The organism is Rhizobium anhuiense (genome assembly GCF_003985145.1).
Lineage (GTDB): Bacteria > Pseudomonadota > Alphaproteobacteria > Rhizobiales > Rhizobiaceae > Rhizobium > Rhizobium anhuiense.
In genome coordinates, this window is the sequence record NZ_ML133521.1 from 622,349 (window position 1) to 679,152 (window position 56,804).

General features: G+C 59.5%; 53 protein-coding genes and 2 pseudogenes (2 of these 55 running past the window's edge). 25 read left to right on the forward strand and 30 right to left on the reverse strand.

Going from position 1 to position 56,804, the window contains the following annotated elements:
• Positions 1-1,297: the 3' portion of a Y-family DNA polymerase gene (locus tag EEQ99_RS03090; protein ID WP_097596364.1), read on the forward strand. Its footprint begins 215 nt before the window's first position; the window shows 1,297 of its 1,512 coding nt (coding positions 216-1,512); its start codon lies off the left edge, out of view; the stop codon is at positions 1,295-1,297.
• Positions 1,297-4,560: an error-prone DNA polymerase gene (locus tag EEQ99_RS03095; RefSeq protein ID WP_097596363.1), complete on the forward strand. Its 3,264-nt coding sequence runs from the start codon at positions 1,297-1,299 to the stop codon at positions 4,558-4,560. Before EEQ99_RS03090 ends, EEQ99_RS03095 begins: the two co-directional genes overlap by 1 nt.
• 10 nt (positions 4,561-4,570) lie before the next feature.
• Here the strand turns inward: EEQ99_RS03095 and EEQ99_RS03100 are convergent, their stop codons facing one another.
• Positions 4,571-5,209, reverse strand: coding sequence for a hypothetical protein (locus EEQ99_RS03100; RefSeq protein ID WP_097596374.1), 639 nt, complete (start codon positions 5,207-5,209; stop codon positions 4,571-4,573).
• 291 nt (positions 5,210-5,500) lie between these two features.
• Between EEQ99_RS03100 and EEQ99_RS03110 the strand changes: the two genes are divergently transcribed.
• On the forward strand, positions 5,501-5,701 hold the full coding sequence (locus EEQ99_RS03110; protein WP_097623389.1) for a hypothetical protein: 201 nt from the start codon (positions 5,501-5,503) through the stop codon (positions 5,699-5,701).
• A gap of 276 nt (positions 5,702-5,977) precedes the next feature.
• On the opposite strand, the gene EEQ99_RS03115 is transcribed toward EEQ99_RS03110, so the two are convergent.
• Genes EEQ99_RS03115 through ku (EEQ99_RS03125) form a run of 3 tightly spaced genes read right to left on the reverse strand, consistent with a single transcriptional unit; the run spans position 5,978 to position 7,979 of the window.
• Positions 5,978-6,241 (reverse strand): hypothetical protein, encoded by a 264-nt coding sequence (locus EEQ99_RS03115; RefSeq protein WP_097596361.1) that lies wholly within the window; start codon positions 6,239-6,241, stop codon positions 5,978-5,980.
• Between the two features lie 4 nt (positions 6,242-6,245).
• Positions 6,246-7,058 carry a non-homologous end joining protein Ku gene (gene ku, locus EEQ99_RS03120; RefSeq protein ID WP_097623390.1) on the reverse strand — a complete coding sequence of 271 codons (813 nt, stop codon included), beginning with the start codon at positions 7,056-7,058 and terminating at the stop codon, positions 6,246-6,248.
• 12 nt (positions 7,059-7,070) lie between these two features.
• Positions 7,071-7,979: a non-homologous end joining protein Ku gene (ku, locus tag EEQ99_RS03125; protein WP_097544231.1), complete on the reverse strand. Its 909-nt coding sequence runs from the start codon at positions 7,977-7,979 to the stop codon at positions 7,071-7,073.
• A 335-nt stretch (positions 7,980-8,314) separates the two neighbouring features.
• Between ku (EEQ99_RS03125) and EEQ99_RS03130 the strand changes: the two genes are divergently transcribed.
• The gene (locus EEQ99_RS03130) at positions 8,315-8,497 is read left to right on the forward strand and encodes a DUF3606 domain-containing protein (protein ID WP_097596433.1); all 183 of its coding nucleotides are present in this window, start codon (positions 8,315-8,317) and stop codon (positions 8,495-8,497) included.
• Positions 8,498-8,645: 148 nt separating this feature from the next.
• Positions 8,646-8,882 carry a hypothetical protein gene (locus EEQ99_RS03135; RefSeq protein WP_097544233.1) on the forward strand — a complete coding sequence of 79 codons (237 nt, stop codon included), beginning with the start codon at positions 8,646-8,648 and terminating at the stop codon, positions 8,880-8,882.
• Between the two features lie 258 nt (positions 8,883-9,140).
• Here the strand turns inward: EEQ99_RS03135 and EEQ99_RS03140 are convergent, their stop codons facing one another.
• The 3 genes from EEQ99_RS03140 to EEQ99_RS03150 form a co-directional block, all read right to left on the reverse strand.
• Positions 9,141-9,413, reverse strand: coding sequence for a BON domain-containing protein (locus tag EEQ99_RS03140; RefSeq protein ID WP_097544234.1), 273 nt, complete (start codon positions 9,411-9,413; stop codon positions 9,141-9,143).
• Positions 9,414-9,729: 316 nt separating this feature from the next.
• Positions 9,730-9,882, reverse strand: a complete 153-nt coding sequence (locus EEQ99_RS35455) for a diguanylate cyclase domain-containing protein (protein ID WP_312862844.1) — start codon at positions 9,880-9,882, stop codon at positions 9,730-9,732.
• A gap of 122 nt (positions 9,883-10,004) precedes the next feature.
• Positions 10,005-10,271 (reverse strand): DUF982 domain-containing protein, encoded by a 267-nt coding sequence (locus EEQ99_RS03150; RefSeq protein ID WP_097596434.1) that lies wholly within the window; start codon positions 10,269-10,271, stop codon positions 10,005-10,007.
• Positions 10,272-11,568: 1,297 nt separating this feature from the next.
• Here EEQ99_RS03150 and EEQ99_RS03160 point away from each other — a divergent pair.
• On the forward strand, positions 11,569-11,763 hold the full coding sequence (locus tag EEQ99_RS03160) for a hypothetical protein (protein ID WP_003577126.1): 195 nt from the start codon (positions 11,569-11,571) through the stop codon (positions 11,761-11,763).
• Positions 11,764-12,484: 721 nt separating this feature from the next.
• A complete protein-coding gene (locus EEQ99_RS03165) occupies positions 12,485-14,320 on the forward strand; it encodes a methyl-accepting chemotaxis protein (protein WP_097596435.1) in 1,836 nt (611 codons plus the stop codon).
• Positions 14,321-14,814: 494 nt separating this feature from the next.
• On the opposite strand, the gene EEQ99_RS03175 is transcribed toward EEQ99_RS03165, so the two are convergent.
• The gene (locus EEQ99_RS03175; protein WP_028756365.1) at positions 14,815-15,324 is read right to left on the reverse strand and encodes an Hsp20/alpha crystallin family protein; all 510 of its coding nucleotides are present in this window, start codon (positions 15,322-15,324) and stop codon (positions 14,815-14,817) included.
• 93 nt (positions 15,325-15,417) lie between these two features.
• Complete coding sequence (locus EEQ99_RS03180; protein WP_028756366.1) at positions 15,418-15,891, reverse strand: Hsp20 family protein; 474 nt, start codon at positions 15,889-15,891, stop codon at positions 15,418-15,420.
• Between the two features lie 217 nt (positions 15,892-16,108).
• Between EEQ99_RS03180 and EEQ99_RS03185 the strand changes: the two genes are divergently transcribed.
• Positions 16,109-16,333: a hypothetical protein gene (locus tag EEQ99_RS03185; RefSeq protein WP_028756281.1), complete on the forward strand. Its 225-nt coding sequence runs from the start codon at positions 16,109-16,111 to the stop codon at positions 16,331-16,333.
• A 40-nt stretch (positions 16,334-16,373) separates the two neighbouring features.
• Here EEQ99_RS03185 and EEQ99_RS03190 read toward each other — a convergent pair whose 3' ends face one another.
• From EEQ99_RS03190 to EEQ99_RS03225, 8 genes are all read right to left on the reverse strand, one after another.
• Positions 16,374-18,578 carry an amylo-alpha-1,6-glucosidase gene (locus tag EEQ99_RS03190; RefSeq protein WP_028757339.1) on the reverse strand — a complete coding sequence of 735 codons (2,205 nt, stop codon included), beginning with the start codon at positions 18,576-18,578 and terminating at the stop codon, positions 16,374-16,376.
• A gap of 16 nt (positions 18,579-18,594) precedes the next feature.
• Entirely contained in the window at positions 18,595-19,689 is a 1,095-nt protein-coding gene (locus tag EEQ99_RS03195; protein WP_028756279.1) for a glycosyltransferase family 4 protein, read from the reverse strand.
• An 87-nt stretch (positions 19,690-19,776) separates the two neighbouring features.
• Positions 19,777-20,196: a hypothetical protein gene (locus EEQ99_RS03200; RefSeq protein WP_028756278.1), complete on the reverse strand. Its 420-nt coding sequence runs from the start codon at positions 20,194-20,196 to the stop codon at positions 19,777-19,779.
• Between the two features lie 50 nt (positions 20,197-20,246).
• The gene (locus tag EEQ99_RS03205; RefSeq protein ID WP_028756277.1) at positions 20,247-20,492 is read right to left on the reverse strand and encodes a hypothetical protein; all 246 of its coding nucleotides are present in this window, start codon (positions 20,490-20,492) and stop codon (positions 20,247-20,249) included.
• A 54-nt stretch (positions 20,493-20,546) separates the two neighbouring features.
• A complete protein-coding gene (gene groL, locus EEQ99_RS03210; RefSeq protein WP_028756276.1) occupies positions 20,547-22,175 on the reverse strand; it encodes a chaperonin GroEL in 1,629 nt (542 codons plus the stop codon).
• 57 nt (positions 22,176-22,232) lie between these two features.
• The gene (groES, locus tag EEQ99_RS03215; protein WP_028757336.1) at positions 22,233-22,547 is read right to left on the reverse strand and encodes a co-chaperone GroES; all 315 of its coding nucleotides are present in this window, start codon (positions 22,545-22,547) and stop codon (positions 22,233-22,235) included.
• An 831-nt stretch (positions 22,548-23,378) separates the two neighbouring features.
• Positions 23,379-24,590, reverse strand: a complete 1,212-nt coding sequence (locus EEQ99_RS03220) for an MFS transporter (RefSeq protein ID WP_127430013.1) — start codon at positions 24,588-24,590, stop codon at positions 23,379-23,381.
• A gap of 66 nt (positions 24,591-24,656) precedes the next feature.
• Positions 24,657-25,682, reverse strand: a complete 1,026-nt coding sequence (locus EEQ99_RS03225; RefSeq protein ID WP_028755970.1) for a sensor histidine kinase — start codon at positions 25,680-25,682, stop codon at positions 24,657-24,659.
• Positions 25,683-25,873: 191 nt separating this feature from the next.
• Between EEQ99_RS03225 and EEQ99_RS03230 the strand changes: the two genes are divergently transcribed.
• On the forward strand, positions 25,874-26,185 hold the full coding sequence (locus EEQ99_RS03230) for a DUF982 domain-containing protein (RefSeq protein WP_028757698.1): 312 nt from the start codon (positions 25,874-25,876) through the stop codon (positions 26,183-26,185).
• A 153-nt stretch (positions 26,186-26,338) separates the two neighbouring features.
• Here EEQ99_RS03230 and EEQ99_RS03235 read toward each other — a convergent pair.
• Positions 26,339-26,537, reverse strand: a pseudogene (locus EEQ99_RS03235) (cold-shock protein).
• Positions 26,538-26,704: 167 nt separating this feature from the next.
• Complete coding sequence (locus EEQ99_RS03240) at positions 26,705-27,643, reverse strand: DMT family transporter (protein WP_028755981.1); 939 nt, start codon at positions 27,641-27,643, stop codon at positions 26,705-26,707.
• Between the two features lie 90 nt (positions 27,644-27,733).
• Here EEQ99_RS03240 and EEQ99_RS03245 point away from each other — a divergent pair, with 90 nt between their 5' ends.
• Positions 27,734-28,351, forward strand: coding sequence for a CGNR zinc finger domain-containing protein (locus EEQ99_RS03245; RefSeq protein ID WP_028755980.1), 618 nt, complete (start codon positions 27,734-27,736; stop codon positions 28,349-28,351).
• A 176-nt stretch (positions 28,352-28,527) separates the two neighbouring features.
• Here EEQ99_RS03245 and EEQ99_RS03250 read toward each other — a convergent pair whose 3' ends face one another.
• The 3 genes from EEQ99_RS03250 to EEQ99_RS03260 form a co-directional block, all read right to left on the reverse strand.
• Positions 28,528-28,788 (reverse strand): hypothetical protein, encoded by a 261-nt coding sequence (locus tag EEQ99_RS03250; protein ID WP_244604757.1) that lies wholly within the window; start codon positions 28,786-28,788, stop codon positions 28,528-28,530.
• Positions 28,789-29,209: 421 nt separating this feature from the next.
• Positions 29,210-29,809, reverse strand: coding sequence for a general stress protein (locus EEQ99_RS03255; protein ID WP_028755979.1), 600 nt, complete (start codon positions 29,807-29,809; stop codon positions 29,210-29,212).
• Positions 29,810-29,825: 16 nt separating this feature from the next.
• On the reverse strand, positions 29,826-30,143 hold the full coding sequence (locus tag EEQ99_RS03260) for a PepSY domain-containing protein (protein ID WP_028755978.1): 318 nt from the start codon (positions 30,141-30,143) through the stop codon (positions 29,826-29,828).
• Between the two features lie 742 nt (positions 30,144-30,885).
• Here EEQ99_RS03260 and EEQ99_RS03265 point away from each other — a divergent pair.
• Positions 30,886-31,290, forward strand: coding sequence for a response regulator (locus EEQ99_RS03265; RefSeq protein ID WP_049810872.1), 405 nt, complete (start codon positions 30,886-30,888; stop codon positions 31,288-31,290).
• A gap of 89 nt (positions 31,291-31,379) precedes the next feature.
• Here EEQ99_RS03265 and EEQ99_RS03270 read toward each other — a convergent pair whose 3' ends face one another.
• A complete protein-coding gene (locus EEQ99_RS03270; RefSeq protein WP_028755977.1) occupies positions 31,380-31,607 on the reverse strand; it encodes a hypothetical protein in 228 nt (75 codons plus the stop codon).
• 250 nt (positions 31,608-31,857) lie between these two features.
• Between EEQ99_RS03270 and ligD (EEQ99_RS03275) the strand changes: the two genes are divergently transcribed.
• On the forward strand, positions 31,858-34,503 hold the full coding sequence (ligD, locus tag EEQ99_RS03275; protein WP_127430015.1) for a DNA ligase D: 2,646 nt from the start codon (positions 31,858-31,860) through the stop codon (positions 34,501-34,503).
• 109 nt (positions 34,504-34,612) lie between these two features.
• On the opposite strand, the gene ligD (EEQ99_RS03280) is transcribed toward ligD (EEQ99_RS03275), so the two are convergent.
• The 4 genes and pseudogenes from ligD (EEQ99_RS03280) to EEQ99_RS03295 all read right to left on the reverse strand — a co-directional run bounded on the left by ligD (EEQ99_RS03280) (position 34,613) and on the right by EEQ99_RS03295 (position 38,812).
• On the reverse strand, positions 34,613-35,659 hold the full coding sequence (gene ligD, locus EEQ99_RS03280) for a non-homologous end-joining DNA ligase (protein WP_127430016.1): 1,047 nt from the start codon (positions 35,657-35,659) through the stop codon (positions 34,613-34,615).
• A 2-nt stretch (positions 35,660-35,661) separates the two neighbouring features.
• Positions 35,662-35,766 (reverse strand): annotated as a pseudogene (locus tag EEQ99_RS35045) (non-homologous end joining protein Ku); the annotation flags it as partial.
• 215 nt (positions 35,767-35,981) lie between these two features.
• A complete protein-coding gene (locus EEQ99_RS03290; RefSeq protein ID WP_028755974.1) occupies positions 35,982-38,075 on the reverse strand; it encodes an ATP-binding protein in 2,094 nt (697 codons plus the stop codon).
• Complete coding sequence (locus EEQ99_RS03295) at positions 38,072-38,812, reverse strand: response regulator (protein ID WP_028755973.1); 741 nt, start codon at positions 38,810-38,812, stop codon at positions 38,072-38,074. Before EEQ99_RS03295 ends, EEQ99_RS03290 begins: the two co-directional genes overlap by 4 nt.
• Positions 38,813-39,028: 216 nt before the next feature.
• Between EEQ99_RS03295 and EEQ99_RS03300 the strand changes: the two genes are divergently transcribed.
• The 7 genes from EEQ99_RS03300 to EEQ99_RS03335 all read left to right on the forward strand — a co-directional run bounded on the left by EEQ99_RS03300 (position 39,029) and on the right by EEQ99_RS03335 (position 47,727).
• Positions 39,029-40,051, forward strand: coding sequence for an ABC transporter substrate-binding protein (locus EEQ99_RS03300; RefSeq protein ID WP_028755972.1), 1,023 nt, complete (start codon positions 39,029-39,031; stop codon positions 40,049-40,051).
• Between the two features lie 119 nt (positions 40,052-40,170).
• Positions 40,171-41,199, forward strand: coding sequence for an ABC transporter substrate-binding protein (locus EEQ99_RS03305; protein ID WP_028755971.1), 1,029 nt, complete (start codon positions 40,171-40,173; stop codon positions 41,197-41,199).
• A gap of 67 nt (positions 41,200-41,266) precedes the next feature.
• Entirely contained in the window at positions 41,267-43,489 is a 2,223-nt protein-coding gene (locus EEQ99_RS03310; protein WP_097545233.1) for an ABC transporter permease, read from the forward strand.
• Positions 43,486-44,547 carry an ABC transporter ATP-binding protein gene (locus EEQ99_RS03315; RefSeq protein ID WP_028756654.1) on the forward strand — a complete coding sequence of 354 codons (1,062 nt, stop codon included), beginning with the start codon at positions 43,486-43,488 and terminating at the stop codon, positions 44,545-44,547. The genes EEQ99_RS03310 and EEQ99_RS03315 overlap by 4 nt, the downstream gene beginning before the upstream one ends.
• Before the next feature lie 112 nt (positions 44,548-44,659).
• On the forward strand, positions 44,660-45,301 hold the full coding sequence (locus tag EEQ99_RS03320) for an HAD family hydrolase (RefSeq protein ID WP_097545232.1): 642 nt from the start codon (positions 44,660-44,662) through the stop codon (positions 45,299-45,301).
• A gap of 163 nt (positions 45,302-45,464) precedes the next feature.
• On the forward strand, positions 45,465-46,259 hold the full coding sequence (locus EEQ99_RS03325; protein ID WP_028756652.1) for an inositol monophosphatase family protein: 795 nt from the start codon (positions 45,465-45,467) through the stop codon (positions 46,257-46,259).
• 547 nt (positions 46,260-46,806) lie between these two features.
• On the forward strand, positions 46,807-47,727 hold the full coding sequence (locus tag EEQ99_RS03335; RefSeq protein ID WP_028756651.1) for an ArdC family protein: 921 nt from the start codon (positions 46,807-46,809) through the stop codon (positions 47,725-47,727).
• Positions 47,728-48,196: 469 nt separating this feature from the next.
• Here EEQ99_RS03335 and EEQ99_RS03340 read toward each other — a convergent pair whose 3' ends face one another.
• Positions 48,197-48,748: a DUF2087 domain-containing protein gene (locus EEQ99_RS03340; RefSeq protein WP_097545231.1), complete on the reverse strand. Its 552-nt coding sequence runs from the start codon at positions 48,746-48,748 to the stop codon at positions 48,197-48,199.
• Positions 48,749-49,386: 638 nt separating this feature from the next.
• On the opposite strand from EEQ99_RS03340, the gene EEQ99_RS03345 reads away from it, so the two are divergent.
• Together EEQ99_RS03345 and EEQ99_RS03350 are read left to right on the forward strand one after the other, a co-directional pair.
• Positions 49,387-50,052 carry a transcriptional regulator gene (locus tag EEQ99_RS03345; protein WP_028756649.1) on the forward strand — a complete coding sequence of 222 codons (666 nt, stop codon included), beginning with the start codon at positions 49,387-49,389 and terminating at the stop codon, positions 50,050-50,052.
• Positions 50,053-50,167: 115 nt separating this feature from the next.
• On the forward strand, positions 50,168-50,701 hold the full coding sequence (locus EEQ99_RS03350) for a hypothetical protein (protein ID WP_028756359.1): 534 nt from the start codon (positions 50,168-50,170) through the stop codon (positions 50,699-50,701).
• Between the two features lie 258 nt (positions 50,702-50,959).
• Here EEQ99_RS03350 and EEQ99_RS03355 read toward each other — a convergent pair whose 3' ends face one another.
• Positions 50,960-51,847, reverse strand: coding sequence for a GntR family transcriptional regulator (locus EEQ99_RS03355; protein WP_028756358.1), 888 nt, complete (start codon positions 51,845-51,847; stop codon positions 50,960-50,962).
• Positions 51,848-51,946: 99 nt separating this feature from the next.
• On the opposite strand from EEQ99_RS03355, the gene EEQ99_RS03360 reads away from it, so the two are divergent.
• The 3 genes from EEQ99_RS03360 to EEQ99_RS03370 all read left to right on the forward strand — a co-directional run bounded on the left by EEQ99_RS03360 (position 51,947) and on the right by EEQ99_RS03370 (position 54,760).
• Positions 51,947-53,002, forward strand: a complete 1,056-nt coding sequence (locus EEQ99_RS03360) for an ABC transporter permease (protein ID WP_174824425.1) — start codon at positions 51,947-51,949, stop codon at positions 53,000-53,002.
• Positions 52,999-53,763, forward strand: a complete 765-nt coding sequence (locus EEQ99_RS03365; protein ID WP_127430017.1) for an ATP-binding cassette domain-containing protein — start codon at positions 52,999-53,001, stop codon at positions 53,761-53,763. Before EEQ99_RS03360 ends, EEQ99_RS03365 begins: the two co-directional genes overlap by 4 nt.
• Positions 53,764-53,842: 79 nt before the next feature.
• A complete protein-coding gene (locus tag EEQ99_RS03370) occupies positions 53,843-54,760 on the forward strand; it encodes a sugar ABC transporter substrate-binding protein (protein WP_028758526.1) in 918 nt (305 codons plus the stop codon).
• A gap of 316 nt (positions 54,761-55,076) precedes the next feature.
• Here the strand turns inward: EEQ99_RS03370 and EEQ99_RS03375 are convergent, their stop codons facing one another.
• The gene (locus tag EEQ99_RS03375; protein WP_028756395.1) at positions 55,077-56,186 is read right to left on the reverse strand and encodes a LacI family DNA-binding transcriptional regulator; all 1,110 of its coding nucleotides are present in this window, start codon (positions 56,184-56,186) and stop codon (positions 55,077-55,079) included.
• Positions 56,187-56,519: 333 nt separating this feature from the next.
• Here EEQ99_RS03375 and EEQ99_RS03380 point away from each other — a divergent pair, with 333 nt between their 5' ends.
• Positions 56,520-56,804: the start of a sugar-binding protein gene (locus EEQ99_RS03380; RefSeq protein ID WP_028756645.1), read on the forward strand. 678 nt of this gene lie beyond the right edge of the window; only the first 285 of its 963 coding nucleotides appear in the window; its start codon is at positions 56,520-56,522; the stop codon falls past the right edge of the window.

Genomic DNA, 56,804 nt, shown 5'->3' on the forward strand with positions numbered 1-56,804 from the left:
GATCGACGCCGATGCCGCCGCCGATGCAGCGGCGCTCGATCGCATCACCATGTGGGCGCTCAGCCAGTATTCGCCGATCGTCGCCGTCGACGCGCCGGACGGCATCGTCATGGACACGGAGGGCGCGGACCATCTACAGGGCGGCGAGGAGCGAATGTTGACGAGCATCGCCAACCGCTTCCGCGCCAAGGGCCTGACGACACGGGTCGCCATCGCCGACACGTGGGGTGCCGCCCACGCATGCGCCAGAGCGACCAGCCGCGAGACCGTCATGGTTCCGAGGGGCGAGACCCTCCGGGCAGTGGAAAAGCTGCCGATCTCTCTTCTACGGCTTCCTGAGAAGATCGTCGGCGACCTGCGGACGCTCGGCTTCAAGACAATCGGCGAGCTTGCCAATACTGCTCGCCCACCGCTTACGCTCCGCTTCGGGCCGGAGGTCGGCCGCCGCTTCGACCAGATGTTCGGCCGCACGCCTGAGCCGATCGATCCCATTCGAACAGCCGAACTTGTCGAAGTCAGCAGGGCGTTCGCCGAACCTATCGGCGCCGCCGAGACCATCAACAAGTATGTCGCCCGACTGGTCGTCCAGCTTGTCGATGCGCTGCAGAGAAGGGGGCTCGGCGTCCGTCGCGCAGACCTCATTGTCGAGAAGGTCGACGGCACCCGGCAAGCCATCCGCGCCGGGACCGCCAAACCCGTGCGCGATGTCGCCTGGCTGACGAAACTGTTCAAAGACAGAACCGAGAAGATCGAACCCGGCTTCGGTATCGAGAAGATGACGCTAGTGGCGGTCATGGCGGAGCCGCTAGAGGAAGCCCAGAAGACGTCGTCGCTGGTCGAAGACGAGGGTGTGGACCTCACGCCGCTCATCGACATCTACGGCAACCGTGGCCAGCGGGTCTATCGCGTCGCCCCCTTTGCTTCCGACGTTCCCGAGCGCTCGGTCCGGAGGATCAGTGCCGCATCCGATCCGATAGAGGCTGCCTGGGTCAATCACTGGCGCCGGCCCGTCCGCCTGCTTGCGCGACCAGAGCAGGTCGACGTGATGGCGCTGCTGCCAGACCATCCGCCCGTCTGGATCATGTGGCGGGGCAAGCGCCGGAAGGTGAAGAACGCCGATGGTCCAGAGCGGATCTTCGGCGAATGGTGGGAACGCAACTCCGAGATGGCCGCGGTCCGCGACTACTTCGTCATCGAAGATGATGCGGGCGAGCGTCTGTGGATTTTCCGTTCCGGCGACGGCGTGGATCCTGAAACCGGGAACCATCGGTGGTTCATGCACGGGATCTTTGGCTGATGAGATATGCCGAACTCCAGGTCACGACGCATTTCAGCTTTCTCCGGGGAGCGAGTTCTGCGCAGGAGCTATTCGAGACTGCGAAGATACTGGGAATTGGTGCCGTTGGTGTCGTTGACCGGAATTCGCTTGCCGGGATAGTCCGCGCACTGGAGGCGTCGCGGTCGACCGGGATCCGGCTCGTCGTCGGCTGTCGGCTCGATCTGCAGGACGGGATGTCGATACTGGTCTATCCCACCGACCGCGTCGCGTACTCCCGGCTCACGCGCCTGATCACGCTTGGGAAGTCCCGTGGAGGCAAGAACAACTGCATTCTGCATTGGAACGACGTGGTCGCATATGCCGATGGCATGATTGGAATCCTCGTGCCGGATCTTGCCGACGAGACCTGTGCCGTCCAGCTTCGGAAGTTGGCCGAGATATTCGGCGATCGCGCCTACCTGTCGCTCTGCCTTCGACGACGTCCGAACGATCAGCTCCGGCTCCATGAGCTGTCGAACCTCGCAATCCGCTTCAAGGTGAAGACCGTCGTGACCAATGACGTGCTTTTCCATGAGGCCGGGAGGCGGCAGCTTCAGGATATTGTCACGTGCATCCGGCACAATACGACCATCGATGCCGTTGGTTTCGAGCGCGAGCGCCATGCGGATCGGTATCTCAAGCCTCCCGACGAGATGGAGCGCCTGTTCCCGCGCTATCCGGAAGCGCTCAGGCGCACGATCGAGATCGCCGATCGATGCAAGTTCAGCCTCGAAGAGCTTACCTACCAGTATCCGGAAGAAGCCATCGTCCCCGGCAAGACCGCGCAGGAATCCCTTGAGCACTATCTCTGGGAATGCGTGCCGAACCGCTATCCGGAAGGCCTGCCGCCGGAGGTGCTGAAGACTGTCCGGCACGAGCTCGCCCTCATCCAGATAATGAAGTATGCCCCGTATTTTTTGACGGTCTTCAGCATCGTCAAATATGCGCGCAGCCAAGGTATTCTGTGTCAGGGACGCGGATCGGCGGCGAACTCGGCCGTCTGCTACATCCTCGGTATCACGAGCATTGATCCCTCGACCAACGATCTTCTGTTCGAGCGCTTCGTTTCGCAGGAACGGGACGAGCCGCCGGATATCGACGTCGACTTCGAGCATGAACGTCGCGAGGAGGTGATCCAATGGATCTACAAAACCTATACGCGCGAGAAGGCCGCTCTGTGTGCGACGGTCACCCGCTACCGGGCCAAGGGCGCCATCCGCGATGTCGGCAGGGCTCTGGGGCTGCCAGAGGACGTGATCAAGGCGCTGTCATCTGGCATGTGGTCATGGTCGGAGGAGGTTCCTGATCAAAACATCCGCGACCTTGGCCTGAACCCCGATGATCGCCGTCTTGCACTCACCTTGAGGTTAGCGCAGCAGCTTATGGGCGCGCCTCGACATCTGGGCCAGCATCCAGGCGGCTTTGTGTTGACGCATGACAGACTGGACGACCTTGTGCCGATAGAACCCGCCTCGATGAAGGATCGCCAGATCATCGAGTGGGATAAGGATGACGTGGAGGCGTTGAAATTCATGAAGGTCGATGTGCTGGCGCTCGGCATGCTCACCTGCATGTCGAAGGCTTTCGACCTGATCCGGGAACACAAGGAGGTCGACCTCGATCTCGCGAAGATCGAGCAGGAAGACTCGAAGACCTACGCGATGATCAGGCGCGCGGACACGCTCGGAACTTTCCAAATCGAATCCCGCGCGCAGATGTCGATGCTCCCAAGGCTCCGGCCGCAGACGTTCTACGATCTCGTGGTTCAGGTTGCTATCGTTAGGCCGGGGCCAATCCAAGGCGACATGGTGCACCCCTATCTCCGCCGCCGTGAAGGCAAGGAAAAGATCGAATACCCGACACCGGAACTGGAGGCCGTTCTCGGGAAGACCCTCGGAGTGCCACTCTTCCAAGAGAGCGCGATGCGCGTGGCTATGGTCTGCGCCGGGTTCACGGGCGGGGAAGCCGACCAGCTCCGGAAGAGCATGGCAACCTTCAAGTTCACGGGCGGCGTATCGAGGTTCAAGGACAAGCTGGTATCCGGGATGGTCAAGAATGGCTACACCGCAGAATTCGCAGAGAAGACCTTCTCACAGCTCGAGGGATTCGGATCCTATGGTTTCCCCGAAAGCCATGCGGCCTCGTTCGCTCTCATCGCCTACGCCTCCAGCTTCGTGAAGTGCCATTTTCCGGATGCCTTCTGCGCGGCGCTCCTGAATTCCCAGCCCATGGGCTTCTATGCTCCCGCGCAGATCGTCGGATGTGCCAAGAACCACGGTGTGCAAATTCTACCGGTCTGTGTGAACCGATCTCGCTGGGATTGCACGCTTGAACGCGTCGGCAACGGCGACCGCCATGCCGTTCGTCTCGGGATGCGGATGGTCAAGGGACTGGCGGCCGCCGATGCCGCTCGGATTGTCGCCGCCCGGATGGATACGGTATTCGAGAGCATCGACGACATGTGGCGGCGTTCGGCCGTTCCGTCCGAGGCTCTGAAGCAACTCGCCGATGCCGATGCATATCTGCCGTCTCTGGGGCTTGAGAGACGTGATGCGATTTGGGCGATCAAGGCCCTCCGTGACGAGCCGCTACCTCTGTTCGCGGCCGCTGCCGAGCGCGAGATGAAAGCGATCGCGGAGCAGCAGGAACCGGAGGTCGCACTCCGGCAGATGACCGACGGGCACAATGTCATCGCCGACTACAGCCACGTCGGGCTGACGCTACGCGAGCATCCGCTCGCCTTCCTGCGGAAGGATCTGCAGAAGAAGAACATCGTCACGTGCGCGGCAGCGATGAACGCTCGCGACGGCCGCTGGCTGATGACCGCGGGCCTTGTCCTCGTCAGGCAGAAGCCAGGATCGGCGAAGGGCGTGATGTTCATCACCATCGAGGATGAGACGGGTGCTGCCAACCTGGTCGTCTGGCCATCCTTGTTCGAAAAGCGCCGTCGCGTGGTGCTCGGATCATCAATGATGGCGATCAATGGGAAGATCCAGAGGGAGGGTGACGTCGTCCATCTTGTTGCACAGCAGCTCTTCGACCTGTCCGGCGATCTATCCGGTCTGGCGGATCGCGACACAGGTTTCAGGCTACCGACAGGCAGGGGCGACGAGTTTGCGCATGGCTCTCCCGGAAGTTCGGATTCGCGGGATCGACCGAAGCCTCTGCCCGAGCCGAGGGATATCTTCGTCAGAGATCTGCACATCGATACGCTGAAAGTGAAGGCGCGAAACTTCAACTGAAACGGCAATCCTACCGAAGGAGACCGTCGCTCCCGAATTCGTCCCATCCGCTCAAGCCGATCGCGGCTTCATCGGCTCGTTCGTTCTGTTTGGCTTTTTCCTTTTTCTTCAGCGAACGCGTCAGCTTCGCCTGATACGCGGCCCGCCTGCGATTTTCCGCTTTCGCCGCTGCGTCGTCCTCTCGCCATTCATCCACTGCGCCACGGTCGAGCAGATCTTCGACGACTCGGGGGTCGAATACGTGAAAGGTGATCTTCCTTGCGCGCCCTTGCAGCCTCACCGTTCGCGTTCCGGCGCTGGGCAGGCGACCGTCTTCGAGCCAGCGCTTCCGCTCTGATGCCGTGATCGTCAGGATATCCTCGATCTCACGAGGGATGATCGGAAGGTCTGCGATGCCGTCCAGTGCGCAGGAAACGGCCGATGCCGTCGCCCTGAATGCTGTCTTCGCAGTCTCTGGCATGACGAGGATGAGCGTGCCTGCCTGCATATCGAGCGACTTCCGCACCGGGGATGGTAGTCGCGAGCGGATTTCCTGCAGAATTCCCTTCACCCTGACACCAGATCCGAGGGTCGCCACCACGGGAAGTAGCCACTCCCTGATCAGCTCGGGATCGTCGGTTTCCTTGCTTTTCGTCTTCGTCTTGGGCATGTCGAAGCAAATGGTGTCCAAGGGGTCAAGCGTCAACGGAACTCGGGAGGATTTCCCACGTTCTCGCAGCGAGGAGGACCCCATGTCTGTGCCAAACGAACCCATCGTGCCGCCGCCATCGCCACCGCCCGTCGACACGCCACCGCGCGATCCTGACCGGATACCCGGCGAGGAACCGCTTCCCGATCCCGAGCCCGACGAGGGCGCTTCTCCAAGAACACGCGCTTCCGTACATCGCCCGACGTGGGACCTTCTTTGCAGAGGCATTCGTCTTCAGCCGGAGAACGGGCAATGACCAAGGACTGGCGCGACGACCTGAGCCTGAAGCTCGAAGATTTCGTCGACACGTTCGTGGTTAAAGGCGCAAAGGCAACGGAGGTCTACGATGCCATACAGAACGAACTTGACCGCCTGAGGGTCGCGTACGACCGGGACCCGGATCCCGCAGACGACCAATCGGACGACGTTGTCGAGGAACCGTCAAACGACTAGCCGGCTTCCCAGGCCTGACCCACGCGCGGGAAGACGGCCGGCAATCCTTCGGGAAATTTTCTAGTTGAGACTTGTTGCGGACACACTTCAGGTAGAACTCTCCCACAGGCCTTGCTGATGCGCGCTGAATTCGCTGCTCGCAACGCCGCATCGCTGAAATGCTTTTGATCGCGGATGTACTGGCACTGGTCAGAAGGCGATGATGGGTCGGTGCGGTTTCTACCCGGCCTTTTTTGTTGCCTGAGAGGCCGGGGGGGGGGGGGTCCTCAGGGCGGATCAGTGCCACGTATCCAACGACGGCTCGTCGTCCTCGAAGTTTCCATTGCTGGCAGCATCGTACGAGTTGATGCTGCGGCCGCCGCCACGCGTGCCATATGCCGTCAACTGAACCATGACCTCTTTCGCACGCTCAATGGCCTCGTCTTCGCTTGCAGCGTGACCGTCTGCGACCTTGATCGACACCACTTCACCGTCGTCGCCGACGAAATCTATCCGCCAGCCCGTCCTCTCGTGTGCAACCTTGGTTTCCAGCAAGTGCATGTGACTACCCGGCCTTCCTGCCTTTGAGATCGGCCTCGACGCTCTTCCGGAGCGCATCCATGATACTGACCACATTCGACTTCGGTGCGGATTCGGCCGCTTTCCCCGTCGCCGTTTTTTTCGGTTTCAACGCCTTTTTCTTCTCGTCGATGAGCTTCAGCAGGCTGGTCTGGATGGGATCGCTGACCATGTCCGGCGACCAGCGCGCGGTCTTCTGCTTGATGAGCTTCTGGACGAGCGGAATGAGATCCGGATCTGCGTGCTCGTCGATTTGCTCGAAGTAATTCTCCTCCGGTCGAACCTCGTCGCCGAAACGCAGCGTCCAGAGCACGATTCCTTCGCCGCGCGGTTCCAGGACGACCGCCCGCTCTCGGCGGCCTATCACGAGCTTCGACACACCGAAAACCTTGTCGGCCTTCATGGCATCCCTGATCACCGCAAATGCCTCGTTGCCGACGGCGTCGCCCGGCATCAGGTAATGCGGCTTCTCAAGGTAGATCCACTCGATGCTGTCGGCCGGGACGAACTTGTCGATGTCGATCGTCTTCACCGTGTCGAGCGCAACGGCATCCAGATCGTCCTCGGTGAGGATAACGTAGTCGTTCTCTCCGCGAGCGTAGCCCTTGGCTTCGTTCTCGTCCTTGACGGGCTTGCCCGTGACGGAATCGATGTATCGGGAGACGATGCGGTTGCCCGTCTCCTTGTTAAGTGTATGGAAGCGAACCTTCTCGCTTTCGCTCGTGGCCGGGGTCATGGCCACGGGGCAGGTGACCAGGGAGAGTTTGAGATAGCCTTTCCAGTAATATTTCGGAGCCATCGTCTAATCTCCCTAGCTGGCTTTGCGCTGCGGGGCAGCCTTTGAAGCGGCGGACTTCGCTGCCGCCCCGCGCGCGGCGCGCTGCCTCCCAGTGCCGGTGTTGGCGTTGGCGGCAGTGCGTTTCGGTTTGTCCGCAGCGGCCTTCATGATGCCTGCGCTCTCGCGCAGCGCGGCCAGCAGATCGTTGGGCTTCGAGACCTGCACCTTCTTCGGCTTTGGAAGCGACTTGCCTTCCAGCTTCGCCTTCACCAGATCGGCGAGGGCGGCTTCGTAGCGGTCGTCGAAGGTCGCCGGATCGAACTCGCCCTTCTTGGTGCTGATGATGTGCTTGGCGAGCTCGAGCATCTCGCCCTGTATCTTGAGCTTGGGCATCTCCTCGAAAGCCTTCTCGGAGGAACGAACCTCGTAGTCGTAGTTGAGCGTGCTGGCGATTAGGCCCTTGCCGTGCGGCCGTATCAGCACCGTGCGCATTCGACGGAATAGGACGGTGCGGGCGATGGCTGCGACCATCGACTTCTTCATCGCATCGCGGAGAGCCGCGAACGCGTCTCCGCCCATCTTGTCGGGCGTGAGGTAGTACGGTTTGTCGAAATAGACGTCGTCGACGTCGGAGCAGGGGATGAACGCCTCGATCTCGAGCGTCTTGTTGCTCTCAGGAATCGCGGCGGAAACTTCCTCAGGATCGATGATGATGTACTGGCCGTTCTCGATCTCGAAGCCCTTGGTCTGGGCTTCCTTCGGCACCGGATCCTCGGTCTGGCTGTCTATGAAGATGCGGTTGACGCGGTTGCCCGTGGCCTTGTTGATGGTGTTGAAGGTGATGCGCTCGCTAGTCGAGGCTGCCGTGTAGAGAGCGACGCCGCAGCTTACCTCGCCGAACTTCAGAAAGCCTTTCCACTGCGCACGCTGTCCTGACGGCATGACAAATACTCCGAATCATTAATACGCGACTCAAAGACGTGTTAGGGTGATTCGTTCCGACTCAAAACGAATCATTTTTCAATACTTTACGGAAATTCTCTCTCAAATTGATTCCGCCGTCACCGCTGGCCGAATTGCGCCCGACAGTAGTGGAAAGGTGGAGATTTGTTCAGTTCGAGCGCCACGGTAACCACCTTCCTCCCAGCACAATGGCGGGCACCGCTTAGGGAATTCCGCAGCCGCTTCAAGCGCAGCATCGCCATCCACTGTCTCCCGGGAACCACCGGAATCCTTGTGAGTTTGTACTGCGAACGTTCATTCGAAGGAGAAGCCCGATGGCACAGACACCGACATCCCGCGGCCGCGCACAGGATCGAGCTCGCGTGGCCGGCGGTCAGGATCACGAGGTCAAGTACGAAGCAACGAAGGAAGGCGTCTCGAAAGATGCTGTCAAGAAGGCCGTGAAGAGCGCTGGAAACGCACGGAAGAAGGTCGAGGCCGAGATTGGTCGCCGTTAGACGGCCAAGCGGTGTTGCCCTATCCATGGACGAGGCAGGTTCCCGTGAAGTCCTGTCTTTGTTAGTCTGAATGATGGCGACCCCGCTGTGGTCGGAACGAAGCAGTCATAGCCGCGCACGCCTGCCGCCGCCATGTCTGGGGTAACGCATGTCCAAGTGCTTACAGGAAGACCACCTGCTGATGTCGAAGGCCGTCCGTGAATGGTATCGGTACTACGAGGTGGAGTGGGACGATCAAGCGTCCTCCTTTTTGTGTGATGCCGCCATCGAACTCTACAACGAGGGCTGTCGCTCTTTAGAGGAGATGGCGACCGTTCTGATCGGCACTTACGTCGGGCTGGCCGCCACGCGCGTAAACGCGCCATCTTCGAGCTCAGTGCATTGACAGGCCAAATCAGATCGGGCTGCACTCGGCGAATTCGCACTGCATGTGATCCGAGCGCGTCTTCTTCCAGCCGTAGACATATTCTCCTGGTCGATTGCGGTCGCGCGCATGTTTCGTCGCACCGCTTAAACGAAGCGCTGGCGGCAAAAATCGCCGCGCTGCTCACGCGTCTTCCTGTTGAGTATTGCCAACGTCCGGGCTATCACCTGCCTGCTGACCGGGCCTCACCCGACCTTTGTCCTGATCCGATTGATGCCATTACTGGGCGGGAAACCGGCTCAGCATCCGGTCCTGGACGTTCTCCTCGCCGACGATCATCGCCGCAAGCGAGATGGCTTTATCACGGTCCGCAACGTTTGTTATGTAGCCTTCGAGCAGGACCACAGGGCCGAGCATCCTGATCTCGATCGCACTGCTGTCGATATCCTGAGCGGCGGAAAGGGTCGCTTTGATCGTCGCCATGGTCGAGGCCGAACTATGGCCCTGGGAGCAGCACTCTTGGTGGCTGGCATTGTCGGAACCGAACTTCATATCGTCCTCCTGGTCGTTGCCCTCCACGAACCGTCATATTACCTCAGAACCTAATATGAGAAGCGGGCTATGGAGTCGCCAGTCCGACTTAGGTCCGTCTTCCCCTCGGCGCGATCCAGCTTAGATTTTCCTCATCCTTGTTAAAAGGACACCAGGGAGGTTTTAGCAATGTTGCCGTTCCCAGTCAGAACCTCCCTGGTGAAGCTTTGTCGATCCATGTCGGGCGTCGCATAAAAAGCGAAGATTCGCCCTGTGAAAACCTGCCTGGATGCCATTCAGGACAATATTCCCCCGAAGACCGTCTGCATGATCTCATTCATGCGCTGGGCCACGAGCGAGATGAGCTTGTCCCCGTCGGGTGCCCGAAAGTATCGTTGACCGCTTTGACTCGATCGAGGTCTATGAACAGTACGCAGTGGCTCTGGCCTTGGGAGCCGCCGCAAGCCGGACGGCGAGTTCGGTGCTGAATGAGCTCGGTTTGAAAGACCGGTCAGAGGATCGCGCGAGGCGAGATGCTGGAGCTCCTCACGAGTTGAGGCAAGCCGTGCTGAACGTCTCACCCTCACCAACCACCGCTTCTTTTACTCGTTGTCATCGCTGAACGACGGTCAGCGCAGCGATACCTGCCTCATCGGCCGCACGCAAGAACGCGTCCCAAAATTGCTCCGGAGCGATCTCACCGCTGATCGCATCGACGCAAGCCTTCACCGCAGTGACATATTCTTCGCCGTCATCGGAAGGCCAGTCCCTGAGCAGCATATATGCCGCGTCGCCGAGGGTGCGAACGATCCTGTGAGCTGGCTGACCGCGCAGAGCCAGCCCGACGGGTGTGAATGCAGACGTTGCGTCCCAGTTCATTGTCGTCGACCTCAGGTCAGACATCGCTATTCGCGGGATAATATACGCGTGTATTCCAAAATCGTAATTGACGATTGGTTACCCGGAGTGACCGGGTGTGAAGGTATGCCGCTGGAAAGGATTGGGCGCTCTACGATTTCGTATCGGAGCGCGCTGAGCAGCATCGGCTATTGTTGCGATAGATGACGACAGCGGCAGGGCATCGAGGTCACTCGCCCAAGGTTTTGAAACTCTGTGAGCAAGGGATGTCGAGGGTAAAGATGAGGCCGATCGATATCATTTCGACGGCCTCCAAAATTCGGATTAGTTTAACGCATCGGCGATTGCCAGAATAAGAAGAGCCGGTTCAAGTTGAACGTGGCCGACCGAGGAGTGCCCAAGCTCGACGTAACTTCTGAAGGCGGGAGGAAATCCGCTGTGGAGGAGGGGCCGATATTCCATTGCGAAAATCAGCTAAGGCTTGAGCCTCCAGCCTCGTTCTCTCGCTTGACCATTGCTGGTCAACTATTGGCTTGCCGGTCTGGTGGTCTATGACCGACCACCTTCCGTTCTCGAGTGCTTGTATCTGGTAGCGCTGCATTCTCAAGCCATAGATTTAGATGTGCCTACATCAGCCTGAAATCTCATTGAAATCAACTGGAACGGAACGCTGCTTCACACATACTTCGGTTAGATGGTGAACCCCCGGTTACCCGAGGGCAAGCGGCAACTTCCATATGGCGTCGAACTATCGACCTTACTACATTGTAGCGGCAATGTTCCCATCGGATATATCGCTTGTTATACGGTGATCAGGTACTTCTGAAGCCCTCAGGGATATCGCGTCTGTCCGGAAGCTACCTGGGAGCGAAATCGGACTCTTTGATCCCGCCAACCTAGCACCTGCGCTCAGGGGCGATCCGCAATATCGCCAGTAAAGCCGTCGGCGGGCCGCCCTCGACTATGGGTATCGGACGAACGTACATCATTTGTTACTTCGCACATGCGGTAATTGTCATACGATTCAAAACGCAAAAAAATAACAAAAATCAGTTGCTTACTCGAAGTTTCTCGACTACGTTTTTTACAGAAAAATTCCGAAATAACCGGCCTCGCCGGCGATACTCAGCGGTCGTTTGATCTCGCTTGAGAAGGATCATGACGTTGTTTGTCCGACTTCGTTTCTTCGCAATGATGCAGCGAGCGCGTGATCTCGTCTCGATCCGATACGGACCTACGACGGCAATCTGACGCGTCGGAAACCCTTTGTCCCACTTTTGTAAGATGGTGCTCCGGTGTGGTGCGCCCGAGGTTTGTTATGCAAAAGCAAGCTGTCGTATTCAACGGTCAGGAAGTCGGGATCGCGGTCCCAGTCGAAAACCGCCTCAAATTCATCGCTGTCCGCTTCAATGTCATTGACCTGGACAACAGGCTCTTCGACACGGTTACCGAAATCCGGCGCGCCATTACAGAGCATCTCGCGTCCAGCGGTCGTGCGATAACCTCGCACTGAATGGCAGAAGATATTCTTCTACGTCATGCGGCGTCCGTCATGGGAGGCCGACATGAACGCAATCCCATCTGCTTCACAACGCTACCCACCCAGGGCTGCAGGGCAATCGGACGCCGGCCAGCTGCGTCTGCCGCCATGCGATAGGCACTTTCGACGTCACGGCACTGTAGCGATTTCGCGTGTCGTTGATCCCACGTTCAATTCGATTGGCGACATTGAAATTTCGCCCGATCGCCCCGCCTCGTATGACGCTCCCGTGGGGATGTAAAATGATGCCATGAAGCCGGCACCGAGATCGAATGTTGGCCCGCAAAAGAGGACCGCGAAGAAACGTTCGTGCCTAAGCTTGAGCCTCGGCCGGCCGACCTGTCTTCGATTTGTCGAACGTGATGCGCTGCCACTCGCATCCTTGGAATTCTAGCCGGTCCATACCGAGCCGACTGCCTCCTGCGCCTGCCGCCGGTCAGACGAAGCGGAACCAGCACAGCGACGCGAATGCTCCCGTCGGCGCCAGGTTGGCATTGTCACGATTCGCAATTGGCGCTGGATGCAACCCCCTGATGGTACGCGCGGACGGCTTTGCTATGTGTCGTTTGTAAGCAACGAGAATAATCAGGCCCACGGCGACCGAAGTAAATAAAGTTAATTCTAAATTAGCCAATCGGGCGAATTCTCGCAGCTACGTGACCCGCGCGGTCGTCCTCAGGAGCTGGAGATCCGAATGAAGCGCCCGAATGTCAAGCAGGCCCTTGTTGCGGTTTTATCCGTCATTTGTGCCTTCCTCGTTGTCCTGTCCTACAGTTCCCTCAGCACGATCTCGACCTTGAACGACAACACCCAGCAAATTGGTGGCTTCTGGATGAAACGCCTGGTTACCGCGAGGGATATCAAGGGGAATTTCTCCGATTTGAAGCTTGCTTACGCGCGCTATCTGTTGGAGTCTTCACCAGAAAATCAAGCCGTTGAAGCTAAACTGGTCGACGACGCCAAGTCCGCTGTCCAGACCGCGATCGATGAATATGTGAAAGGCGTGCGTACCGAGCGGGGCCGGGAACTGATCACTCAGGTCAACTCGGAACTCAAGAAGTACGGCGAGCTTGCTGAGCATATGGCTAAATTACAGGACGGCGGAAAGGGCGCCGAGGCGGTCAGCTTTTTCCGCGAGAGTATGGAGCCGCAATCCGATCTGGTCGGCCAGAAGATTTCTGATCTCGTGGCCTTCATCTTGAGCCAGACCGAGACCTATGTGGCGGCAAGCGAGGGCGCCGCACGCACGGCATTCGTAATCACAGCAATAATTGCAACTCTTGCCGTTCTGGTCGCTTTAGCCGGCACGATATTCGCCGTGCTCGGCGTCGCGAGCCCGATCCGCCGCATCGCCTCAGCCATGAAGATCTTGTCCGACGGGGATCTGCAAAGCGAGATCCCTTATGCCGGCCGCGCCGACGAGATTGGCGCAATGGCAGCAGCGGTCGAAGTGTTCCGACAGAACGCCATACATGTCCTCCGCCTGGAACAGGAAGCGTCGGCATCGCGAAGCCAGTCGGAGGCCGCACGTGCAGCTGCACAGGAGCGCGCCGAGCATGAGGCGCAACAATTACGGTTTGCGACGACCACTCTAGGTGACGGACTGAGACGTCTTGCAGGCGGCGATGTCTCTTTCCAGCTGGCGGAGCCCTTCGCTGAGGAATACGAGCAACTGCGGGAAGATTTCAACACGTCCCTCAAGCAACTCGGGACGGCAATCGGTGCTGTCCTGCAAACGGTGCACAGCATCGACAATGGAACGCGCGAAATCGCGTCCGGTGCGCAAGATCTTTCCAAGCGTACGGAGCAGCAGGCCGCGTCTTTGGAAGAGACGGCGGCAGCTCTCGATGAGATTACCACCAACGTTGCCACCGCGTCCAAACGAACCGACGAGGCCCGCAATGTCGCGCAGGAGGCTAATGTCAGTGCGGAACGTTCCGCTGCCGTCGTGTCTCAAGCCGAACAGGCTATGAGGCGCATTGAGGACAGCTCGGAGCAAATCTCCAATATCATCGGCGTGATCGACGAAATCGCTTTCCAGACAAACCTTCTGGCGCTGAATGCAGGCGTCGAGGCAGCCCGCGCCGGAGAAGCCGGTAAAGGCTTTGCCGTTGTCGCACAGGAGGTACGCGAACTCGCCCAGCGCGCAGCGACGGCGGCGAAGGAAATCAAGGGACTCATCGAAAAGTCATCAGTCGAAGTCGGCACGGGTGTGAAATTAGTCCTCGAAACGGGCCAGTCGCTTAAGTCTATCGGCGACCAAGTCTCTCAGATCAATCAGCTGATGGCAGCCATCGCAACGTCGGCGCGAGAGCAGTCCACGGGGCTCGCCGAAATCAACACCGCCGTCAATCAAATGGATCAGTCCACCCAGCAGAACGCGGCGATGGTCGAGCAATCGACCGCAGCGGCGGCGTCTTTGTCGAGTGAGGCGAGCAGACTGCGTGAACTCGTCAACCAATTTCATCTCGACAGCGCCGCCGGCCATGTGGCCGCGTTGAGAAGTAATGTCAGGATCAGGGCGGCATGATAATGGCCCGGCCGTTTCGTCGAGCGGCGGTTGCTGAGACTGTCCTCGCGCAGATCTTGGCCTCTTTTCGACTGCAACCTCTCCAAGATCCGACGTGGAGGCCTCATTCGCCTCCATGCCGCTCGGCACAGCGGATGGCGGATTCGAGCGTGGGGAATGGGTGAGCGTGTCGGCACTTCCCGTATAGCCCATCAAAGGTTCGCTGAATGGCGCGCTGCGGCGGTCGAAAACAAGCCGCCAGCCCTTTCGGCTGTTCGGTCCCTAATGTCGTCACCGAGCGCGACGGTTTGAAAATCCTCGCAACGGTATTTTCGGGAAACAATGAGTGCGAGAAACAGGATAGCTCCACCGGTTGTCGCTTAAGACGCGCAAGCCGGAAGCCGTCGCTGTTCTCTCGTTATCTGTGTGTCTGCCAGTCTCCATCACTTGTCCTCCGCAGGGTGGCAAAGGATGCGCGGCGGGTGCAGATGGCCGCCGCCGCGCGTTCGTCTCGATCAACTCTTGATGGCGATGCGCTTGACCTGCGACTGCGCCTCCTCGGTCTTCGGCAAGGTGATCGTCAGTATTCCGTTCTTGAAGGTGGCGTCGACCTGGTCTTCCTTGACCTTGACACCGAACGGGATGCGGCGCTCGAAGCGGCCGTAGTAGCGCTCGGAAAACCGGCGATCCTTATCCTCGCTCTCGGAGTGCTTTTCGCCCTTCAGCGTCAGCACGCCATCATTGAGCAGGACCTCGATGTCCTTCTCCTCAAGACCGGGGACTTCGGCCGTCACCTTGATCTCCTTGTCGGTGTCGGAGATCTCGACGCTTGGCCATCCACCCCCGAGGGCGGAGGCGTTGCCGAAGGACGGCAGGCCGGAGCCAAAGCCGCGGAAGACATCATCGAACAGACGGTTCACCTCACGATGAAGCGACAGGAAGGGATCACGGTCGTCATCGCGCAAGAGACTTGAAACCTGGTTGCCATTGTTGCGGCCCCAGGGAATCAGATCACGAACACTCATGTTTCTTCTCCTTTCTGTTGGTTCGCTTGGCGAAACTTTGCTGCCGGCGCCGGACCAGGCCCGGCGCCTTGCTTGCGGTCTGCTGGGGAAGGCTTAAGCCGCCTGCTGCTTGCCCTCGATCTGCTTGGTCTCGGCCTTCGGCATCTGGCCGGTTCGGATCTCGATCTGGCGCGGCTTCATCTCTTCAGGGATTTCGCGCTTGAGATCGACGGTCAGCAGACCGTTGACGAAACCCGCACTCACGACCCTGACATGGTCGGCTAGTTCGAAGCGACGCTGGAACGAGCCGCTGGCGATGCCGCGGTGCAGATATTGGAGGTCATCGTCGCTCGCCTTCTGTCCCGAGACGATGAGCATGTTCTGCTCTTGAGTCATCGCCAGCTCGTCCTGTGAGAAGCCCGCCAGTGCCATGACAATGCGGTAATCATTCTCGCCAGCTTTGACGATATCGTAAGGCGGCCAACTGTCGCTCGTCTCGGCGCGGCTTGCAGCCTCGAGCGCGTTGAACATCCGGTCGAAGCCTATGCTCGATCGGAACAGGGGTGAGAAATCGAGGTTTGTCCTCATAGCCATATCCTCCTTATAAGCAACATGGATACAAGGAGACGCCAAGAGCAACGGCGTCTCCTGGACCTGTGTCAATCCCCATTGGGCAATCGACTAATATCGATATAATTCAGTGTCTTAGAATTTCAAGGGGAGTGGAATTTCTCGGTGGAAAAAATTGAAAATTTTCCGAGGCGCCACCATATCTGGGCCGAGCGGGAGAGAGGAGAAAGTTGCTATGATAATGACCGCAGACGACGTCATCGCCGTGCTTGGGCCTGCCGACGAAACGCTGGTGGCTGAAGTCATCGCGACAGGTGCGACCAAGACTGAACTTGCCGAGGCATTTGCGTGGGCCAACAACGACGAAGCCTTGATGGGCGAAGGTCGCCGTCTGCCGACAGGCAGGGTTGCCGCGCTCGTTGATCTGCTTTCCGCCGAGGAGGAAGAGCAGGATAGATGACATCACTGGCCGCTGCTCCGGGCGCGATCGACGCAACCGGTCATGCCGTCGCGAGCACGCGGATGTTGCCCTTGCGATCGATCACGTCCACAACGACATTGAGTCCGGAACGTCGAATGGCGATGTCTGCCGAACCATTGCCGATTAACAGGTGTCGCAACGTGACCTCATCGAGGAAGCTCGGAAGGCGCGGCTCGTTCAAGCTGATCTGCAAGGCGTTCGGATCGAACTCAAGACCGAGACACGACTGCAATAACGACAAAGGCGTTGCCGCCGCCCATGCCTGCGGCGAGCAGGCGACCGGATAGAAGGTCGGTCCCTGCGCGCGCCTGCGCGGCAGGCCGCAGAAAAGTTCGGGAAGCCGCCGCAATTCGATATAGGTCGAAGCGGCAAAGAGTCCCTCAAAGATCCGCGCGGCTTCCGCGCGATAGCCATAGCGAGCAAGCCCCCTGGCGATCAGGGCGTTGTCGTGCGGCCAGATCGAGCCGTTGTGATAGCTCATGGGATTGTAGAGCGCCTCTGTGGAGGCAATGGTGCGGATGCCCCAGCCACAGAAGGACGAGGCACTCATCAGAGTGAGGGTGAGCTGTCTGGCCCGTTCGGGATAGGCGATGCCGGTGAACAGGGCATGGCCGGCATTGGAGGAGCGGACCCTGCAGGGTCGCTTGTCGCCATCGAGCGCCAGCACGTAGGTGCCAAGTTCCTCGTCGAAGAAGCTCGTATCAAAGGTGCTACGCAGCCCCTCCGCACGCGCTAAGAAGCCGGCGGCCCGTTCCGGCCGGCCGAGGCGCTGAAAGATCTCGGCCGCCGCCTGCCACGCGCCATAGACGTAGGCCTGAACTTCGGCGATCGCGATCGGACCCTTGGCGAGCGTCCCGTCCGCGTGGAAAATGGAGTCGTGGCTGTCCTTCCATGCCTGGTTGACCAACCCTTCTTCCGTCTGTCGCCCATATTCGACGAAGCCGTCGCCGTCGCGATCGCCATGGTCATCAATCCATGTCAGTGCGGCTTCGATATGCGGCAGGAGACGGTCGATGGTCGCAAAATCACCGGTTCGCCCGAGATATTCACCGGCCAACATCACGAACAACGGCGTCGAATCGATGCTGCCGTAATAGCGGCGAAAAGGAACCTCGCCGAGCTCGGCCATTTCGCCACAGCGCACCTCGTGCAGGATCTTGCCGGGTTCCGCATCTGCGACTGGATCGATCTCCGTTGCCTGGTTGGTTGCCAAGTGGCCAAGAACTCCGCGTGCGATCTCCGGATCGAGCCAGAGCGTCTCCAGCGCCGTAATCAGAGCATCGCGCCCGAAGACTGTGCTGAACCAGGGAATCCCGGCGTAGGGATAGGGGCCTTCTGGCTTGTCGGTCATCAGCATGTAGAGATCGGAGATGCTGCGTTGGGCGACTTCGTTGAAGATTTCGTTCGACGTTGTGATCGAGGCGGCGCGCGACGAAGAGGCGCGCAGGGCTCTGCGCGAATCCCGCAGCGCAAGGAAGAACGAACGATGGCCGGGTTTTCGAGTCTCCTTCTGGTCACAGCCGATTTCTATGAACAGAGACCGGCTCTCGTGCGGCGCCAGCTGGAGATTATAAGTGACATGGCCGGTGGTGAGTTCGGTCGGCTTCGGATCGAAGGAAAGTTGCGTTGATCGATTTTGGTTGTCGAGGCCGATATAGGAGAGAAAGACACAATCCTGCTCAACGACAGGAGAAAGATGGCGCCCTCTTTTTGCCCTTACGGTTCCGCGAACTTCGAAGAGATCGGCGAAATCCGCTCCGAAAGTCATCTCGATACGAATGGGCCGCGGGCGGTCATCAAAATTCCTTATCGACAGTCGCTCGTAGCACTGAGCATTCCAGAGGAAGCGAGACCTGCGCAGGTGGATGACGTCGTGGCCGAGGACAAGCCGACCCTTGTCGTCGAAGAGGTCGGGATTGGTGAGGTCGCAGGTGAGCGTCGCGTTGTCATCGCGCAGTATCGACGACAGCAGCATTGGGGGCTTGCCGTTGATCGTCAGGCTGAGATGCGAGAGATATCGGGTATCGCGATGAAACAGGCCTTCCGGGCTGTCTGGTCCCGAAACTGCATCGCCATTGTGATCAAAGACGGCGAAAGTATCGCCGTGCTTTAGAGTGAGCGGCCGGCGCTCCTGCAGTGATGAGGTAGCCGGAATGAAAAATTTCTCGACCGTTGCCATCGGGCCGGACGATGCTGGCACTGGGCTGCTGTCTATAGAAGACATTGCTCCTCCTGAAATCTCAGACGACGAGCTGCAAGTCGAGCGGCTGCCCGTTCGACCGGCGAACTGGAGCGACTTTGGAACGGACGCCGGGTAGGCTACGGTAGAGGTCGAGGTAGTCGTACGCCATCCTTTCCGCGGTAAAGCGCTTCTCGAACGTGGCCCGCACCTTGTGGCGATCCATCCGAAGCGCCCATTCGACGTTCTCGGCCGCGTCGGTGACGCTGTCGACCAGAATTCCGGACACGCCGTTGTCGATCACCTCCGGCACCGAGCCGCAGCCGAAGGCGACGACCGGAGTGCCGCAGGCCATTGCCTCGATCATCACCAGTCCGAACGGCTCCGGCCAATCGATCGGGAAAAGCAAGGCTCCTGCATTTCCAAGGAAGGTTGCTTTCTGATGCTCATCGATCTCGCCGATGAACTCGACATTGGAATGACGTTTCATCATCGGCTCGATGACCGTTTCCCAGTAGGCCATGTCGGCATTGTCGATCTTGGCGGCGATCTTCAGCTGCATGCCGACTTTTGCCGCGATCTCTATTGCACGATCGGGTCGCTTTTCCGGCGAAATGCGGCCGAGAAACGCAAGGTAATCGCCCTTTGGCTTTTCCGTGAAAGGCAGCAGACCGGTGGGCAGACCGTGGTAAACCGTTCCCGCCCAATGGACCGGTGGCATAGGCCTACGTTGGTCATTGGAGATCGAAACGACCGGAACATCTGCGAAGGTCTGGTAGAAGGGCTTGAGATCCGGCAGATCCAGACGGCCGTGCAAGGTTGTCAGCGTGCGGTCGGCAAAATTTCGGATCAGCGGGAAATGCAACAGATCGATATGGAAATGCAGGACATCAAACTCATGCGCGCGGCAGCGAATTTCCTCCAGCATCACAATCTGATGCGGCAGTTGGTCCTTGACCGCCGGGTTAAGCCGCAGCGCAACGTCCGCGCAGGATACGAGCCGGGCGTCGGTGACGGAGTCGCCGCTGGCAAAAAGCGTGACGTCGTGGCCCTGCGAGACAAGTTCTTCGGTGAGATAGGATACAATCCGCTCCGTTCCCCCATAGAGCTTCGGCGGAACGCTTTCGGGGAGCGGCGCGATCTGAGCGATCTTCATCGGCAAAACCTCCTCAGTTGAGCAAAGAGTCGTCGGTAAAAATCTTCTCCGCGTCCGAAACAGGCACGCGGCGGTCAGGGGGAGCGGTTAGATCTCGAATGGTTGTCTGAGTCCTCGTTTCCAGTAGCTGCACAGACCGAAGCCGCCGGATCGGTGCGACAGCGATCTACGGCGGCGGCTTTGGCTGTCATTGACGGAAGCCGTCTGCTTTTGCGCTGATGTGTTTTGATCGTCACCATCGAGAGCCTTCAAGGTCGCAAGAACCTCATCATAGGAGACAATCCGTTCTGTCCCGGGATAGCGTCGCCAGGCTGGCATGGATTCGATTGCACATACGTCGGACGCCCAAGAGGCCAGAATAGCCCGCTTCTCGTCCTTGCTGATATTGTCCGCCAACAGCACGTGGCGGGGATGATCGAAATGCATGGCCGGGTGCAACAGATGCGCGGCGCTTATTGTTGCTGCGGCATGCTTGGCTGCAGAATTGCTATCAGTTTCCTTTCTCATGTTCTGACTCCACGGATATAGGACCAATGGACGTTGTCGACTCTCCCATGTCACGCGGCCTGGGTGGGTTGCTTTTCGAACAGTCCGCGCGCGGCCCGAACCATGGTCTTCAGGTGTTCGGGATTGCGAACGCCCTGCCGATAAAGCTCCACGACGATTGCCGCGATGCGTTCAGCTTCTTCAGAATTGCGAGGCAAGTCCGCCACAGTTCTGAGGTCATCGAAGACGTGTCGGCAGACTTCGAGGTCACGGGAATCAAGCGGCGCTTGCGACTTCTTGATGATCGTTTGAACCATTTGTTCCTCCATTGCTGGAGGCCCGCCCTTCAAGAGCAGGGCGGGCCGGCGGCCTTAGAAATCCATGCCGGCACCGGCGGGGATCGCCGGAGCGGCTTCCTTCTTGGGCTTTTCAGCGATCATAGCCTCCGTCGTCACCAGCAGGCCGGCAACCGAGGCTGCATCCTGAAGCGCGGTGCGAACGACCTTGGCCGGGTCGATGACGCCCTGCGCATAGAGATCGCCATAATCGCCAGTCTGAGCGTTCCAGCCGTAGGCGAACTCAGTCTTCTCACGCAGCTTGCCGACGATCACGGAGCCTTCCGCGCCGGCGTTTTCGGCGATCTGACGCACCGGGGCTTCGATTGCACGTCGCACGATTTCGATGCCGACGCGCTGGTCCTGGTTCGCGGTGGTGAGATTGTCGAGCGCCTTGACCGACCGCAGAAGGGCAACGCCACCGCCGGGCAGAATACCCTCTTCGACCGCTGCCCGGGTCGCATGCAGGGCGTCGTCGACCCGATCCTTCTTTTCCTTCACTTCGACCTCCGTCGAGCCGCCGACGCGGATGACGGCAACGCCACCGGCGAGCTTGGCAAGGCGTTCCTGGAGCTTCTCGCGGTCGTAGTCCGAAGTGGTCTCTTCGATCTGGGCGCGGATTTGCGCGACCCGGCCATCGATTTCCGTTTTCGAGCCGACGCCGTCGATGATGGTCGTGTTCTCCTTTTCGATCGACACCTTCTTGGCACGGCCGAGCATGTTCAGCGTCACGTTTTCAAGCTTGATGCCGAGGTCTTCGGAGATGACGGTGCCGCCGGTCAGGATGGCTATGTCTTCGAGCATGGCCTTGCGGCGGTCGCCGAAGCCAGGCGCCTTGACGGCAGCGATCTTCAGGCCGCCACGCAGCTTGTTGACGACGAGCGTTGCAAGAGCTTCGCCTTCGACGTCTTCAGCGATGATGAGGAGCGGCTTGCCGGACTGGACGACGGCTTCGAGAACCGGCAGCATCGACTGCAGGTTCGACAGCTTCTTCTCGTGGATGAGAATATAGGGATCTTCGAGCTCGACGCGCATCTTATCTTGGTTGGTCACAAAATAAGGGCTCAAATAGCCGCGGTCGAACTGCATACCTTCGACGACTTCGAGTTCGGTTTCGGCGGTCTTGGCTTCTTCAACGGTGATGACGCCCTCGTTGCCAACCTTTTCCATGGCCTCGGCAAGATACCGACCGATCTCTTCGTCGCCATTGGCCGATATCGTGCCGACCTGGGCGATTTCCGAATTGTTGGAGATCTTGCGCGCGTTGGTCTTCAGTTCCTTGACCACGGCGTCAACGGCCAGGTCGATGCCGCGCTTCAGGTCCATCGGGTTCATGCCCGACGCCACCGCCTTGGCGCCTTCCTTGACGATTGCCTGAGCAAGCACGGTTGCGGTCGTGGTGCCGTCGCCGGCGAGATCGTTGGTCTTCGATGCCACCTCGCGCAGCATCTGGGCGCCCATATTTTCGAACTTGTCTTCGAGTTCGACTTCCTTGGCGACCGAAACGCCGTCCTTGGTGATGCGCGGTGCGCCGAAGGACTTGTCGATCACAACGTTGCGGCCCTTCGGGCCGAGGGTCACCTTCACTGCGTTGGCAAGCACATCGACCCCACGCAGCATGCGTTCACGAGCATCGGTGTTAAATTTAACGTCTTTTGCAGCCATTTCTCTAACTCCTCTAATAGGCAGCTATTTGACTGATAGATTGGTGGGGTGGACGGCTCAGGCGGCCTGCTTCTGCTCTGCCGGGGCTTCGATGACGCCCATGACATCGCTTTCTTTCATGATCAACAGGTCCTCGCCGTTGATCTTGATCTCTGTGCCGGACCATTTGCCGAACAGGATGCGATCGCCAGCCTTGACGTCAAGCACCTGGATCTGGCCGGCATCGTTGCGCGCGCCGGGGCCGACGGCGATGACCTCGCCTTCCTGAGGTTTTTCCTTGGCGGTATCGGGAATGATGATTCCGCCTTTGGTTTTCTCTTCAGACTCAACCCGGCGGACAAGAATGCGATCATGAAGCGGTCGGAACGACATGTTTTCCCTCCGATGGACAAACAATGATGACGTTGTTCCCCCGCCCGGACCGGATGACTAGTCCGGGCGGGTGCAAAACCTCACTCGAGCGTTTTGCGCAAAATGATCTGGTTTGTCGGTTTTTTGATTTCAAGAGGTCAAAACAAAAAAATTAGCACTCTTCATCGCCGGCTGCTAACACACTGGAAAAACACAACAACAACGCCTCCGGTATTCAAAAATCGGTGATGACCGCAAAATTTACAGAACCCTGCAGGCTGTCGCGAAACCGAGATGAATCGGCATGATTGGCCTATGGCGACAGATCTTTTCGCTTCCCGGCGATAGAGCGGTCACGAGCCACGGCGTGGGGCATGTTGCGTCTGCTGACCGACAATACGAATAGTGTCGGCAAGCATTAGGATCGGGGAAGACGCCGATCAACGGCACCCCAAGCGTTCAGTGGAAGGTGGGCCCGCCAATTCGGCCCGAGAACACAGCTAAGATCAACGATTGACGAGCATTTTGACTGGTCGACAAGGCAAGATCAGAAGTGGCCATGCACCAGGTTAACACTGGGAGCTGATCCCCACCAAATATACGCAAAAATCGCCCCGCGGAGACGCGGGGCGCAATGGTGAGCGGACATGGAAAGGCGGACGTTAGCGAAAAATCGCAATCACATCCGCGCTCAAAACGCGACGCTCCAGAAAAAGTTCCAGCAGTGACTAAGTAATTTGAACTGAAATAAATTCCGCGCGACAGAGGGGCACGACCTGCCTTTGACGCTGGCTATGCTCGGATCGGCCGCAAATTGGCGCTCGACAGATCCACCTTTCGCTCGGCGACCGGTTAACGTTGGTTTGCGATGCTCCGCCAGGCTGGCCTCGCCAAATACGCTGTCAGGCCGATGGCGAGACAGCCTGCGGTACTGAACAAGATGATCTCAAACGTGGCGGAGGGTCCACCGGCACTTTGGGCGATCCATCCAAATACAGCCGAAGAGATCGCAACTCCGAAAAACACAAGGGTGTTGAGAAAGCCCAACAAAAGGCCTCGGTGCTTGGAAGGTGCAAGTTCCTGCGCTTCGGCCATAACCAGGGGATGGAGGTTGCCGATTGAATAAAGCAGGCAGATCAGAGCGACGGCGGCGACAATACTGGAGCCGGGTGAAACGGCCATGGCGAAAGCGGCGATCGTCCCCGCGACCATCCCAGCCGTCACGATGCTTCGCGGTGACACTTTGGATACGAGCGCGGGAATAGCAAAGGACGTCCCTATGCCGACGGCGCTCACGATCGTCAGCGCGAAACCTGAGACACGCTGATCCGCGGAGAACACCCCGGACAGGTAAGGGGTCGCCCAAGCATTGCGAAAAGTCCCTCCGAGCGACAGGGTTAGGCATATTGGCAAGAGGTAGACTAAGCCCGCTGGCCTGCTCTCAGTCGCCTCTTCCGATTGTCCTTCTTGTGGCGTTGGTGCCATTTGAAAGGCGACGCCAACCGCGCAAAGCGCCATCGCTGACGCTGCAACAAGCATCGCCCCGCGCCACCCGAGGACTTCAGAAAGCCAAACCATAGGCGACGCCGATAGAAGGGCGCCGATGGTGCCAACAGCGCTGACGGCGGTGATCTTTCTCCGCGCGGCCACCCCGTCGCCAAGACTTCCGAACTGATAGACCACTCCCATGAAGATCGGCGCGCATCCCGCGCCCAGGACCGCCTGACCGGCAACAAGCTGTCCGGCCGTTCGTGCCATGGCGACCAACGCGGCCCCCATGGCGCCGACGATCATTAAAACAGTCATAGGCGTTCCTGCGCCGAAGCGGTCGAAGGCTGAGCCCAGTGGCATCTGCAGCAGCCCGAACGAAATGAAGAAGGCCGACGCCGCGTATCCATAGCGGCTGGGGTCGAGATCGATGTCGGCAGCGACCATCGGACCGACCACGCCGAAATAGCTGCGAAAGAACATGCTCATCAGAAAGGCAAGAGCGAGGACGAAGAACTGCTTCCTGTTGTTGTGCATCAAGCGTCCGCCGTTTGCGAGATCCAGAAGCAATGTCAATCGGTGCGAATGGTTCCGAACCGACGACGCCAAGCGCCCCTAACTCTTGCAGATCGTTCTCTCGAATTATTCCTCAGCGTCGGAATACGTTTTGAATTGCAGTTTCAGAAGCGATGCGTCCACCGACAGGACGAAACCTGTCGGCGCGTAGCCAACAGTGACATCGCCGAAGGCGGAGAGACTGGAGTTGATGAGTCGAAAGCCGAACCCCTTCTTATCCGGCGCTTCTACCGCAGGGCCACCGACCTCCCGCCAACGGAAGTCTAGGCGCTTGTCACCCGCCTCGTCGCGCACAGACCAATCGATTTCGACTATCCCGGTCTCTCCCGATAGCGCACCATACTTGTTGGCGTTGGTGACAAGTTCGTGCAGCACGAGGGAGAAGCAAAGAGCCGCCTGAGGACCCAATTCAACAGCAGGACCGCTTGCTTTGAACCGTTCCGACGTCTCTAGTCCGAGATTGATAGCCGTCGCCTCGACAATCGCCGTCAGGGTAGCGCCCAGCCAATTCCGCTGTAGCAAAATTTCGTGCGCTTTGGCATATGCATTGATCCGTGCCGAGATCGCCTGTTCCGCATCCTCTATAGAGCTCGCGTTTCGGAAGGATTGGCTGGTGATAGCCTGAATGACGGTGAGCGTATTCTTCATCCGGTGCGAGAGCTCGTGCATCAGAACGCGCTGTCGTTCCTCGTTCTCTCTCTGCTCTGTCTGATCTCTGAGAATCTTCACGAAGCCCTCGACTTCGCCGTCATCCGTCGTCAATGCCATCATCTGACCCGACGCCCAAAACAACGAGCCGTCCTTGCGAACGTGCCAGCGCTCGTCATTGCCATGACCTTCGGTCAAAGCGGCGGTCATTTCCCGTTGAAGAACCCCCGCCTGCCGGTCTTCCTCGGTGAAAATCACGGCCGCAGGCCGGCCGACCATCTCGGCCTCATCCCATCCGAGGATCCGTCGCGCGCCCTCATTCCAGGTGGTCACCAGCCCATCCAGATCTGTCGAGATGATCGCATATTCGATCGCACTTTGGAGAATGGCTTCGAGAAAGCGCTCTCGGGAGCGACTGGAGTTGGAAAAGAGTTTCATGATCATATGATGGCCCGATCCTTCCCAGGGCCCGCAAGAAAAAGGGCCTCATCCTGTTTCTAGGACGCCGCCTGACATTGGGGACGGCGCTGGCGTTTGCAATGGGCTACTCGACGGTTCTGACGGTCCTTGAATGATCGGCTATCCCTAACAATATCATTTCGACAGGACCATTGGTGGCATGAAAGGAGGAAAAAATGCCGCAGAACGATGTTCCATGGACCCAGCCGGTAAGAATCCGGCTGCAGTGCGGTTTGGAGCGCAGTTTCACAGGCGCATACGACGCCTTGGACTTTCTCGAAAACGAATGGCCGTTGCGTCACGGAGAGCGCCACGAGCGAGCAGTCAAGACGTGCCGTGGCGCCCTCAACGACACCACCGCCGGCATTATCGCGCGGGAGGCCTTCGTGGCCGCCTGCTTGGAAGCCGGCATGCCGTCCGTTCTTGTTCCTTGGAAGAGAAAGCCGACCGCGCATCCGGCTCGGCCTGCGCGCCTTGCTATCATCTAGGGGTATCAGTGACGACCTCGCCTCATCGGAGGCGAGGTCCGGCATAGCGCCTTCCCCGGCCGCGCTATCTTCGGCACGGTCGCGCCGGTCTATGACGACATCGTGGTGCTGGGCTCGCCTGTCTAAGCAGCCTGGCAAATCTACGACAGCCGATCAGAAGACCGAAACGTTCTCAGCCTTCGACTTTCCGGTCTTGCGGTCCTCCGACCTCGAAGCTGACCTTATCGCCTTCGCGCAGCGAACGGCCGCGTTGCAAGGCAGAGACGTGAACAAACACATCCTGTCCGCCGCCCTCAGGCGTGATGAAGCCGAAGCCCTTGTCGCAGCGCTCAGCCGGCACGTTTCCGAGCACATCCGGCCGATGCGCCTCCAGCTCGCGGATGCGAACGATAAGGGCTCCACTATCCGCCCTGCCTCAAGAACAGGCGCCTGTTTGCCCCTGCTGGATTTTCGTTATCAGTGTCGTTGCCATCTCTGGTCTCCAACATTTGATACAACTGGAACTCAGTTCGATCTGATTCAGCTTTCGAGAGCGGCATGTTCGGTCGCCGGCGCTCCTGACATGGCGAGACAGGCGCCACTCAGCATTACGATGATGCCGATCACATCCATCACTGTTATCCGCTCCGCGAAGACAGCAGCGCCGAGGGCGACAGCGATGACCGGCGAAACGAAGGCATAGCTACCGGCGCGGGATGCGCCGATATCCCGCAGCAAGCGCATGAAGGTCGTGTAGCCGATTAGCGAGCCAAAGATCACAAGGAAGAACCAGCCAAGCCAGGCAATCATGCCCCAGTCGCCGGAGAGGGCGGAAACTGCCCCCGGTTCGAAAGCCAGGGCTACCATCAGCAGCACGAAGCCTCCGAACGAGGTCGTCACACCTGAAACGAACAAGGCCGGATAGGATCGGAGAAGTGGACGGGCCAACACCGAGCCGTAACCATAGGTGAAGGCCGCTGATGCAACCGCCAATCCCCCCCATAGGCTCGCGCCTGGGAAGGCTTCAGGCAGACTTACATAGGCGGAAGCCGGCCAGAACAGGACGACCAGTCCACAGACCCCCAGAGCGATCGCGAAGATCCGCCGGCCATCCAATGTCTCTTCGCCTAGCAGGAGAGCAAATACCAGGAGCGCGATCGGAGTGAGCGACATTTCCAGAACGGCGGCAGTCCCGGAATTGATATACTGCATGCCCCAGAACAATGGGCCGTAGCAGAGCGTAATCATCAGCATACTGGCGGCGGTAAAGCGAATGCCATCTCTCACCTTCAGCCCCGCTATGTTGCCATTCGCCCAAGCGTAGAGAAGAAGCAACATGCCGGCAGCGGTGAACCGCGTGCCGGCGAACACGAGCGGCGGCACGGCTTGGATGCCGGCCTTGGTTCCGATCCAGGTGCTTCCCCAGATTATGCATAACATCAGAAAGCGCAGATGATTTTTGTTGGCACCGCTGGGCATCGGGGCTCCGATCCGTGTAACGTGTAAAAATCATTTAGACCGTTACAACTCGCCCTTGCCCAAATCGTTCCCGGAAACGATATTCAAATTATGAACACGCTAAAGACGATCCATGACATCAGCCTTCTCGGCGGTCATCCAGCGCTCGACTTCGTCAACACGGTCGATAGTCGCGGTGAACGTTGGGGCCCGGATTTCCTGAATAGCTACGATGACCTCGTGGCCTGGGCCCGTCGTCTCGATCTGATCGACGACAAAGAACGCGATACCTTACTAGCTAAGGCCGGCGGGTCGCCGTCCGACGCGAAAAAGGAACTCGGAGAAGCTAAGGAGTTGCGGGAGGCTCTTAGCCGCCTGTTTCTGTCCGAATATGATGCAAGCCCGATCAGCCGGGACGATCTCGACCTCGTTGCCGGCATGGCCCGGCGTGCGCAACTGCAGCAATCACTGAGCTGCGTTGGAGGCAGGATCCAGTGGCGTCCGGCGGATGCCAAAGATTTGGATGCAATCAGTACTCGTATCGCCCAGTCAGCCGCCGAACTGCTGACGTCGCGACACGCACGCCGTCCTGTACGTGCGTGTCAAGGTCCAAATTGCGGCTGGCTCTTTCTGGATCAATCTCGTGGCGGCCTCAGACGATGGTGCTCGGACAAAACCTGCGGATCGCATGCTAGAGTGCGCAGGTTTCGGGCTATCCAAGCCAGTTGATCACCCAGGCTGACCGGCCAAATTCGTCTTCGTCTTCGTCTTCGTCTTCGTTAGCGCAAACGCGAAAGTGGGTTACATGCACCCGCTGACGGCGAAGATCGCCGCGGTATCCTAACCGTGGGCTCGTCAGGGCTTGAGCATCACAAGCTGCTCCCCGCTTCCAGCGTCCCAGATCGTCAGGTCGACGACAAAGTCCCCCTCTTCGCTATCAGGTCGAGCAAGGCTGCGGCCAGCCGTCCCGCGCAGATCGGGTTGGTCGCAAGGTCGAGTGTCTCATTGCTGGTCAGCGCCAACCGAAACGAAAGGTCACTGTCTTCTAGAGGAGAAAATGCAGTGACGCTGTCAGATTCAAGATACGCGTCCGCTTCACCATCGGCATAAGGCCGGCGACGTTCGAAGGCTCGATGAAATTCACTCTTTTGTTCGGCGGAGAGCATTGTGATCCATTCCTCTATCGCGATTATCGGCCAGGCGCCGCTCCGTCGTTGTCGACGGAAAAACACAAGCCCATGGCAAACACAAGCCAATGTCCGTCACGGGCAGTGGAAACGCCGTCTCTTCAAAACAAGCTCGCCGCGGCAGCTCTGAGGTCAGAGCAACGTGCTATGATTCAAAATTCAGGAGATCGCACGTTATCGGCGTTGCTGCTCCAAGGCGAAGCACGCGGAAGCAGCTCTTCGCGATTTCATTGCCAGCCATGGCATACCACCGCGGCCATCGATCCCCGCGGCGGAAACGCCATCTCATCAAGCGACGTGTGGCTTTTGCCGCTATCGCAAGATGGTGCTCGATAGGGGAGACGCCAGCTGCACTTCAACCCTCCTTGCGCAGCGCGAGGAGGGTTGAACTCGAAGCCGGTTAGATGGCGGTCCGCCGGTACCGGTCGCGCTCTTGCGCAATCTGTTCAGGGGCATATGGATCGAGCGTATCGTCAAACCGGGTCCATCCCTGCTCGTTATAGGCACGCCGACGTTCAACCGGGTCGACCCAGTTCGAACCCTGGAGAATGGCCTGCGCCTCGGAAGCGCGGGCGTCGTCGACCCGGGCCGTAACCAAGCTGCCACCACGGCGGACGCCTTCGGCATAAAGGTGGGCATCATCTTCCGAGACGCCGGAGTCGGTGAGGGCGCCGATTAGGCCACCAGCGGCACCACCAGCGACGGCGCCGGCAACAGCCCCGGCCGCAGTCGCGGCAAGCCAGCCTGCGGCAACCACCGGTCCGACACCGGGAATGGCCATCAGGCCCAGTCCGGTGAGCAGGCCGCCAGCGCCTCCGAGGGCAGCGCCAATGCCGGCACCGGTCGCGGCATCCTCTCCAACGTCGGAGTCGCGATCGATGCGGCCGGCCTTGTTGGAGACGATACTGATGTCGGTTGAGGGAACGCCTGCCGCTTCCAATTTGGTGACGGCGGAGCGAGCGTCAGAGTAGTCATCGAAAAGTCCGGTTACAGTTCTCATCATGCTTCTCCTTGGGTTACTTGGCGACGATGTTGCCTTGATAATCGAGGGCTATGGAGACGGCTTTGCCATCCTTCATGCCAGAGGCCATCCAGATCCCCTTGTCGTCGAGCTTGAGATCCTTGACGTCGGTGTAGCCGGCTTCCGCAATGCGATCCTTCGCCTGAGCTTCGGTAAAGCTGTTGGCACCCTCAACGGGCGCAGTCGGATTTTTGGTATCCGGGGTTGCAACTGCTGGTGTATTTCCATCCGGAGATGGAGCCGGCGGTGTTTGGGCGAAAGTTGCGACGACAGAGGCGCCAAAAATTGCCGCTGCCAACATGATCTTCTTCATATGGTGTTTCCTCCGTTTGCGGATCAGGCAGATCCATGCTCTCAAAACCGCCAGAGAAGATTTTTGTTCCTCGCCGCCGCAGGGAAGTATGCAATTGATTTTTTTAAATATACGGCGACGAGACCCCGAAATAACACTATCCCTCCCGGTGCCGCGGCAAAACGAGCGGACAATGAGGCGTGGAGCGACCGACCTCCAATGAGCAATTCAAAAGCCTCACATAGGCGATGGGACTTTTAACTCCTAAAGTTGTGCTTTCCTTTGCACAGGAGATTAAGGCGAGACATTTTTTACCGGCCCAAAGAGTCTCGGCCCGGCCGAACCGCTGCCGATTTATTCGCCGAGGTCGCGGCGTGCCAACCGGACGTTACGGAGATGGTGAACGCACCGGTTTTTTCCGAATTCTCGGTGCGCGAGCGCCGTCAAACGCGGGGCCAAGCTCTCTACCCCGAGCAGCGGGCAATAAAAAAGGCCGGGGCGAAATCGCACCGACCTTTCCAACATCGCTCTTCACACCAGTGCCAGTACATCCGTGGTCAAAAGCAGATAAGCGACTTCGGCAGTCGCGAACACTCGCGTGGAGCACTCACCAGCAACGCCGATGATCCGTAGATAGCTTCGGGTTATGTTCAATTCAAGTCCCCCGGCAAAACGGGCGCATAAACCTGCCAACCATCAAATGGACGTCCGGGAACCAAATTGAAATGCGGAGGTTCGCGGTTATGATTCACGGTAATACGGCATGACGCATCCTCACGGAAGGCATGCAGTGCTCGTCGTCGAAGACGAGCCCCTGCTGATGATGATGGCGGTGGACGTTGTCGAAGCGGTCGGACTGGAAGCGCTCGAGGCGACGAACGCGGATGATGCGGTCCTCATCCTGGAACGCAGGAGCGATATCGCCATCGTCCTGACCGAGGTCGAGGTGCCGGGTACGATGGATGGCTTGGCGCTGGCCGCCTTGGTCCGCGAAAGATGGCCCCTGATCGAGATCGTCGTCGTGTCGGGGAGGGTGACGATCGGCAGGGAGGGCCTGCCCGAGCGTGGGGTGTTCTTCTCCAAACCATATGATGCCGACGAGCTCGCTTACACGCTTCGACGGCTGGCGACTTACCAGGTTTGCATCCCACGCGCCGAGCGAATTTAATGCACCGAGTTTCCGCAAGGCCGAGCGCGGCGAAGCCAATCATCCTGTTCCGGTGATCCTCCGAAGGGAAAACTTGTCGGATTGGTGGTTCACTCGGCGGCATGACGGAGGGGGTATCCGTCTGCGAGCTCTGCCGAAGCGATGATCTCGAAGTCCGCGGGCATGGCGTGCTGATCGGTTCCCACGAGCGCCAGCGTCCAGTAAGCAGGATCCTCCCCGAAAACCGTGGAGACCTGAACGATCGTTATTCGTCCGTCGAAGTGCTTCGAGGACTTCGCCCAGTAAAACGCATCCGGAACCAAACTTGCTGCAACCATGACGCCAACTCCCATGACAAGTGAACGATAGCAGAAATCCTGGAAATGAGAATGCCTCAGCTTGTCGAGGTCGTCATCGGGTGGATAACGGTCACCCGTGGGCTGGCCGGCTTCCCATTGGCGTCTATGAAGCATCCAGGATGGCCAGGCCGCTGAACTAGCCCTCGCCCTAAGGTGCGTTGAGGCAACGCCACGGAACTTCCAGCCACCTGCTGACATTTCATTGTCGGACCGCTTTTTGGGAACGACCATGGCCACGGACAAACTATCGACCTATCGGTCGAAGCGCGATTTTCAGAAAACCGCCGAACCGAGCGGTGAAAAGCGCCTCGCGCGCAGCAATCGTCGTCGCTTCGTCATCCAGAAACATGATGCTACCCGCCTGCATTACGACCTCAGGCTCGAGCTCGATGGCGTCTTCAAGTCGTGGGCCGTCACGAAGGGGCCGTCCCTCGATCCGCATGACAAGCGGCTGGCCGTCGAGGTCGAAGACCACCCGCTCGACTATGGTGATTTCGAAGGCACCATTCCGAAAGGCCAGTATGGCGGCGGCACGGTCATGCTCTGGGATCGGGGCTATTGGGAACCGGAAGGCAAGATGAGCCCGGAGCAGGCCCTGGCGAAAGGCGATTTCAAGTTTACGCTGGAGGGCAAACGGCTGCACGGCAGCTTCGTGCTGGTGCGCATGCGCAACGATCGCGACCGCGGCAAGCGGACAAACTGGCTGCTGATCAAACACCACGACGAGTTCTCCGTCGACGAGAACGGCGCGGCCATACTTGAGGAAAACCAGACATCAGTTGCCTCCGGACGTACGATGGAGATGATTGCCACGGGAAGGGGACGAAAACCCAAGCCTTTCATGGTCGAGGGCGGCGACGTTCAGGCCGATGCCGTCTGGGACAGCAATCAGGGACTGGCGGCCGAAGAGCGAAAAGAGGATGACAGGGCCGGGCGAAAATCGAAGACGGTCACAACGGTCGATCTGCCTGATTTCATTGCGCCGCAGCTTTGCCAAACCGTGGAGCGCCCGCCCCCCGGCACCGGCTGGATTCACGAGATTAAGTTCGACGGCTACAGGATCCAGATGCGGGTGCTGGATGGCGAGACGACGCTGAAGACCAGGAAAGGACTCGACTGGACCGGCAAGTATCCCGAGATTGCCCAGGCAGCGTCGGCCCTGCCGGACGCCATCATCGATGGCGAGATCTGCGCACTCGATGAAAGCGGCGCGCCGGATTTTGCAGCCCTGCAGGCGGCTCTCTCGGAAGGCAGGACCGGCGAGCTCGTCTATTTCGCATTCGATCTTCTCTATGAGGGTGGCGAAGATTTGCGATCCTTGCCACTCGTCGAGCGTAAGGAGCGGCTTCAAAGCCTTCTGTCCGACGCCGGCAGCGATCCGCGCATCCGTTTCGTCGAGCATTTCGAAACGGGCGGTGATGCGGTCCTTCGGTCTGCCTGCAAACTGTCACTGGAAGGCATCGTCTCGAAACAGGCGGATGCACCCTATCAATCCGGCCGCACCGAAAGCTGGGCAAAGTCGAAATGCCGCGCTGGCCACGAAGTCGTGATCGGCGCCTATGCCAAGACCAACGGTAAATTCCGATCTCTGCTGGTCGGCGTCTACCGGGGCGACCACTTCGTTTATGTCGGCCGCGTCGGCACCGGATATGGTGCGAAGAAGGTGGAAACGCTGCTTCCGAAGCTGGAGGCGCTCGAGACGGTGAAATCGCCTTTCACCGGCATCGGCGCGCCGAAAAAGGAGGCCGAGGTCAAGTGGCTGAAGCCGGAGCTCGTGGCGGAAATTGAATTCGCAGGCTGGACGGCCGACGGTATTGTCCGGCAGGCGGCGTTCAAGGGGCTGCGCACAGACAAGCCGGCCAAGGAGGTCAAGGCCGAACGGCCGGCGAAACCCGCGCAGACGGACGTGCCGCAGCCGGCGGCGGAGACGAAGGCCAGGCCGGTCAGGCGAAAGGGCGCCAAGGCGGAGGTCATGGACGTGCTGATCTCCAACCCTGACAAGCCGCTGTGGCCGGATGCCAATGACGGCAAACACGTCACCAAGGAGGAGCTGGCCCGTTACTACGAAGCGGTCGGTTCCTGGCTGATCGAGCACATCAAGGGACGTCCATGTTCCATCATCCGGACACCCGACGGGGTCGGCGGCGAGCAGTTCTTCCAGCGCCATGCTATGCCCGGCACCTCCAACCTGCTCGAACTGGTCAAAGTCTTCGGCGACAAAAAGCCCTATCTGCAGATCGACCGGGTCGAGGGTCTGGCTGCCGTCGCGCAGATCGGCGCCGTCGAACTGCATCCCTGGAATTGCGAGCCGCATAAGCCTGAGGTGCCGGGACGACTGGTCTTCGACCTCGATCCAGGTCCGGGTGTGCCCTTCTCCGAGGTCGTTTCCGCAGCCCGCGAAATGCGCGACCGTCTCGACGAACTGGGCCTGATAAGCTTCTGCAAGACAACCGGCGGCAAGGGCCTGCACGTCGTCACCCCGCTTGCCGTCGACAAGAGCGAGCCGCTTTCTTGGGCGCAAGCGAAGGGCTTCGCGCATGACGTCTGCCAACAGATGGCGCGCGACAATCCGCAACTCTATCTGATCAAGATGACGAAGAGCCTGAGGAACGGCCGCATCTTCCTCGACTATCTTCGCAACGACCGAATGGCAACCGCGGTGGCGCCGTTGTCGCCGCGGGCTCGACCGGGCGCCACTGTCTCGATGCCGTTGAGCTGGACGCAGGTCAAATCCGGCCTCGACCCCAAGCGCTTTACCATCCGCACTGTTCCGGCGCTTCTGTCGAAATCGTCGGCTTGGGAGGACTATTGCGACGGCCAGCGGCCGCTGGAGCAGGCGATGAAGCGCCTCGCAAAGGCCCGGGTGGCGGCTTGATTGAGAAGTAGTTCATCGCGGATCTGGCTCGAGGTGGTAGCCGGCATTGCTTTGCGAATTCGGGGCCGGCCAAGATCTGCAGAGGACGACCAGCTGGCCAGGCGTCGGATCATTCCGTCAAATCATACACTGCCGCGTTGTCCTGGATCTCCCGAAGCCCCTTGTACGATGCATGACGGAGGTTGCCGTCCCCAGTCCAGCCCCGAAACTCGATCTCAGCGATCAGCGTCGGCTGCACGAAGACGTAGCGCTTGCCCCTCAGCGGAACGACCGGCCGGTTCGTCTTCAACGGATCGAGCGTCTTTTTCAGGTGCTCGGCATCCTTCGCAGTGAATCCAGTCCCGACTGATCCCACAAAAGCCCAATCGAATCCCTTCCTACCGGCCAACAGCAAGCTGCCGATGCCGCCCCGCGCGACTGCCGACTGCTCGTAGCCAACGATCATGAAGCTTTCGCTCTGGACACACTTGATCTTCAGCCAGTCACCGGTCCGGCCGCTTCGGTAAGGTCGGTCACGATGCTTGGCGATGATCCCTTCCAGTTGATGATGGCAGGCGTGCTCGAGCAGGTCTTCGGCGGGCAGTTCTATCTCCTCGGAAAGACGGATCGCGCCGTCGCCGTCTTCCGGCACAAGGTCTTCAAGCAGGTGCCGGCGCACTGCAAGCTCGGTGCGGGTCAGATCATGCCCATCGAGATAGACCAGGTCGAACGCGAAAAGGCTGGACTCGGTCGATACCCGTTTGCCCCCCCGCCCGCCGAGCGAACGCTGCAGGGCGGCAAAATCAGATCGGCCCCGCTCGTCAAGAACGACCGCCTCACCATCGAGGATGGCAGTTGTTACCCCAAGGTCTTTTGCCGCAGCAGCGATGGTGGGGAAGCGGTGGGTCCAGTCATGGCCGCCGCGAGTGATGACCCGCACGCGCTTTGGCTCGATGTGGATTGCCAATCGATAACCGTCCCACTTCACCTCATAGAGCCAATCCGATCCGATAGGCACGGTCGGCTTGAGCAGCGCGAGACATGGCTCGACGCGTGACGGCATTGGATCGAAGGGTAGACTCGGCTGGTCGGGGTCGCGCTTGCGGATCGGACGAGACAGCAGCGTTAAGCGTGACTCGTCGAGCAACGGCAGGGAGGGGCGACGTGGACGCATCATGTAAAGGCTATCCGTTCGCAGGACGATGCCGCTGTGTAAAAGGCAACAGGGAACGCGACCTCTCCAAACTTGATATAGCCTTTCCAATTCGCTCGCGGGGTAACCATCTTCGCGGACTCCTGACGCAACCAACCCGACTCAACCGAATCAGTGACGCTTTGTTCCAAGTCGAAACGAATCTAGTTTCAATGACTTAACGCTGATATCTCACTCGTATTGCGAGTCGGCAGATGCTCTTGATTCAATGCCTTTTTTGCGGCTCCGTGCGTTCTTGTGCGTTCGGCACATGCGAACTGGTGCGATGAAAGGCGAAAGTGACAATTCATGCCGGAAACAAAAGTTCAACGACGGTTCCCTTGCCCGGCACCGAGGCAATGCGAGCGTCGCCACCGCTTTGGCGTACGAATCCATAAACCACTGCTAGGCCAAGACCGACGCCGCCTTCCGCGTCGCGCGTGGTAAAGTAGGGTTCGAAGGCTTTGTCGACGGCCTCGGGTGTCATGCCGATGCCGTCGTCTGTCACACTGACGCTGACGCCGGCCTCACTGCGGGAACAACGTATGAGAATTGTTCCACCTGCCGGCATAGCCGCGGCGGCGTTGAGGCAGAGATTGAGGATCGATTGTTCGAAGAGCGCCGTGTCGATGAGGACGGTGGGCAGGTCGCCGGCTATTTCGAAGGCGAGCCGGCATTTTTCGCCGATGGCGATTTCCAATACGTCGGCCATGCCGCGCAGCACCGCGCCGATCTCCACCGCGCCGGGATGGATCGGCTGCTGGCTGCCGATGGAAAGCATACTCCCGGCCAGCGACCTGCCGCGGTCGGCAGCCTTACGGATGCGGGCGAGGTGTCGCTTTTGCCGCTCATTGAAGCCGGTTTCGCGCTCCAGCAGGCCGAGGCTGCCGGTGATGATGCCGATCATGTTGCCGACTTCGTGGCTCACCTGATGGGTCATACGCATGATGCCGTCGAGCCGTTGGATTTTTGCCGCCTCCGCCTCCTGCCGGTCCATGTCGGTGATATCGCGCGCCAGCAGCACGACGCCGCCGTCCGGTTGCCGCGATACCGACACTTCGGTTACCTGTCCGACATCGGAGCGATGGCGCAGCACACAGCGGTCGGTGAGCAGCCCCGCATCATCCTCAGCCGGCAGAAGGGCCCGATCAATCTCCGGCAGCGGCGTCACGAAGCTGCGAAGCGGCAATTTCCTGGCCGAACCAGACCAGCCCACCAGCTCGATGACACGCCGGTTCATGGTGATCGGCCGGCCGCGCGGATCGAATAGCGCGATGCCTTCGTTCATACTGCGGAAGGTGGAGCGGATGGTGCGTGCGGCGGCCTCCGCCGTACGCCGAAGCCGCGTCACGCGCTCGACGCTCTCCCGGAATGCGCGGAAAGCTTCGAGCAGGCGCACCAGCTCGGTTTCCGTGCCGTCATAGCGAGGCGTATCAACATCCTTGCGCCCTTCTGCCAGTGCGTTCATGCCGTTCGAAAGGGAGACGATGCCGCGTGAGACACGCATGACCGATCGGATCGAGACCACGGCCATTGCCAGGACCAACAGCGAGGCAACAGCGACGATGACGAGGATGCGGCTCAATGCATCGGAGGTCGAGACGAGGTCGTCACTGAGGTTGCGGGCAACGGCCTCGCTTTGGGTTTCCGTCGCATGCGACAGATCGCGTGAGACGCTGTGCAGGCGCGAGACTGCGGCGCGGATGGCGAACATTTCGAGCAGATAACGCGTCTGTGCCTCGAAGATCCGTTCGTAAGGCGCAAGCTCGGCGGCGGCGACCCGGGTGTCCGGCGCGGCGCGTTCGAGTCGCGGGGCGGTCTCCGAGACGTAGCGCCGGCGCAATTCGCCGAGCTGGAAGAGGCTATCCGAATTGGAGGCGGATTGGACGATGGCGTTCAGCCGACTGCGGAAACCTGCATCCCCAATGCCGCTGCCGGTCGCGATCTCGCCGAGTGCTGCCGCGGCCTCCGCCTTGTGCTGCTGGGCCGATTCCGCGTCGCCCGCAAGCGTCGTCGTCTGCGTGCGGATGGTTTCCAGCAGCTCTACGATGCGGCTGCTGGCAAAACCCCGTACGGCAGCCCGGTCGTTTTCAGGTTGCATCGCGCGCAAAAGCGCATCGACCTGCAGGACGACCGAGCGGCTTTCGCTAGAGACCCGGTAGGGTGAGGTCGAATTCATGAGGAAGGGTGCGCTGGAGACGAGGTCTGAAACCTGCCGCGAGACCAGCGAGGCCTTGGCGAGAGCCGAAAACGCCTGCAAGCCATAGGCGGCCATTTCTTGGCGCGCCCGCTGCAGGCCGTAGACGGCAATGGTCGCAAGGCTGAAGACGAGCACGCAGATGAAGGCGATGGCGAAGGGCAGCCGAAAGGCGATGGAGGAGAGGAACGGACGGCTGATCACGGTGCGGTCTCGCTATCGTCTGTGTCGAGAATATAGCCCTTGCCGCGGCGCGTCTTGATATGGCGCGGCAGGTCTGGATTGCGCTCGATCTTGCGACGCAGACGCAGCACGAGCACGTCGACATTGCGGTCGATATAGCGCTCGCTTTCCGCGCCCAATCGATCGAGGATATGCGCGCGGCTAACGGGTGTGTTTGGCGTTTCGGCGAGGATTTCGAGCAGCGCGAATTCGGCGCTCGTGAGCGACTTGGCGGGGTCGGTACGGCAGATGGCGCGGCGGCTCTTGAGATCCACCGACCATTCGCCGAGCTTCAGGGATGTGGGTTCATGCTCCCGCTCGCTTTCGCGCTCCGGCTTCAGCGAGGGAATCGTCCGGCGCAGCACGGCTTTGATACGGGCCGTCAATTCGATGGGCTCGAAGGGTTTGACGACATAGTCGTCTGCCGCGGTTTCGAGACCCAGCACCCGGTCCACGGCGCTGCCTGCAGCGGTCACCATGACAATGCCGATATTGGCCTGCGCGCGCAGGCGCTGCGCGAAGGTGCGTCCGGATGTGCCGGGCAGGTTATGGTCGACGAGCACGAGATGCACGGTTTCGCGCGAAAGGACGATCGCGGCCTCTTCCGCGGATGGCGCGGTTAGAGCTGTCCAACCTTCCGCCTCTATGAGGTCGGAGATAAGCTCCGCCATGTCCGGATCGTCCTCGACGATCAGGATGGTTATCCTCTCATTCAACACATGCACGTCCTCCCGTGCCTATTATAGGCAGAGATGTCACGATCTTCAAAGCGAGCTCGTGTTATGCGGTTTGTCACATTTGTAACCTTTGTCATTTTTTCGAGGGTGATACCGGCTCCGGCTGTAAGAACCGTAACCATTCTTCGATTGCGCGGGGAAGCAGATGTGACATCCTGATTACGGAGATTGGGACGCAAGGTCCAATGGGAGGAAGTTGTGAGAGGCATCACCGCTTTCAGCGCGGTAGCAGCTTTGTGGCTGGCGAGCGCCAGCACCGGCATCGCAGCACCGTCGCTCACCGTTCTGTGCGGGGTGGACGAGACGTGGTGTGCCGCGATGAAGACGGCCTATGAGGCGAAGACCGGGCTCGAAATTTCGGTGACACGCAAGAGCACCGGCGATATTCTCAATCAGATCCGCGCGGAGAAAACAGCACCTACCGTCGATGTCTGGTGGGGCGGCACGGGCGATACTCATCTGCAGGCCGGTTCTGAAAATCTGCTCGAACCCTACCAGCCGGCCCATGAGCGCGACATGCTGCCCTGGGCGCAGAACTTCTTCGCCATGTCTGGCGGCCGCTCAGCCGGCATTTATGCGGGGGCGCTCGGCTTTGCCTACAATGCCGACCTGCTGCGCGAGCTGAAGCTGCCCGCGCCGACCTGCTGGAAGGACCTCACGGATGTCGCCTATCGCGGCCGCATCCAGAGCGGTAATCCGAATTCGTCTGGCACCGCCTTCACGACGCTTGCGACGCTGGTTCAGCTCTTCGGCGAGGATGAGGCTTTCCGTTATCTCGCTGCGCTCAATCGCAATATCGAACGTTACACACCCTCGGGGGCTGCGCCGATCAAGGCGGCGGCGCGAGGAGAAACGCTCATCGGCATTTCTTTCATGCATGATGCCGTGACGCAGAAGCAAGCGGGCTTTCCCCTCGTCATCGTCGCACCCTGCGAGGGCACCGGCTACGAGATCGGCGCCGTGAGCATCGTCAAAGGCGCAAGGCATATCGAGGAAGCAAAGCGCTTCGTCGATTTCGCGCTGAGCCCGGAAGGGCAGGGTACGGGCGCGGCGTCCGGCCAGAACCAAGTTCCATCCAACGCGAAATCCACCCTGCCGCTTGCAGCCCCGGATATCTCGATGATCAAGATGGTCGACTATGACTTCGCCACCTTCGGCTCGCCGGATGAACGAAGCCGACTGCTCCGCAGGTTCGATGCGGAAATCGCCGCGACGAACTGATCAAGGCATTCAGACAAACCACAACCCAGAAACATGCACACGCCGACGCGGGCAGGCCGATGGCTCTGCTGTGTTTTGTTCGTGCGAAAATCTAACCCAGGCAACAAGGAGGATGCCCCATGAAAATGAAGACCCTTTCCCTCGTGCTTTTCGCCGGCACGGCGCTCGGGGCGCTACCGGCGCAGGCGGCTGGCGAACTCAACCTCATCTGCTCGGCAGACGTTGTCATCTGCGAGCAGATGAAGGGCGATTTCGAGAAGGCGCATAGCGACATCAAGGTGAACATGGTTCGCCTTTCGTCCGGCGAGACCTATGCCAAGGTGCGCGCCGAGGCTCGCAATCCGAAGACAGACATATGGTGGGCCGGCACGGGCGATCCGCATCTTCAGGCGGCTTCGGAAAATCTGACCCTCGAATACAAGTCGCCGAAGCTCGATGAACTCAACGACTGGGCGAAGAAGCAGGCCGAAAGCTCCGGTTACAAGACCGTCGGCGTTTATGCCGGCGCGCTGGGCTGGGGCTACAACACGGAAATCTTCAAGTCCAAAGGCTACAAGGAGCCAGTCTGCTGGGCCGACCTTTTGGCACCGGAACTGAAGGGCGAAATCCAAATTGCGAACCCGAATTCTTCTGGTACCGCTTATACGGCGCTCGCCTCTCTCGTGCAGATCATGGGCGAGGACCAGGCTTTCGACTACCTGAAGAAGCTGAACGGCAACATATCGCAATATACCAAGTCCGGATCGGCACCCGTCAAGGCCGCAGCACGCGGTGAGACGGCGCTCGGCATCGTCTTCGTCCACGATGCTGTGGCGCAGACGGCCGAAGGCTTCCCGGTCAAGTCGATTACGCCTTGCGAAGGTACCGGCTACGAGATCGGCTCCATGTCGATCATCAAGGGCGCCCGCAATCTCGACAATGCGAGGATCTGGTACGACTGGGCGCTGACGGCGGAAGTTCAGTCGCGCATGAAGGATGCCAAGTCCTTCCAGCTGCCGTCCAACAAGAGCGCCGCAATCCCGAAGGAGGCGCCGCGCTTCGAGGACATCAAGCTGATCGACTACGACTTCAAGACCTATGGCGAGCCGACGAAGCGCAAGGCACTGCTGGAACGCTGGGATCGGGAAATAGGCGCCGCCGCCAACTGATGTCCAGACCGGCGGCGCCCGTCTCCCCGGGCGCCGCCTCCTCACACTCAAGACAGCGAGGTCAGCCATGAGACATGGCAATCGCAGGCTGGACGTGGTCCTGATCCTGGGCGTGGTCGCATTGACCCTATTGCCCTGGTATCGGATCGAGAACGGCTTCTTCGGACTCGGTTGGCTGGCCGGTTTCCCCCTTTCTCCGGAAGCCGCCCCCGGCGTCGTGCAGATTTTCGCGCACGGCCGGCTGTGGCTTGCCGCTGCGCTCGTGCTCCTTCTCCTGGCTATCGTGGCCCGCGGCACGGCAGACCCAATGCGCCGCGGCGCCGTGCTCGCCTGGACCGGCGCGATCGGCGTCCTCTTCCTGTCGCTCCAGGGCCTCGCCGTCGGCTTTTCCGGTTGGACCTGGACGGTGAGCGAAATGCTCTTCGGCCCGCTCTCGAACGGTCAGGCTTCGATGGGGGCGGGTGCGGTGCTCTCTGCGATCACCTTCGTGCTGCTCTTCGCCTTCGGCCTTGCCGAACGCGGTGTCATGAAGGGCGATGCCTTTGTCGTCAGCGCGATCGCGCTGCTCGTCTTCCTCGTCGCGGTCTTCGTCTTCTACCCGATTGGCAGCATGTTCATCGGATCGGTGCAGGATTTCGACGGCTCGTTCAATGCGGATAACTTCATCCGGAACGTGCAGGATCCGAGCATCTGGAGCCTCAACTGTGTGATCGGCGCCGGTCGCTGCGGCGTCGCCTGGCGTACGCTCTGGCTCGCCATCATGACCGGCCTCGGCTCGACCCTGCTTGGCCTCGCCTTCGCGCTTGTCGCCACCCGCACGCGGTTTCCCTTCAAGAAGGGCCTGCGGCTGCTGACGATCCTGCCGATCATCACTCCACCCTTCGTCATCGGTCTGGCGCTCACGCTGCTCTTCGGCCGCGCCGGTGTCGTCACGCAGGGGCTGTCGGGACTCTTCGGCATCGAGCCCGGCCGTTGGCTCTACGGTCTCACCGGCATCTGGATAGCGCAGGTGTTGTCTTTCACGCCGATCTCGTTCCTCGTGCTGATCGGAGTCGTCGAGGGCGTCAGCCCGTCGATGGAGGAGGCGTCCACGACGCTGCGCGCCGACCGTTGGCGCACGTTCCGGCGGGTGTCGCTGCCGCTGATGAAGCCCGGTCTGGCCAACGCCTTCCTCATCGGCTTCATCGAAAGCATGGCCGACTTCGGCAATCCGCTGGTGCTCGGCGGCAGCCATGGCGTGCTTTCGACCGAGATCTTCTTCGCCGTGGTCGGGTCGCAGAACGATCCGTCGCGCGCCGCCGTACTCGCCACGGTGCTGTTGCTATTCACGCTCTCCGCCTTCCTCGCCCAACGCGTCTGGCTGTCGGGCAAAAACTACGCCACCGTCACCGGCAAGGGCGATAGCGGATCGCACATCGCTCTGCCGCGAGGGCTGTCGATCGGCGTTCACGCCGTCGTCATCCCGTGGATCCTCTTCACGCTCGTCATCTACGGCATGATCCTGGTCGGCGGCTTCGTGAAAACCTGGGGTCTCGACAACTCGCTGACGCTCGACCACTACGCCAAGGCCTTCTCGATCAGCTTCGAAAATGGGATCGCCTGGACGGGCGTCGCTTGGAACTCGTTCTGGACGACGATCGAGATCGCGTTGGTCTCTGCTCCGCTGACTGCCGCCGTCGGCCTACTGACGGCTTATATTATCGTGCGTCAAAAATTCGTCGGGAAGAATGCCTTCGAATTCGCCCTCATGATGAGCTTTGCTATTCCCGGCACAGTCATCGGCGTCAGCTACATCATGGCCTTCAATCTGCCGCCCTTGGAAATGACCGGCTCGGCACTGATCTTGATCGCCTGCTTCGTCTTCCGCAACATGCCGGTCGGCGTGCGCGGAGGCATCGCGGCGATGAGCCAGCTCGACAAGAGCCTGGATGAGGCCTCCCTGACGCTGCGGGCCAACAGCTTCCGCACGATCCGCAAGGTCATCCTGCCGCTTTTACGCCCGGCCATCACCGCCGCGCTCGTCTATTCCTTCGTGCGCGCAATCACCTCCATCAGCGCCGTCATCTTCCTCGTCAGCGCCGAGTACAATATGGCGACCTCCTACATCGTCGGCCTCGTCGAGAACGGGGAATATGGCGTGGCCATCGCCTATTCCACCATGCTGATCGTCGTGATGATCACCGTCATCGCCTGCTTCCAGCTCATCGTGGGCGAACGGCGCCTGCGCCGTGAAAACCGCGTCGCCGGCCTTGCCACATCCGCTTCCTCTCGCCAGGAGAAAATCGCATGATTAATCCCAAAGCCGGTTCCGTTGTCTTCCAGAACGTGCGCAAAACATTTGGAGCCTTCACTGCCATTCCCGACCTCTCGCTCACCATCGAGCGCGGTACGCTCGTCACCCTGCTTGGCCCCTCCGGCTGTGGTAAGACGACGACGCTGCGCATGCTTGCCGGCCTCGAACATCCTTCGGCCGGAAAAATACTGATCGGCGGCAAGGACGTCACCATGCTGCCGGCCAATGAGCGCGATGTCTCGATGGTCTTCCAGTCCTATGCGCTCTTTCCGCACATGAATGCGCGCGACAACGTCGCCTATGGCCTGGAATCCTCGGGCTTCAGCCGCAAGGAAGCGCGCGAGAAGGCGGAGGAGGGGCTGGCACTGGTCGGCCTTGCCGGCATGGGCCATCGCCTGCCCGCCGAACTCTCCGGCGGCCAGCAACAGCGCGTCGCCGTCGCCCGCGCGCTGGTGCTGGAACCGCAGGTGCTGCTGCTCGACGAGCCGCTTTCCAACCTCGATGCGCGCCTGCGCCGCAAGGTACGCACGGATATCCGCGAACTCCAGCAGCGCCTCGGCTTCACCGCCGTCTATGTCACGCACGATCAGGATGAGGCGCTTGCCGTGTCCGACCGCATCATCATCATGAAAGATGGCGAAGTCGCCCAGTCCGGCGCCCCGCGCGACCTCTATGAAGCGCCGGCTTCCGCCTTCATCGCGGATTTCATGGGAGAGGCGAATGTGATCCCCTGCGAGGTGGTTGGTATCGATGGCGCCGATGCTGACATCCGCATTGGTGGTTTCCGACATCGTGTGCCGGCGGGTAGAGCGACGCCGGGTGCGGCGAGCCTTGCCGTTCGTCCCGGCGCCATCGCGCTTTCCGAGGGGCGGGGGCACGGGCTTGCCGGCCGCATCCTGCATTCGGCCTATCTCGGAGATCATGTCGAGTATGAGGTCGAAACCGACGTCGGCACGCTCTTCATCGTCGACCACGCCGTCGACCGCATTTTACCGGTCGCGTCCGACGCTACGCTCGGCTTCCGAAGTCGCGGCATCGCCCTTATCAGCACGTGAGAGACTCTGAGGCAAAATCCTGGGCCAGCCTGCGTTCGATGACCGCCTAACAGAACGAGCCTGTATGGAGCCCTTGCGTTAAACCGATGTTCGCCCGCCGGAAGGATTAGGTATGATTGATATTCTATCGCTGGAAAATGATTTCGAGGCCGTGATTTTTGATTGCGACGGCACACTTGTTCACACGCCCCCTGTCTATGCGGACGCATGGGCAGCCGGCTTTGCCCATTCCGGCAAACCGATGAATCAGGCCTGGTATTTGATGCGGGCGGGAATGTCTGAAGGGGTCCTTATGGAGGCCTTTGAGCGAGAATTCGACGTTGTGCTCGATCGCGAATCCGTCATCGCCACCATGCGATCGCACTTTCTTCAGAATCTACACAGAGTGCGTGAAGTGCATGTGGTTGCTGCGACGGTTCGCCGGTTGGCCGGCGTGCGTCCCATGGCTGTTGCCTCCGGCGGTTCGCGGGAAATTGTCACTGCGACCCTGCATGGAACGGGCCTGCGGGAATATTTCGACGAGTTGGTCACGATCGATGACGTGGCAAATCCAAAGCCGGCCCCAGACCTGTTTCTGCAGGCGGCCGCTCTATTGGGAATAGAACCAGCCCGGTGTGTCGTGTTCGAAGATAGCGAACAAGGTCTCGAAGCAGCTCGACGGGCGGGTATGAGCGCCATTGATGTGAATCGGCTTGATCTTCCTGAGCAGCAACGCGAGTTGAACATTCGCGACAGCTTGAAGATGAAGGCCTGAGATTCGGCTGCGCCTTTTCTTGCGCAGGTTCTTGATGTCCGTTGCCGATACATCTGAGCAGCGATTCTAATCACCCCCCTGATCGGCCGCTTCGCCCATCCACTTCGACGCCGACCTCTTAAACCACTCAACGACCTGAACTATTGCAAGGAGTACCAGCATTATGTCGCAACAGACGGAACTTGATACACGCTTTGTCTTTGCCAAAGCCGTTGCGCGGGAGGCGGGCGCTATGGCGCTCGACTATTTCAACGGGCGCGACAGACTCGTGATCGAAACGAAGCGGGATCTGCAGGACGTCGTGTCAATTGCCGACCGCAACGTCGAGACATTCATACGAGAGCGCGTGGCGGAAGCTTTTGGGGCAGACGGATTTCTCGGCGAGGAATACGGTTATCAGGAAGGGGGGTCGGGATTGACATGGGTTGTCGATCCGATTGACGGAACAGCGCCATTCGTCAATGGCATGCCGACATGGTGTGTATCGATTGCCGTTCTGCACCGCGGTATGCCCGTGATCGGCGTGATCCACGTCCCGTGCGATGATGAACTCTACGCAGCGGCGGCGGGCATGGGCGCGAGCCTGAACGGCAAGAAACTCAGCCTCGATCCGTCACGGACTTTGCAGAATGCAATGACCGGCATTGGCTGCAATTCCTATGTAACCCCGGAGCGGGTAGGCGCAATTGTGTCTGCTTTGCTTGCCAAGGGTGGCAACTTCATCCGCAATGGCTCGGGCGCCTTGATGCTGGCCTATGTGGCCGCGGGGCGGCTTGTTGGCTACTACGAGCCCCACATGCGTGCCTGGGACTGCATGGCCGGCTACTGCCTCGTCAAGGAAGCCGGTGGAACCCGTCTAGCCTTCCCGGCTGAGGGCGAAGCCTTGCTGCAGGGCCATCCGGTGCTGGCGAGCAATCCGACAGTTTATGCCGATTTGCTTGCAATCCACACTGGCTGACCTTCAAGGCCGCTCAGTGCACTTTTCTGGCCGATACGGCCAAGGCGGGCCAGACGCATGAGCTAACCCGTCCGGAGGCCTGGGCACAGGGCCAATGACTGGCAGTCCAACCTTGATGGGACGCTGCACTCCGTCCGCTATAGGCATCAGCGCCTGATCGGACCTGCCAAACTTGGCCTTCGAGCTGAAGCGGTGAGCGGCATCCACTTCAGGATCGTCTCGGCGTTGCGTGGCGACGTTGTCGATATCGCCGGGTTACTGGCGCGGCCGGCCAGGTGGGCCTCATTGCCGCGGTCCATCTGCGGCGTGAGCGACGGCCTGACACCTCGCAGATCTGCCACGTCTGCCTGCATCAACACTTGCCGATCCTATTGCGGCCATTGCGTCCTGCCTCGGCTTCTGGTCCTGCCAGGCTCGCGCCGCCCGCAACGGCCTTGCCGTCCTCCACTACGTTGCGGCCCTGCGGGTGCAGGCTGCGCTTGCAGCCTGGCTTTCGGACCGCCGTAGCAGGTCGCGATGGCCGCGACCTCGAAACGGAGGTTCAGACATGAGCAGGCAGCCATCCCATCAACGATCCGATATCTATAGCCGCATCACCACCAAAATCATCGCCGATCTCGAACGTGGCGTGCGGCCGTGGACCAAGCCCTGGACGACGGGACATGCGACGGGCGAGGTCAGCCGGCCACTGCGCCATAACGGTCAACCCTATTCCGGGATCAACGTCCTTCTCCTCTGGTCCGAAGCCATCGCCCGTGGTTTTGCCTCATCAAGCTGGATGACGTTTCGCCAGGCAATCGAGCTCGGCGGCGCCGTCCGCAAGGGCGAAACCGGCACAACCGTGATCTTCGCCAGTTCGTTCATCCGCACTGAAACGACGGAGACTGGCACTGAGGTCGAACAGGATATTCCATTCCTCAAAGCTTACACAGTGTTCAACACCGATCAGATCGCCGGTCTCGACGGGCGTTTTGATGACATCGCACCTGTCGTCGATCCAATGAGCCGCATCGGCAATGCCGGCCGCTTCTTTGCCAATACCGGTGCGCTGATCCGGCACGGAGGTACGGCTGCCTATTATGCCGCTCAGCGTGATTACATCCAGATGCCATGCCTGGATGCCTTCAGGGACGATGCCTCCTATGTCGCCATCCTCAGTCACGAGATGACGCACTGGACCGGCGCACCACGAAGGCTTGATCGCGATCTCAGCCGCTACGCAAAAGGCAGGAGCGAACGTGCCCGTGAGGAGCTGATTGCCGAACTCGGCAGCGCGTTTCTCTGCGCCGATCTCGGCATCGTCCCCGAGCTCGAACCACGACCCGACCACGCAAGCTACCTCGACGGCTGGCTCAAGGTTCTGGGCAACGACAAGCGTGCCATCTTTTCAGCGGCAGCACATGCGCAGCGCGCCGTCGATTACCTGCATTCCTTGCAGCCGAACCGCGACGAGGAGGAGGCGGCGTGAGCCGCCTCTGCCTCATCCATGAGAGACGCGCATCACGGCAACGGTCCGCTAGCCACGCGACAAACGCGGCTAACCACCGTTGCTGTAGATATCGACGCGCTGACAGCCGCAGCTAGCAGAGGGTTCCTGACCTCTTGCTCCATCGCCTCCAAGTTCTCCAGACCACGTCCAAGCTCGACAGGCAGCCGGAGCAACAGGTTGAACCAGGAGCGACGAAAAGCCGAGGTGAAGCGAGCTCCTTAACTCCCCACGCACAGGTTCGATCCCTCACAAGACGCTGCCGGTCACCGGTCGAAAGACCTGAACTCCAGCAATCAGCCCCACATAGCATGTCAGATACATCCGCCTGACGGATGGGCCAAATTTCGCTTGCATTCTTTGCGAGACGAGCCTGGGTCGGACTTCATCATAAAGCCCTCGCCACCGCCGATCACGAGAATGGGATCGGGATCAGTGCCGATTGGACTGATCAGCGCAAGATAAGACGGAGCGCCGCTGCCGCGTCGCTAGGCATTGGTCGTTCGACGCGTCTGTAGACTCGTCCGTTCGGCGTCCGGGTCATCAGCCCGAGATCACAGAGCTCGCGGCGCAGAAGTGCGTAATCGCCGAAGTCATGGCGCTCATTGAGCAGGATGTTTACATCTGGCTCAGAGAACTCGCGTGCTGCCGGAATCTGCGCCCACAATATCCAAAGCGCAACGATCTGGTCAGTGCGTCGCGCCGGCCAACGCAGCAATCGGCCGCCCTTGTCAAAGCAGCGGGCAATTCTCTCCACCAGCCTCTGATTGATATCGGAAGGTTGCTGAAACAGTTTGTCGTCGGGTGGGCTTGGTGCCGGATCCCCCGCACCTTTCACCGTCGCTCGCAAATTCTGGAAATTGCCGAGCCCAGCAGCTTTGGCGAGGATATTCAACAATTCGAGGTGGGACGGGAGTCCATCTTGGTTGGACAATTGCGATCTCACCGATTTGGCAAACGTCGAAACGTCGCTCAGATTAAGCGGTATCAGTTTTCTGGACATGACCTATCCTTCGGTCGTGCCGTCCAAAAGGATCATCGGCGATCGCCCTTCCGACATGGCACGGATTGGTGTCCATATCTATCTTGACAGGCAGGTTTAGCGTGTTCGGGGGAACGGCGATGCCTGGGTGAACTGCGGACCCGGCGTCGCACATAGCATCCAGTATTAGAGAGTTCAAGTGGAACGGAGGACCCTTGACGGTTCTGCTACGGAGCGCGGAATGATGCGCGTCCATCCTGTCGATTGTAGACGGGCTCTAGTTGTCACCCGGATCATTATGCTGTCCCTCGCGACGATAAGCGGCTCATAATGATCTGATATACCAACCTAATGCGTCCTGATCTAAGGGCTTGCTTATTGAACCCCCGAACAAGGCCGCGCATACTGGAGATCCCCGCTGATTGCCTCGCAAGAGCGACCCAGCACAATCATACGCTTTCGGTCGTGTTTTGAAGCACGGACAGGACATCTCCCTCAACGTCGTGATGACTTCGAGCGGAGGACGATCCGTCAGAGCCGTGTGCATGGCGGGGCGCGTCATGGGTCTAGACCGGCAGCGCGACAGCCGTTATCTACGGAGTCCGTCGCGGTGCTGAAGACATCGCTGGAACATCACCGCAGACACCCAAGGCCTCTTAGTGAAAAAACTCCAACGCAGTTTTGTTGTCGAACACAAATCGGGTCGGCGAAGAACCGAGAGCAAATCGAATTCGATCTGGGGAGACATGGATCTCAAGTCCATCGCTCAAGATGTGCAGGAAGAGGCAATGCTCTTTCCGCCGGTAGGCTTCCAGGTTGGCAAACCAGGCGGTGAGCTATCTCTGCCCGAACGGGGACAGCCGGGAGTGTTGACACTGCCGGCCCGACAGCGGACAACTGAAGCGGCTTTACAGGAGACCATAATGGCCGACGAACGAGATACGACAATTGTTGCTGACGCCCCAGCGGTAACGGCTCCCGCGACGATTAAGAAGCAGCGCAAACCTCGCGCAAAAAAGGTGGCCGTTGAAACCCGGTCAGCCGAAGTTGCGGCAGAGCCCGCGGATGCTGCCAAGACGGCAGCCGGAAAACCGAAGAGAGGACGCAGGGTCAAGGCCGATGACGTCGTGAACAGCGCCAAGCGTGGGCGAATCAAACGGACTCCGAAGGCGGTGCAAATCGAGAGCGCACCTATAACGGGGGTGATCGATGAGATGGCGGACCTACTGCAGCTGGAAGAGGAAAATCGAGGACTGCGTAAGCTGTTGGCTGAGAAGCTTCGCGCCGAAAATGCCGAATTGCGAAAGCGGCTCAACCTCGTTTGACCAACGGTTGCCGGCACATTTCCGTGTTTATGGAGATGTGCGTCTGGCGACAGTTCCCGTTGCCGCCAAGACTTGAATTCGCAACTGCATGTGGGGTAACGCGAGGTCGAATAGAATGGCGTCTCCATGGAAACTTCTTGCTCGGTTGGTGTCACCGCGACGGCTTCCGAAGGAAGAAAACAACTCGACCGGTGATGTGACGCCGGAAATGTCGACCGTCGACAGGCCGACTGCACCGGCGGACGACGAAGGATTGCGATTCACAGACCGCCCAGCAGGCGAGGAGCTGCGGCCTCACGATCAATCTGGTGCGAGGTCTGGTGAGCTGCAGGAACAGGGCGCGCCGGTTATTGAAGGCGCCAAGCCGCTGGAAGCTGCTAATTCGGTTGTATCTGATGACACCGACGTGCTCGCATACGACGCTTCGAGACCCTCGCAGACCCGCCGAGGCGCAACCCGAAAACGGGGCAGCCGCAGCAGGAAAGCCGAGACTGGGGTCGTTCGGCATGAGTCTCCAGGCGTTCCCGCACTGTCTGATGAAGCGATGAGCCTCGATAAAGAGATCAGCTTGCTCCGGGAGCAACTGGCGAACAAGCTTCAACTGCAAAACGCACAACTGAAGCGGATGCTGGCGCGATTTGAACGTTGAAGCTGTCGGTGGCTCGAGCTCCAAGCAGAGGGGCTCGCCATTGCAGGAAGCATTTTCCGCCGCGCGGTTGTGGGGGATGGCTTGGACGACCTAATTGTTGTCGGAGATACATCCGCACGCCAACGGGACCCCCCTTGCTGCGCAGCGGCAGATCGTCTTTTTATGCTTTTTCCGTGATCGGCACATCGGCGGACGAGACACTTCAAACCAATCAAGCCTTTTCCGCATTGGACCATGAGTGCCGCGTGCATCTCAAGGTTACTGCATGATCGAACGAAGCAAAGTCTCGCGGGCGGACGTCAGATGCAGTCGACAGGCGCGATCGATCGAGGCGACGTTGCGGCTTTCAAGGGCTTCGATCAACGCGAGATGTTCCCTGATGGCAACCTCGTTCCGCGCGCGTTCATCGCGCTTGTTCCACTGATAATGGTAGTGGAAGACCATGGCGATAACGTCTTGGAAGCTTTCGATAAAGCGGTTTGGCGCGACTGCCGTAATCAGCCGGTGAAATCGGCTGTCCAGCTCCGAGAAATCCTGAAATCGAGCGTCAATATCTGCGAGCAGCTCCAAATGCGCCGCTCGCATGGCCTGGATCTGTTTCCAGACGGGCGACCCGTCGGGCAGGGTGGCGAACAGCCGGGCGGAGCGCATTTCGAACATCTCTCTGATCTCGAACAGTTCGAGCGCGAAACTGGCCGTGAACCCTTTAAAAACCCAGCCGGCATTCTGACGCTTCTCGATCAGCCCATATTTCTGAAATCGGTTGAGAAATTCACGGATAATCGTTGTCGCGACGCCGAATTTCCGGGCCAATTCCGTCTCATTGATTTCTGTGCCCGGACAGGCATCACCGCGCAGCATCCATTCCATGAAGCTCGTCTCGACCTGTTCCGAAATTGCCAAGGTCTCTTCCTTCGGATAGCGCTCTTTCTGCCGCGGCTGCTTGCGTATAATCCGTCGGTGGGCTTCAGACATAATGATCCCACGTGCGGCCATCCCTGCCAGCACCTTTCGCACCGTTGTTCTGCTCACGCCAAGCTGGGCGCGCAGTGCGTTTTCGGACGGCAATTCCTCCCCAAGATCGAGTGTTCGAATGATCTCGATCATATCATTGAATGCCCGCTTGAATGTCGTATCGGTTCTCATGGCGCAACTCCAGGTATGGTTTGATATCCATAAAAAACAAGTTGACGTACGTGTATCATATGTTTCTTATGTATAAAAAACAGGGGAGGCTAGGGGAAATTGGAAGACTCCGGGATTCTGCCTCAGAATTCGTCGCGGCCTGGTGGTTCGCAAGCAACCTTCCGCCCGAGACAATCTGGCATCTCATTGGGACTGAAGCTGTTGAGCCTTGGCCCGTTGTTGATCCTGATATTGCTCATCGCCGTCGTCAGTTTGATCACGCCGGCTTTTCTAAAGCCCGTTAACCTGGGGAACATCTTGGCGCAGACGGCAGTGATTGCCGTTGTGGCGATGGGGCAGCAGCTCGTTATCCTGACGCGAGGGATCGATCTGTCTGTCGGCTCGAATCTTGCGCTGGCGACAGTCATCGGCGGACTCGTCTACCAGCAGGTTGATTCCTCAATCGTCGTCATTACGGCCATGCTGGTTGCGGGTACGGCTGTCGGTGCGGTCAACGGCGTGGTCTTTGTCTACGGGCGGCTGCCACATCCTTTTATCATTACCCTTGCAAGCTTGAGTATCTGCCGCGGCCTGGCACTTGCATTGGCGCCAGGCCACACCACCATGCGCGGAATGCCCGACGCTGTGACGGCGATCGGCGGCGGTACGACGCTTGGCGTGCCCAATTCATTCTTTGTCGTCGGCATGTTCGGGCTTCTTTTTCTGATCCTGACGAAGTCGATGGTCTGTGGCCGATGGATCTATGCGGTCGGCGGCTCGCCGAGTGCTGCCAGAAGCATGGGCATACCGGTAAGGGGCATTTTGCTTTCGACCTATATTATTTCCGGCTTTTGTGCAGGCCTCGGCTCGGTGCTGCTCGCGGGCCGGACCGCCGCCGCCTCGCCAATCTACGGCAATCTTTTGGAGCTCGACACGATTGCTGCGGTGATTATCGGTGGCGCTAGCTTCCTGGGCGGACGAGGTCATCTCGGCCACGCCCTGATCGGCGCCGTGCTGATCGGCGTCATCCGCAACGCCCTTAACCTTCTCGGCGTCGACGTGTTCTTTCAAATGATCGCGATTGGGCTCGTTATCGTCATCGCCGTGGAGGCTGACGTGCTCCGTAACCATCTTGAAGCACGCGCCCGCGTGCTTCAATCGGCGAGCGCACGATGAGCCCGACATCCATCACACCGGCACTTTCGGTTCGAAACGCCCAGAAGCGCTTCGGCGCAATACACGCCCTGAAAAATGTAAGCTTTGATGCCTATTCAGGTGAGGTAACCGCTCTCTTGGGTGACAACGGCGCCGGCAAGTCGACGCTCGTCAAATGCATTAGCGGGCTTCATAGCCTCGACGAAGGAGAAATCCTCGTGGATGGTGCTCCCGTATCGCTCCATTCGACGGCAGCCGCCCGCCGCGCCGGCATCGAAACCGTCTATCAGGATCTGGCGCTTTTCGACAACCTGACCCCCGTACAGAATTTCTATTGCGGACGGGAAGTCGCTTTTCCCTCTTGGTTGCCGCGTCCGCTCCGCTTCCTCAACACGGCCGCGATGAGGCAGGAAGCGGCGAGTGTTATCGATCGTCTGAAGGTTAAGCTGCCGAGATTCGATGCGCCGGTCGCGCTGATGTCCGGCGGACAACGACAGGCGATCACGGTCGCGCGCGCCATAGTTTTTGCGCGCAAGCTGGTGATTCTTGACGAACCGACGGCCGCCCTCGGTCTTCGCGAGTCTCGCCAGGTTCTTGACCTTATCAAACAGCTCAAAGCCGACGGCAACGCCGTGATCATCATCACGCACAACATGGAGCATGTGGTCGAAATCGCCGATCGGGCGGTTGTGCTTCGGCAGGGTCGGAAGGTGGGCGAATTGAAGCCAACGGAAGCAAACAAGCAGGACGTTGTCGCGATGATTGTCGGCGCCGAGGCTTAAGGGAGATCGCTGCTTCGTGGGGGCAGCGGACAACGAGATCGCTCTAGAGGAGGGCGGTCGAAAACGTGGGAGGTGTATCATGAAACCGCAATCCCTGCTGGGAGCTCTTGCGCTCCTGGCCGTCGCCGCAGTCCCGTCCTTGGCGCAGGAGCCGGTGAAACTCGGCTTTATAACGAAATTCCCCGTACCGTTCTTTGCAACAATGGAGAACGCAGCCAAAGAATATGCAAAGAGAAATCCCGGGGTAGAGATCATCTATGGCCAGGGTGCGTCCGCAACCGACATCGAGGGCCAGATTGCACAAATCGAATCAATGGTGACTCGAGGGGTGCAGGGCATCGCCCTCACGCCTGTCGATCCCACCGTGTCGACAGCCCTGGACAAGGCAGTGGCGGCCGGTATCAAGGTCGTGCTGATGGATAACAATATTCCGGATTGGAAAGGCAGGACGGCGCTTGCCACGACGGATAATTTCGCTGCAGGCAAAATCGCCGGCGAATATCTCAAAACTGTTCTTAAGGCCGGCGACACCATGGGGATTCTTGAGGGCGTGCCCGGCGTGCCGGCGCTTGATGACCGTGTGAAGGGTATGCTTGAGGGGCTCAACGGTCTTGACGTCAAGATCGTCGGGAAAGGCGCCACAAACTGCAGCGAGGAACTCGGGATCAGTGTCGCCGAGGATCTGCTGACGAAGAACCCAGACCTGAAGGCCATTTATGCCGCTTGCGGCCCGCCCGCTGCCGGAGCGGCGCGCGCCATCAAGAACGCCGGCACTGCCAACGACAAGATTGTGCTGGTCGGTTTCGACTTCTGTTGCGGTGAAGAGGAGGCGCTAAAGAGTGGAGTGGAGGATGCGTCGGTGGCGCAGTTCCCCACCAAGATGGCTGAACTCGGTGTGGATGCACTGGTAAAGGCGATTCGCGGAGAGAAGGTCGAGTCTTTGATCGACTCCGGCGCGGCGCTGGTGACGCCTGAGAATATGGCAAAATTCCAGTGAACCGTTGCTCCTGCGGGTATTGGATCAAGCAAACGGTCCGTCCTTCTCGGGCGGGCCGGACGTTTGACCACTCTTTGCGCCCTCTCCTCAGTTCGCTTGAATTTCCCTGGCAGGCTGGATGCCGATGCCCCGTACCGCAATCGACCTTCGTCGGTCGTCGACTTTTCGTCGCCGCAGCACCTATTGTCTCTTTCGGCTTTTTCAACCGGTGTCGTGACCGGTTCGGTCACGGCCATGTGGTCGCTGCGAACCAGGGAGAGCGGTCAATTTTCCGGCCCAGAGCCGGCCGTGTTTGGCGTTGGCGCAGACCCGAGAGCTATGGCTGAGCATGCGCCCCATCGTGGATCAGCCGCGCTGCGGTTCGCGGCGCGGCGACGGAATGACGCTTCACGAGAGAGCATTCGAGCTTTGCGATCGGATAGCGCTTGCCGGGCACGCTTTCCGGGTTGAGATGTTCGATCGCCCATTGCCCCATGGCGAGATGTGGAAGAACCGAAGTCGTCAGCGGAGGTACGAGATGTCGCGAAATCTCTTCGTCATCATAACCCACCACCGACATGTCCTGGGGAATGCGGAGCCCTGCGTCTTTCAGCGCTTCGTAGCACCCGATGGCCGTGCGGTCGTTCTGGCAGAAGATCGCGGTCGGCGGCTCTGCCAGGGCAAGCAGTTTCATCGTGGCGGCATAGCCGGCGCCAGCCGACCAGTCGCCTTCAACCACCAAGTCCGGATCGAAGGGTATATCGGCGGTGGCCAGCGCCCGGCGATATCCCGTCAGCCTATCCTGCGCAGCCTGCATCCAGATTTCGCCGGTGATCGTCGCGATGCGATGATGGCCGTGCATGATCAGATGCCGCGTCGAGCTTTGGCCTCCGGCGATCTCGCTCGGCACCACGGCAGGAAAGGCATGGTCCGCCGTGTAGCAGTTCAGCAATACTGTCGGGATTTTCAGCTTGTAGATATAAGAAGGGAGCTCGATCTGGCGGGTATAGATCGTCATATAAATAAGGGCCGATATGCCCCCGTTCGTCAACGCCTCGATTGCCTTCGGCTCCATGACAGGATCGCCGAGCGTCTGTGTTACCAGCAGGACATTGCCGGCGTTCCAGGAGGCTTGCCGTGCGCCTTCGATCGCGACGATCGCTTCCGGGCTGGTGGCAAGCTGATCCACCGCAAAACCGATCACATTGTCCGTTCCCGAATAGGAGGCCGTCGTCGTGTAAGTCGGTCCCACATAGCCGAGCGCACGCGCCGCCTCCCAAACCCGGTCGCGCGTCTGCTGCGAGATTCGGGTGCCGGGCGTATCATTGAGGACGAAGGAAACGGCTGCCTGCGAGCAGCCCGCCGCCGCGGCAATGTCTGTCATCGTCACGCGGGCAGGCTTTTCGGCGGGATGCCTGTTCCGCTTTTGGACCGTTGGTTTTCGCATTCTTGGAAATTGTCTCCGATCGGGATTGATGGGCACGGCAGCTAATAAACATTAGCAGTCATTCGAAAGCGCTGACAATGGAGTGAACTGCCGTAACGCTATATATTCTAGCATTTTCCAGTAAAAAAATTGCGCATGATATAAAGTATGATCAAATGTTTTGATGCAGGTTGATAATACTATTTACTAATTAAGATAATTGTATACCGTCGGGGAGCGATCGGAACATATGCCACTCGTCGCTCGCGCGACGGCCCCAGGGAGGGGGCGTGCATCCGGCCGGCCGCTCATCGCAAACGGGCCAATGCAACCGCGGCCCTCGGGAGGTATGTTATGAAGAAGCTGAAACGCAATGCAGCCTTGTTCTTCGCCGGGTTGATGCTGAGCACGGCGCCGATTGCCGTATCCCATGCTGCCGACAAGCCGACACTTGCATTCGTCGTCAACGGCGCGTCCGACTTCTGGAAAGCTGCAGAAGCGGGCGTGAAGAAGGCCCAGGGCGAAATGCCAGACTACCAGATGGAGCTGAAATACCCTGAGCAGGCATCGGTCGCCGTTCAGCAACGCCTGATGGAAGACTTGGTCAGTGCTGGCGTCAAGGGTATCATGGTCTCTGCG

Coding starts and splice junctions, on each gene's coding strand:
- EEQ99_RS03325 (WP_028756652.1), top strand. CDS start 45,465: ATGTCGCAACAGACGGAACTTGATACACGCTTTGTCTTTGCCAAAGCC.
- EEQ99_RS03355 (WP_028756358.1), bottom strand. CDS start 51,847: ATGAGAACCGATACGACATTCAAGCGGGCATTCAATGATATGATCGAG.
- EEQ99_RS03315 (WP_028756654.1), top strand. CDS start 43,486: ATGATTAATCCCAAAGCCGGTTCCGTTGTCTTCCAGAACGTGCGCAAA.
- EEQ99_RS03255 (WP_028755979.1), bottom strand. CDS start 29,809: ATGAGAACTGTAACCGGACTTTTCGATGACTACTCTGACGCTCGCTCC.
- EEQ99_RS03245 (WP_028755980.1), top strand. CDS start 27,734: ATGAACACGCTAAAGACGATCCATGACATCAGCCTTCTCGGCGGTCAT.
- EEQ99_RS03375 (WP_028756395.1), bottom strand. CDS start 56,186: ATGCGAAAACCAACGGTCCAAAAGCGGAACAGGCATCCCGCCGAAAAG.
- EEQ99_RS03135 (WP_097544233.1), top strand. CDS start 8,646: ATGTCCAAGTGCTTACAGGAAGACCACCTGCTGATGTCGAAGGCCGTC.
- EEQ99_RS03365 (WP_127430017.1), top strand. CDS start 52,999: ATGAGCCCGACATCCATCACACCGGCACTTTCGGTTCGAAACGCCCAG.
- EEQ99_RS03130 (WP_097596433.1), top strand. CDS start 8,315: ATGGCACAGACACCGACATCCCGCGGCCGCGCACAGGATCGAGCTCGC.
- EEQ99_RS03200 (WP_028756278.1), bottom strand. CDS start 20,196: ATGAGAAAGGAAACTGATAGCAATTCTGCAGCCAAGCATGCCGCAGCA.
- EEQ99_RS03270 (WP_028755977.1), bottom strand. CDS start 31,607: ATGGTTGCAGCAAGTTTGGTTCCGGATGCGTTTTACTGGGCGAAGTCC.
- EEQ99_RS03205 (WP_028756277.1), bottom strand. CDS start 20,492: ATGGTTCAAACGATCATCAAGAAGTCGCAAGCGCCGCTTGATTCCCGT.
- EEQ99_RS03185 (WP_028756281.1), top strand. CDS start 16,109: ATGATAATGACCGCAGACGACGTCATCGCCGTGCTTGGGCCTGCCGAC.
- ligD (WP_127430015.1), top strand. CDS start 31,858: ATGGCCACGGACAAACTATCGACCTATCGGTCGAAGCGCGATTTTCAG.
- ligD (WP_127430016.1), bottom strand. CDS start 35,659: ATGATGCGTCCACGTCGCCCCTCCCTGCCGTTGCTCGACGAGTCACGC.
- ku (WP_097623390.1), bottom strand. CDS start 7,058: ATGGCTCCGAAATATTACTGGAAAGGCTATCTCAAACTCTCCCTGGTC.
- groL (WP_028756276.1), bottom strand. CDS start 22,175: ATGGCTGCAAAAGACGTTAAATTTAACACCGATGCTCGTGAACGCATG.
- EEQ99_RS03100 (WP_097596374.1), bottom strand. CDS start 5,209: ATGCCCAAGACGAAGACGAAAAGCAAGGAAACCGACGATCCCGAGCTG.
- EEQ99_RS03180 (WP_028756366.1), bottom strand. CDS start 15,891: ATGAGGACAAACCTCGATTTCTCACCCCTGTTCCGATCGAGCATAGGC.
- EEQ99_RS03250 (WP_244604757.1), bottom strand. CDS start 28,788: ATGCTCTCCGCCGAACAAAAGAGTGAATTTCATCGAGCCTTCGAACGT.
- EEQ99_RS03225 (WP_028755970.1), bottom strand. CDS start 25,682: ATGATCATGAAACTCTTTTCCAACTCCAGTCGCTCCCGAGAGCGCTTT.
- EEQ99_RS03165 (WP_097596435.1), top strand. CDS start 12,485: ATGAAGCGCCCGAATGTCAAGCAGGCCCTTGTTGCGGTTTTATCCGTC.
- EEQ99_RS03140 (WP_097544234.1), bottom strand. CDS start 9,413: ATGAAGTTCGGTTCCGACAATGCCAGCCACCAAGAGTGCTGCTCCCAG.
- EEQ99_RS03350 (WP_028756359.1), top strand. CDS start 50,168: ATGGCGTCTCCATGGAAACTTCTTGCTCGGTTGGTGTCACCGCGACGG.
- EEQ99_RS03240 (WP_028755981.1), bottom strand. CDS start 27,643: ATGCCCAGCGGTGCCAACAAAAATCATCTGCGCTTTCTGATGTTATGC.
- EEQ99_RS03110 (WP_097623389.1), top strand. CDS start 5,501: ATGACCAAGGACTGGCGCGACGACCTGAGCCTGAAGCTCGAAGATTTC.
- EEQ99_RS03115 (WP_097596361.1), bottom strand. CDS start 6,241: ATGCACTTGCTGGAAACCAAGGTTGCACACGAGAGGACGGGCTGGCGG.
- EEQ99_RS03320 (WP_097545232.1), top strand. CDS start 44,660: ATGATTGATATTCTATCGCTGGAAAATGATTTCGAGGCCGTGATTTTT.
- EEQ99_RS03265 (WP_049810872.1), top strand. CDS start 30,886: ATGACGCATCCTCACGGAAGGCATGCAGTGCTCGTCGTCGAAGACGAG.
- EEQ99_RS03305 (WP_028755971.1), top strand. CDS start 40,171: ATGAAAATGAAGACCCTTTCCCTCGTGCTTTTCGCCGGCACGGCGCTC.
- groES (WP_028757336.1), bottom strand. CDS start 22,547: ATGTCGTTCCGACCGCTTCATGATCGCATTCTTGTCCGCCGGGTTGAG.
- EEQ99_RS03230 (WP_028757698.1), top strand. CDS start 25,874: ATGCCGCAGAACGATGTTCCATGGACCCAGCCGGTAAGAATCCGGCTG.
- EEQ99_RS03150 (WP_097596434.1), bottom strand. CDS start 10,271: ATGAACTGGGACGCAACGTCTGCATTCACACCCGTCGGGCTGGCTCTG.
- EEQ99_RS03190 (WP_028757339.1), bottom strand. CDS start 18,578: ATGTCTTCTATAGACAGCAGCCCAGTGCCAGCATCGTCCGGCCCGATG.
- EEQ99_RS03095 (WP_097596363.1), top strand. CDS start 1,297: ATGAGATATGCCGAACTCCAGGTCACGACGCATTTCAGCTTTCTCCGG.
- EEQ99_RS03335 (WP_028756651.1), top strand. CDS start 46,807: ATGAGCAGGCAGCCATCCCATCAACGATCCGATATCTATAGCCGCATC.
- EEQ99_RS03370 (WP_028758526.1), top strand. CDS start 53,843: ATGAAACCGCAATCCCTGCTGGGAGCTCTTGCGCTCCTGGCCGTCGCC.
- EEQ99_RS03340 (WP_097545231.1), bottom strand. CDS start 48,748: ATGTCCAGAAAACTGATACCGCTTAATCTGAGCGACGTTTCGACGTTT.
- EEQ99_RS03160 (WP_003577126.1), top strand. CDS start 11,569: ATGCAAAAGCAAGCTGTCGTATTCAACGGTCAGGAAGTCGGGATCGCG.
- EEQ99_RS03195 (WP_028756279.1), bottom strand. CDS start 19,689: ATGAAGATCGCTCAGATCGCGCCGCTCCCCGAAAGCGTTCCGCCGAAG.
- EEQ99_RS03175 (WP_028756365.1), bottom strand. CDS start 15,324: ATGAGTGTTCGTGATCTGATTCCCTGGGGCCGCAACAATGGCAACCAG.
- EEQ99_RS03260 (WP_028755978.1), bottom strand. CDS start 30,143: ATGAAGAAGATCATGTTGGCAGCGGCAATTTTTGGCGCCTCTGTCGTC.
- ku (WP_097544231.1), bottom strand. CDS start 7,979: ATGCCGTCAGGACAGCGTGCGCAGTGGAAAGGCTTTCTGAAGTTCGGC.
- EEQ99_RS03310 (WP_097545233.1), top strand. CDS start 41,267: ATGAGACATGGCAATCGCAGGCTGGACGTGGTCCTGATCCTGGGCGTG.